Source organism: Flavobacterium lacisediminis (assembly GCF_025909975.1).
Lineage (GTDB): Bacteria > Bacteroidota > Bacteroidia > Flavobacteriales > Flavobacteriaceae > Flavobacterium > Flavobacterium lacisediminis.
In genome coordinates this window covers 230686-271130 of record NZ_JAPCIO010000004.1, presented here as the reverse complement: position 1 = coordinate 271130, position 40445 = coordinate 230686, and the positions used below count along the sequence as shown (strand labels likewise).

The following is a 40445-nucleotide window of genomic DNA, read 5'->3' as shown; positions in this document are numbered from 1 at the left end:
TCGCTAGGTTATTTTCAATTTACTCGAAAAATCTTACTCTCTCTTATTTTCAAAATCACATCGCTGTGATTTTGTGCTGTCAATTCAATATGTCTATGAACGTGTCATTCTCTTTTTGTGTCGCCTCTCATTCGATTAGCGGGTGCAAAAGTACAACTCTTTTTTAATCTGGCAAGCTTTTTTGAAAAAATTTTTTGATTATTTTTTCATGACCACTTACTCAATATTTTTAAGAACTTGTACTCCCCAATTCTTTCGTTTCGGGTCGGCAAAGATACTACCTTTACTTTTTATTATCCAAATCTTTTTTCAACTTTTTTTAAAGTTTTTTTGATTTGTTTAATCTTTCAGTTTGTATATGAACTTCTGCTCTAATGCGGGTGCAAAAGTAGAAATCTTTTCCGTAACCACAAGCCTTTTACAATCTTTTTTTTCTCTTTTTTTTGATACTTTTCTTAACTCTCTGATAACAAGAACTTAATACAAGAAAGTTTTTTTCTTAAAAAATGACATAAAAAAAATAACCCCCCTAATTATCATCGAATAGTTATAAGACTTTATGCACTCAATAAGAGAAAGACTATTGTTTCAGGTAACCAAAAAAGTCAAATTAATCGAAACGTATTGCTTTTACTGGAGAAATCTTTGTGATAATATAAGACGGAATTAATAAAACAAACAAACAAACGATAACAGTTCCTACATTTAATAATGCGATGTGAAGTAAATTGATACTTACCGGTGCTTCGTTTACATAGTAGTTTTCGGGATTGAGTTGGATTACGCCGAAGAATTTTTGAATTAGTAATAAAGAAATAGCAATTAAATTCCCCCAAAACAAACCTCGAGCGATTAAATAGAAAGCGTTGTAAAGGAATATTTTTCGGACATTCCAATTGTTAGCCCCCATGGCTTTTAGAATTCCGATCATTTGGGTTCGCTCTAAAATTAGAACTAATAATGCGACTACCATATTAATGGTTGCTACAACAATCATTACGATTAGAATGACCAAGATATTAAAATCGAACAATTTTAACCATTCGAAAATACTGTAATACTTTTCTTCGATGGTGATACTATTATAAGTAGGCGGAATTTCTTTGTAGACTTCATCGCCTTTTTCTTTGATTTTTGAGAAATCGTCTACGAAAACTTCAAATGCTCCGACTTCTGTTGGTTGCCATTTATTGATGAGTTGCACGTGGCGAATATCACCTATTATATAAGTAGCATCGAATTCTTGAAAACCTGAGTTGAAAATTCCAGTGATTAGAAAGTTTCTTTTGTTCGGTAGTTTTCCGTTGTCTTTCATGAAAAAGGTTAGAAACTTATCGCCTACCTTTAATTGCAGTCGCTTAGCTAAGTATTCCGAAATTAAAACTTCAGTATTTAATTCAGATCTTAGATTTGGAATTTTACCATCAACCAAATATTCTTCTAAATTGGTGAAATTATAATCTTTTCCGACACCTTTATATATGATTCCTTCGAAAGCTTTTTCTGTACGTATGATTCCGGCTTTGCTTGCTACAGCTTGTACGTGACTAATACCTTCTACATTTTTGAATTTGGGATAAAAACTTTGATTGACTGAAATCGGTTCGGTAGTGACTTGCGATTGATTATCATCAAAATTAGAAATAATAATGTGTCCGTTGAAAGCAGAAACTTTCTCTCGAATTTTATCTTGAAGTCCAACACCTGTAGCCACCGCCATAATCATCATAATAATTCCGATGGCAATTGCCGTAATCGCAATTTTTATAATTGGCGAAGAAATACTACTTTTATAACTTTTAGCAGCAATTAGTCTTTTGGCTATGAAATATTCTAAATTCAAGGTTTTTATGACATCTAAATTATTTTTCAAAAGTACATTATTATTTTTTTCTTTACTAATCGTTTCGTGTGGAAGTAGTAAAAAGGCTATTCCGCAGGTAAAACCTAGTACTGATAATGTGACTTTGACTTCCACTTCAACAGATGTCACTTTTAAAACGGGTGCCGAAAACTTTGAAAGTTATTTGCCATTATTAAAAGACAAACGTGTTGGAATAGTTACGAATCAAACGGGAATTCTTTCGAAAGAGAAGCATTTGGTTGATTTTTTAATCGAACAAAACATCAATCTTCAGAAAATTTATGCACCTGAGCACGGTTTTAGAGGAACGGCAGATGCTGGCGAATTAATTGTAGACGGAAAAGATACCAAAACGAATTTGCCGATTATTTCCCTTTACGGAAACAATAAAAAGCCAAAACCTGAGCAATTAGAAGGAATTGATATCTTGGTTTTTGATTTACAAGATGTGGGCGCGCGATTTTACACTTATATATCTTCGTTGCATTATGTGATGGAAGCTTGTGCGGAAAACAATATTCCGCTCTTGGTTTTAGACCGACCAAATCCGAATGGAACTATTATTGATGGTCCGATATTAGAAAAGGAACACAAGAGTTTTGTTGGGATGCATGAAATTCCGGTTTTGCATGGGATGACGATTGGCGAATATGCGAAAATGATTAACGGAGAAAAATGGTTGAAAGATAGTTTGCAATGCAATTTGAAAGTAGCGCCTTGTTTGAACTATTCGCACGATATGAAATATAGTTTACCAGTAAAGCCTTCGCCAAATTTACCCAACGATCAATCCATTAATTTGTATGCGAGTTTGTGCTTTTTTGAAGGTACAAATGTTAGTTTAGGTCGCGGAACAGAGAAACAATTCCAAATTTATGGTTCGCCCTTTTTACCTGAAAGCGAATTTGATTTTAGCTTTAGTCCGAAACCAAATTTTGGCGCAAAAGACCCAGTTCATAATGGAAAAGTATGTTTTGGAGAAGATTTAACCGAGATTAGAAAAGTGCACCGACTAGAATTAAAATGGTTATTGAAAGCTTACGAAAAAACCATAGACAAAACCGTTTTCTTCAATGATTTCTTCACCAAATTAGCCGGAACAAAAAAATTACGAGAACAAATTGAAGCCGGAATGACCGAAAAAGAAATTAGAAAAACCTGGCAAGAAGGTTTGGAACAGTTTAAGGAAGTGAGAAAAAAGTATTTGATTTATGATTGATGATGGAAGCTGGATGTTAAAACACGAATTTCACGAATTGTCACTAATAAAATTTTAGATCCCTAACGGAATGACAAAATTGTAAAAAATCTGAACACTTTCAACTGAACACTGACCACTTCTCAAAGAGGCAACTTCTCCTTCATTTTCTCCACAATATTATAAGCCGCCGGGCAAATTGCAACGTTCTTCAACGTTAAATTAGAGATTTGTTGGAATTTCTTTCTATCGGTGTGTGGAAATTCTCGGCAGGCTTTTGGGAGGACATCGTAGATGAAACATTTATTGTCGCTGTCTAAAAACGTACACGGAACACTTTTCAACACATAATCGTTGTCTTCATCAATGCGAAGATACTGGTCGATAAATTGCTGTGGTTTTTGACGAAAACTCTTTGAAATTCGCTCAATATCAGCCGACGTAAATAACGGTCCAGTTGTCTTGCAACAATTGGCACACTCCAAACAATCCGTTTTTTTGAATTCGGCATCGTGTAAATCTTGCATTACATAATCCAAATTCTTAGGTGTTTTCTTTTTTAGCTTGTCAAAATACTTTTTGGTTTCGTTATGCGTATCTTTGGCAAGTTTTCCGAGTTCGTTTAAATTTGGCTTTAGCATTTTATGAATTTTCTACTGCAAAGTTACGATTTTGAATTTCGAATTTAGAATAACGAATGTTGAATTTTGAAATACAAACCATGAAAGACCTTTTCGGAAAAGCCATTTTAGACTACCAAACCCATAATTCTCCTGAAGATTTAATTACGGAAACTTCTATTTCGGAAGCTGATGAAATGAGTGTTGCGTATTTGTTTCGTGATTTTAAAGAAATGCCAAAACTGGAACGAAAAGCATTACAATTAGCCAAAGGAAAAGTATTAGATGTGGGTTGCGGTGCTGGAAGTCACGCTTTGTATTTACAAGAAAAAGGTTTTGATGTTACCGCAATTGATATTTCGGAAAATGCTATTAAAGCTTGTGAATTGAGAGGCTTGAAAAATTGCAAAGTTTCGGATGTATTGAATTTAGATACTTCGGAAAAATTCGACACTATTCTACTTCTAATGAACGGAACTGGAATTTTTGGAAAAATGAATCAGATTTCGAAGTTCTTGCAAAAATTAAAATCGCTTTTAAATGAAGGTGGACAAATTCTAATTGATAGTTCAGACTTAATTTATATGTACGACCAAGACGAAGATGGTGCTTACGAAGTTCCCGCGAATGGATATTACGGTGAATTAACTTTTACGATTCAATATAAAGGAGAAACCGAAGATACTTTTGATTGGCTGTATTTGGATTACAATACGCTTCAAAATGCCGCAATTGCAAATGGTTTGGAATGCGAATTAATTCTGGAAGGGAAGCATTTTGATTATTTAGCGAAGCTATCTTTATAAAAACAAAAAATCCCAAAACTAACGATTTGGGATTTTTTATTTATTTAAATGTCAAAGGCATTTTTAAGTTTATGCTAACTGGCTTCCCTCCTCTTGAAGCAGGTTCCCATTTAGGGGCTTTTCGTAAAACTCGAATTAATTCCATAGCAGAATCAGCTCCTAAATCTCTTAAAATTTTTATATTTTTTACATCACCATTTTCATTCACAGTGAATTCAAAAATAATTTGACCCTTTTTCTCCACTGTAGTAGTATCAAAATTAGCTACTATGTATTCGTAAAACTTCTCAACTCCTCCATTTTGAAATTTTGCATCGATAAAATCACCTCCTAAATATACCTCGTCTTCTCCTCCAATCTGAGAAAAACAAACATTAGAAAACAAAACAAATACAGTTAATACTAAAAACTTCTTCATATAATTAAGGAATATTCAAATATTTATGGGTTTGTAACGAAACTCTCCATTTTGGATTGTTCATCACATAATCAACAATTAATGGTGTCATTTCTTCTTTTTTGCTCCATTCCGGTTGTAGGAACAAAATAGCGTTTGGATTTACTTTAGCCGCTTGCTCTTCTGCAAAAATGAAATCGTGTTTGTTGTAGATGATTACTTTTAATTCGTGAGCCATATCGTAAGCGCTTTGAACTGGCAATTTGTTTTTCTTTGGAGATAAACAAAACCAATCCCAAGTTCCTGAAACTTCGTAGGCTCCAGAAGTTTCAATATGTACTTTTAAATTTTGAGCTTTTAATTTTGAAGTCAATAAAGACATGTCCCAAGTCAAAGGTTCTCCTCCAGTTACCACAACTGTGTCGGCGTATTTTTTTGCATTATCAACAATCAAATCGGTATTGGTTGGCGGATGCAATTCTGCATTCCAACTTTCTTTTACATCGCACCAATGACAACCAACATCGCAACCGCCAATTCTAATAAAATAAGCTGCTGTTCCTGTATGATATCCTTCACCTTGAATCGTGTAAAACTCCTCCATTAAAGGCAACATTTCGCCTTTTTCAACCGCTAACTGTGTTTCTTTTTGTAACATCTTAAAACTAAAATAGTCGGCAAAGATACAACTTGGAAGTTAGAATTTAAGAATATGAAGTTAGAAATTAATTTTACATAACCACTTGTTCTTGAAATTTCGTCCGATTTTACTACATTTGAAATTCAAAATACATCAAAATGAGCAAGACAGAAGATTTTATCAAACATATAACGGAAGGATATACTTGTAAAGGAGAATTCATCACATTAGGTGGTGGAATTTTAGATGGCGAAGCGGTTCCAAATACACATGTCAATATCCCATTAAAAACTTTAAACCGTCACGGATTAATTGCGGGAGCAACGGGAACTGGAAAAACCAAAACCATTCAAGTGTTATCGGAACAATTATCGCAAAATGGCATTCCGGTTTTGATGATGGATATCAAAGGTGATTTTTCTGGAATTGCAATGCCTGGCGAAGAGAAATCGTTTATCACTGAACGTCATGCTAAAATTTCAATTCCATACGAAACGAAAGGTTTTCCTGTAGAATTAATGACCATTTCAGAACAAAATGGAGTTCGACTACGAGCTACGGTTTCTGAATTTGGACCTGTTTTATTTTCTCGAATTTTAGATTTGAACGACACGCAAGCTGGCGTAGTTTCAATCATTTTTAAATATTGCGATGATAATAGTTTGCCATTATTGGATTTAAAAGATTTCAAAAAAGTATTGAATTACGCAACCGAAGAAGGAAAAGCAGAATTTGAAGCCGAATACGGAAGAATTTCGACTAGTTCAACTGGTTCAATTTTGAGAAAAATCATCGAATTAGAACAACAAGGTGCGGAATTATTCTTTGGTGAAAAATCATTCGATATTCAAGATTTGATGCGAATTGACGAAAACGGAAATGGTTACGTTAACATCATGCGTTTGACCGATATTCAAGACAAACCGAAATTATTTTCGACTTTCATGTTGAGTTTGTTAGCCGAAATTTATAATACCATGCCCGAACAAGGCGATGCGGGACGACCAGAATTAGTAATTTTTATAGACGAAGCCCATTTGATTTTTGACGAAGCAAGTAAGGCTTTATTAAATCAAATTGAAACGATTGTGAAATTAATTCGTTCGAAAGGAATTGGAGTGTATTTTATTACCCAAAATCCGATGGATGTTCCAACAGGCGTTTTGGCACAATTAGGCTTGAAAATTCAGCATGCTTTGAGAGCTTTTACGGCAAATGATAGAAAAGCAATTAAAATGACTGCTGAAAATTATCCCGACACTACTTTTTATGAAACCGATGAAGTGTTAACTTCGCTAGGAATTGGAGAAGCTTTTGTAACAGCATTAAGCGAAAAAGGAACACCAACACCATTAGTGGCTACGATGATGCGAGCGCCAATGAGTCGAATGGATGTTTTAACTGAAAGTGAAATTGAAGCAAGTATTGCAAAATCGAAATTAGCTAAGAAATATAATGAGGTTTTAGATCGAGATAGTGCTTACGAATTATTAAACAAAAAAATTGCCGAAGCACAAGAAGTAGCAGCCGAACAAGAAGCAGAAAAACCAACCAGAAAAGCAAAAGAAGAACCAAGTACGACAGAAGTTATTGGGAAATCAATTACCAAAGTGGTAACAAGTGCGAGTTTTATTCGAGGTGCTTTTGGTTTGCTGATGAAGATGTTTAAACGTTAATGAAAGGGATTGTTACCATAGGATTACTTATACTTTCTAATGTTTTTATGACATTAGCTTGGTATGGTCATCTAAAATTTAAAGAATTAAAGTGGTTTGAAAACGCAGGATTAATCACCATTGTTTTAATCAGTTGGGGATTAGCCTTGTTTGAATATTTCTTTCAAGTTCCTGCGAATAAAATTGGTTACGAAGGCAATGGCGGTCCGTTTTCATTAATGCAATTGAAAGTGATTCAAGAAGTAATCACGTTAGTAATCTTTGTGATTTTCTCGATGCTTTTCTTTAAGAACGAAACATTCAAATGGAATCACGCAGTAGGTTTTTGTTTTTTAGTATTGGCAGTTTATTTTATTTTTAAGAAGTAACAAAATGAAAAAATATTTTATTCAAAAAGCACCATTCGTAGTTCCAACAACTGATGGAAAATTAATTGAAGAACATCACTGGCAACCACAAATAATAAAGCGATTTCGATTGCTCATAAGATAGCACCACCAGGTTGGAGCGAACCTTTTCAAACTCCAGAATTTGATGAATATACATATATCATTAAAGGGAAAAAGCAATTCATTATTGAAGACGAAACGATAGTCTTAGAAGCAGGTCAATCGATTAAAATTGAGAAAAATACTCGTGTTCAATATTCAAATCCATTTGATGAACCTTGCGAATATTTGGCGATTTGTACGCCAGCTTTTAGTATGGATGCTGTAAATAGAGAAGAATAAAAAAAGAGGCAATTGCCTCTTTTTTTATTCTAATAATTCCAAAATCTTATTTTCAACTTCTTCCGAATTCCAATTTTCTTGAATATTATCCATTTTCAAAACTTCTTGCATGATTTCATTTTGAAAATCTCCAATCGCCATGGCTTCTGAATAAGGTTGTAAACTAAAAGTTACTCTACTATATAATGGCATCCATTTTTCTGGATGTTTGTCGGAAAACCATTTTTCGATTTTCTTTTGCAATAAAAAATTAGCATCCGCAGTTTTGGCACTCATTTCTTCGAAATTTCGTCTCGAAAGTTCAGCAATGGCATCTGCATTTGGTTTTCTTGAAATTTCGTATTCTTTGAAAATTCTATCCCAATCATCGCCATATTGTTGCATTAATTCATTCAGAATCGTGATATCTTCAAAACCTGCATTCATTCCGTGACCGTAAAAAGGGACAATTGCATGAGCAGAATCACCAATTAAAGCAATTTTATCGTTAAATGTCCAAGGGAAACATTTCATAATCGCCAAATAACTGTTCGGATTTCTGAAAAAGTCACGCACTAAATCTGGAATTACATCTTTTGTATCTGGAAAATAATTTGCAAAAAACGAAACTAATTTTTCTTCGTTGGTTAACGATTCAAACGAATTTTCGCCTTCAATTGGCATGAACAAAGTACAAGTAAACGAGTTGTCTAAATTAGCCAATCCCATTAACATGAAATTTCCTCTCGGCCAAATATGTAAAGAATGAATATCAATTTTTGGAGAACCATCTGCATTAGCTGGAATGTGCAATTCTTTATAACCAATTTTCATGAACTCTTGCGAATAATCAAACATCGATTGACGTTGCATTCTGTGTCTAATTCTCGAGAAAGCGCCATCGGCTCCAAAAACTTTATCGTATTTTAACTCGGTCCAATCACCTTGTTCCGTTTCGCCTTCCCATAAAGTTGCGGTGGCTAACGTTACATCCCAAATTTTACGTTCAAAGAAAAATTCTACTCCTTCAGCTTCAGCTAAATCCACCATTTTTCTATTCAAAACGCCTCTTGATAGAGAAAAAATAGCTTCACCTTCTTTTCCGTAATATTGATAATTTAGATTTCCATCTTGTAAATGGATGGCTCTTTTATCAACTGGAATTCCGATTTTTCGAATTTCTTCATCTAAACCCACATCTTCTAATGCTTTCCAACCGCGATTTGACATCACCAAATTAATGGAACGACCCGAAAACTCAACCGTTCTAATATCGGGACTTCTGTCGTAAACATGTACTATATGTCCGGCTCTTTTTAAATAGATTGCCAATAAAGTTCCTACTAATCCAGAACCTACAACAGCAATTTTTTGTGGCGTTTGCATGAAGTTTTTGTAAAAATTTGGACTACAAAAATACGGAATAATAAATTTTAATACCCGACTTTTATGAGATTTTTCATTTTGAAATTTATTTTTGTTTAATTATTTTTATTATTAGTTAAACAAAATGTATCTTTGAATAAAAAAATTGCTATGCGAAAGATTACGAAAGACGAATTATTTTATATGTCTAAAGTGCCAAGATTGAACTTAGTAAATTGTGTTACTGGCTACAAATCGGCCAACTTAATAGGAACTAGTTCTGAAAATGGCACTTTAAATGTTGCTATATTTAGTAGTGTTACCCATTTAGGAAGCGAACCGCCTTTATTAGGATTCATTTTAAGACCTACGACGGTTCCAAGAGACACTTATAAAAACATAAAAGAATCCGGATTCTTCACAGTAAACCACATTACAGAAGAAATGATTGCTGATGCACATCATACGTCTTCAAGTTATGAAGAACACATTTCAGAATTTGATAAAACAAATTTAGAACCTGAATTCATTGATAATCACAAAGTACCATTCGTAAAAGGAAGTCCGGTACAATTACTTTGTAAATATGTGAACGAATACAAAATTGAAGAAAACGATTGTATTCATATCATCGCTTCGGTTGAGACTATTTATGCTGATGAAAAACTATTTCATGATGATAATTGGATGCAATTGGACAGAGGAAATGTAATCGCCATAAACGGTTTAGATGGTTATGCTGTTCCAAAATTAGCAGACAGATTTCATTATGCGCGACCAGATAAACCATCAACTTCCATGTTATAATGGCGCATAAAAAAGTAAATCTTCCCGAAAAAATCTGTAAAACCTGTCAACGTCCTTTTTCTTGGCGAAAAAAATGGGAGAAAAACTGGGAAGAAGTAATGTATTGTAGTGATAAATGCAGAATGAATAAAAACAAATAGCATGAACGGATTAGTATGGTTTAGAAACGATTTGCGCACGATTGACAATCATTCGTTGTACAATGCTTGTAGAGAAAATGAAAAAGTAATTGGTATTTATTGCTTGGATCCGAGACATTTCGAAACAAATCAATATGGTTTCAAGAAAACAGAAAAATTTAGAACTCAATTTCTTCTGGAAACCTTAACGGAATTACAACAAAATTTAGCTGAGAAAAATATCACATTATTAGTTTATTACGGTTATCTCGAACAATTAATACCAGAAGTAGCGGCAAAATATCAAATTGATACGATTTACATCCAAAACGAATGGACACAAGAGGAAGTAGATGTTGAAACTGAAGTTCGAAATCTCATTCCAGCAGTGAATTGGAAAATGTATTACGATCAGTTTTTATTTCATCCGGATGATGTTCCGTACGACGATTGGGAGAAAATTCCAGAAGTTTTTACAGAGTTTAGAAAGCAATTGGAAAAGAAAATTCGAGTGAGACCAACCGTTTCCATTTCAGCAAAACCAACTTCTAATCTAATTGAAGAAAAGACAAGTATTCCAACACTAGAAGATTTAGGATTTGAAGATTTTAAGCAACCGAACAAAACTGCTTTCCCTTTTAAAGGTGGCGAAAATCAGGCTAAAAAAAGAATCAAAGACTATTTTTGGGATACCAAAAAACTAGCCGTTTACAAGAAAACTCGTAATGGTTTAATAGGAAAGAATTATAGTTCAAAACTTTCGGCTTGGTTGGCAAATGGTAGTATTTCGGCACGAATGATTTATTGGGAAGTGCAACAGTTTGAGAAAAAAGTAGTCAAAAACGAAGATACGTATTGGTTAATCTTCGAGTTGATTTGGCGCGATTATTTCAAATATATTTCGCTAAAACACGGAAACAAAATTTTCCAATTGAACGGTATTTTGCAAAAAGAATACCATTGGAACCAAAATACAAAAGCCTTCAATCAATGGACAAATGGGACAACACCTGAACATTTTGTAAATGCCAACATGATTGAACTACAAAAAACAGGCTGGATGAGCAATCGCGGTCGACAAAATGTGGCGAGTTATTGGGCAAAAGAATGGGAACAAGATTGGCGTATTGGCGCTGCTTATTTTGAAAGCATGCTAATCGATTACGATGTGCACAGCAATTACGGAAATTGGATGTACAACGCTGGTGTTGGAAACGATCCAAGAGATAGAAAATTCAACATCAAACGTCAAGCGGAAATGTATGATGGTGACGGAAAATTTCAAAAAATGTGGTTAATTCCAGAATTATTTTAAATGAGAACACTTCGATTACTTTTGGGCGACCAACTCAATTCACAACATTCTTGGTTTGATGAAATCAATCCGAATGTGATGTATGTGATGGCAGAAATGCGTCAGGAAACGGATTATGTGAAACATCACATTCAAAAAGTCGTGGCGTTTTTTCTTTCCATGCGAAATTTTTCAGAGGAATTGATGAATAAAGGCCATCAAGTTGTGTATTACAAAATTTCGGATGCGAATAATCCACAGAATTTGGAAACATTGATTTTTGATTTGGTTGAAAAGAATAAAATCGAGCAATTTGAATACCAATTTACCGATGAATATCGTTTAGACGAACAATTGAAATCCATCGGCGAAAAACTTTCCGTTCCAACAAAAGTAGTAGATTCCGAACATTTTTATACGTCTAGAAATGAATTAGCGGATTTTTTCAAAGGAAAAAAGCAACTTTTGATGGAAAGTTTCTATCGCATGATGCGAAAAAAGCATTATGTTTTAATGGTCGGCGATCAACCTTTAGACGGAAAATGGAACTTTGACCATAACAATCGTAATCAATATAAAAATGAAGTTCCGATTCCATTTCCTTTGGAATTTCATAAAAATGTGAGTGAAATTATTACCGAAATTGAAGCGCAAAACATCACTACTTTTGGAAGTATTGATGCAGAAAATTTCAATTGGCCGACTTCAAGAAATGAAAGTTTACAATTGATTGACTATTTCTGTGAGCATTTGTTGGCGCATTTTGGAACGTATCAAGATTCGCTATTTAGCGGACATAAATTTCTATTTCACTCGCGTTTATCTTTTGCAATGAATTCCAAAATGATTAGTCCGAAAGAAGTTGTGGATGCTGTGATTTCATATTATTATCAAAATCAAGAAACCATTGAATTGTCGCAAGTAGAAGGTTTTGTACGACAAATTATTGGTTGGCGTGAATATGTTAGAGGAATTTATTGGAAAGAAATGCCTAATTATGCCCAAATGAACGCATTAGAAAACTACAATTCACTACCCGAATTCTTTTGGACCGGAAAAACCAAGATGAAATGCATGCAACATTCGATTTCTCAGAGTTTATCGGAAGCCTATGCGCATCATATTCAGCGTTTGATGGTGATTGGAAATTTTTCCTTGTTAGCACAATTGCATCCTGATGAAGTTGACGCTTGGTATTTAGGCGTTTACATAGATGCGATTGAATGGGTAGAAATGCCAAACACTCGCGGCATGAGTCAATATGCAGATGGTGGCATTGTGGCGACCAAACCTTATGTTTCTTCGGGAAGTTACATTAATAAAATGAGCAATTATTGTGGCAGCTGTCATTACAAAGTAAAAGAGAAATTGAGCGAAAAAGCGTGTCCGTTTAACAGTTTGTATTGGCATTTTTTAGATGAGAAAAAGCAACATTTTGCCAATAATCAAAGAATGAGCATGATGTTAGCCTTACTAAGAAAAATGAAACCAGAAGAATTAGCTGCTACGAAAGAAAAAGCGATTTCGATTTTGGAGGGTATGGGGAGTTTGTAAAATTTATTTTTATTTTGAAATTGATTCAAAATCCGTAATATCGCTGGTAACAATAGTTGTTTTTATTTACATTCAATATATTCAATTTTTTTAAAGTATTGTTTACCTGTTTCTCCTTGGAAATTTTTTAAACCTTGAGTGGTCATTTTATTTAATTTTCTGTAGGATGGAATTTTTAAAGTGTCGTTTTCTGTTCTTTTTACATACTTAACCATCTCTTTATATTTAGACTTAGGAAATGGCATATTTTCAAGTTTGTTTCTTTTTACTACAAATTTTAATTCCCCTCTAAATTTATTGTTTTGATTTTTTATAGAATCAAAAAATATAATTAAAGTGTCTTTTTCAGTTTTCCATGTACCAAACGAATTGTTATTCTGCATATCACCTTGAAAATTTAGAATCGCATTTCCGTTACATTCTAAAGTCAAAGTTTTGCTAAACATTCCGTAACTATTAAAATTTGTTCTGTATTTTCCAGTAACTACTTTTTTCGAACACGAAATTAAAGTCAAAAATAAAAAAAATGTAATTATTAAAATTTGATTACTTTTCAATTTCGATTTTTTTTAATTATTGTTAACTAAAAAATATAAGAAACTGAAACAAGTCCAGTTTCTCATAGTGATAACGTAAATTTTATTTGTTAAATTTAATCTTATTCCCCACATTCATCTTTTGAGATTTTGCAAAAACACCACACATGTGGAACAACATTCTTGCTCCTACATTTCCGTCCCAATCGTCATCACCTGGTGCAACCTCAACTAAATCAAATCCGATGATTTCTTTATTAGTTGCTGCTAAACGGTTGAACAAATAAGCGGCTTGCTCAAATGAAAATCCACCCGGAACCGGAGTTCCTGTATTTGGACAATACCAAGGATACATGCCATCAATATCAAACGAAATACAAACTTTTTCTGGTAACGAAGCGATAATTTGGTCGCATTGTTGTTGCCATGTTTTGCCTTCGAAAGCTTCTTGTTTTAAATCGCTATCAGTGTGAACTAAAACTCTATCGCTTAAAGCTACTTCCACTTCTTGCTCACAGAAATCGCGAATTCCTACTTGCACAATTTTAGAAATTTGCGGAATTTGTAAAGCATTATACATGATTGAAGCATGCGAATACGTGAATCCTTCGTATGCAATACGTAAATCCATGTGCGCATCTAAATGTAAAATTCCGTAGTTCTCATATTTAGTTGCTAATGCTTGGTAATAGCCCAGTGGCGTAGAATGATCTCCACCTAAAAGCACTACTTTTTTACCTTTATTCATCCAATTAAGGGTTTGCTCACGAACGGCTTCCACCATATCAGAACATGCATAATTGATTTCTTCCAAATCTTTAGTTAATGATGGATGATGATCTAGAATCATTCCGCTTTCCAATGCTTTGATGATTGGAGCAGCTTGTTTCTTATATTTTTTTGATTTCTTTTTTAAATCTTGAGCTGGTCTATCTAAATAAATACCTAATTTCCATAATTCAGGAAATTCTTGGTGATTTAAATCTACTTGAAAAGAAGCATCTAAAACCGCATCTGGACCTTTTGAAGCTCCAGAACCATAACTCACCGTAACTTCCCAAGGCACTGGAATTACAATGATTTCACTTTGCTCTGCCGAAAATGGCAATCCAAAAATAGTAGCATCGGCTAACCCTGGTTGAGAAGGATCAAAATTTTCTAAAATTTGTTCTTTAGTCATGATTTCTTGTAATACTGTTATTCTATACAAAGATAGTTTATTTAACAAAAAAAGCCGAACAAGATGTCCGGCTTTTACTATTTATTTAAAATTTCTTATTGTTTTACAAACTTGTGAGATGCTTTAGCATTCATAAAATAAACTACATAAACACCATCTGCTAAATTAGAAATATCAACTATTGATTCATTTGTAACAAGATTTCTTCCCATTACTTTTTGTCCTAACATGTTGTAAATTTCAATTTCTTCATTTTCAAAGTTTTCCCCTTTAATTGTAATAGAAGTTGATGCTGGATTAGGATAGATACTAAATGTATTTTTAACTACATCATTTACTCCTAAACTTGCTTGCACTACCAAATTAAAATTACAATTTACTGAAGTTCCGCTTGTAGCAGTCATTGTAATAACATGAGTTCCAACCGTAACAACAGTTCCAGCTGCAGGACTTTGGGTTACAACTGCATCACAATTTGTATTTATTGCATTTGCTAAACTAGCAAAACTTGGTACAGTATAATTTCCTAATCCATCAGCCGTTACAGTTTGTGTACCAGGACAGTTGATTCGTAAAGCTATTGCAGGCATTACATAACCTTTAGCAGTATATTCTTCCGTCATAACTTTAATATCTGCACAACTATAATTCATATCTATAGCGGCTTGTCTAACAGCAATAGCTGCATTTTGTTGATTTGTTGTACTATTTGTTAATGCTAAACCTTCAAGAAAAGCAGTATCTGTTTTTACTCTACCTAATCTGTCCCAAATTTTCATATTCACGGTTGCCCAAATTTGACCATCTGTATGAACTTGACCAACCAAACCTCCCGGATACAAAGCAGCATAATTAGTAGTTCTTCCAACCCAACAAGCATTATGACCATCCCAATTAAACATCCAATGATAAGCTGCATCTGCTGATGTCCATTGACTTGGCAACGCTCTACTATGGGACTGTGCCCAATAATCACCAGTACCTTCGCTTAAACCATTTACTTGTGACAATGAACCTCCGGTTAACCAATCATGTAATCCGTGACCTAATTCATGCCAAATTACATCACCATCTTCTCCATCGTCAACACATCCTTCACCAAAAGCCAAATCATTCCCAGCACTAGAATATCTTGAATTATCAGCACCGTTTTGACCAGATGGATCAAACCAAAGTATGCCAGCATTTCTAAAAGGACGACAATTGACCTGTAATGTTTCATTTATATAACGTAAACTATTATCTAAACTATAAAAAACATTAGCTGCTTCAAAACCATCTGCATTTCTTGTAAATAAAAAGTTGGGATTAGTTTGTGTAAATAATCCTCTGTTTGGATTTTCAATATTCTTAATTTCCACATAAGAACTTTTCAATTTATAAGTTCCTGATACGTTGTCTACTTCTGGCAAATTAACTAATACTCTCTGTGCATTTAATTCTGCAGTATCAGCATCATTACCATCAACATAATTACCAGCATAAGCAACTTTAGCAGAAGATAATGGATCCGACAAAAACACCATAGCAGTTCCTGGTTCAAAAGCTAATGTAGAATTTGATTCTACAGGCATGAAAAATTTTGTTTTTCCAGATGTTTTAGCTGTATGTAGATGATTTTTATCGCATTCGGTACCACATTTAATTGCAATATCTTTAACGCTTAAAACTGCTCCATTAATGGCATCAATTATAACTTCCCATGAACCAGGATTTTCCTCGAAATTAGTAACTACCCTGTAAATCAGATTTGTGTTATCTAATTTATTATAAACAAATAAATTTGATTCTTGGACCGAAACCATTCCAGAAACACCAATTTCCTTATCCGAAATTTCTATTGCTCTTTCTTTTGAAATTTGAGGTGTTGTACTTATATGAACAAGTTCTTTTACAATATTGTGATCCGAATAAGAAATCTCTCCTGAAGGATTGAAATGAACAACAATTTCAGTATCAAAAACAGGAATATTATTCACCATTTGTTGAAAACGCAATGTTTCTCCTGATTTACTTTTACGAACAAAACGCAAATTAATATCGGAATCAGAATTAATTTTCAATTCTTTTAAATTGGATTTAATCCATTGTCTTGCAGCAGTTTCCTTTTCTGAAACCTGCGCAACTAAAAACTGCGTTGCTCCAATTATTGAAAACACAAGGGTAAGTAAAGTTTTCTTCATTTTTTATGAGTTTGATTTTAAGGTTATTACAAATAAACCAAAAAAATTCAACAAAACACAAAAAAATGTTAAAAAAATATTATTTATTCGAAATAAGTTTTTTCAAAATTTGCCCAAATTCGTACATATCTTCATAAGAACAATAAAACGGAGCTGGAGCTAAACGAATAACATTTGGTTCTCTCCAATCGGTAATAACCCCATTTTTCATTAACCTTTCAAATAATTCTCTTCCTTGTCCGTGAAGGTAAACTGATAATTGGCAACCGCGCTCTTCTTGATTTGCAGGTGTTAAGATTTCAAAATCCGCACCTTCTAATTCTTTATCGATTTCATGTAAAATGAATTCTAAATAAGCCGTGATTAAATTTCGTTTTGTAATTAATTTATCCATACCCACCTCAGCAAACATTTCCACAGAAGCTAAATAAGGTGCCAAAGACAAAATAGGTAAATTACTAATTTGCCATCCATCTGCTCCATGAACTGGGTCAAAATCAGGTTCCATTTTAAAACGACGCTCTTTGTTGTGTCCGTACCAACCCGCAAAACGTTTTAATTCTTTATCATTATGATGTTTTTCATGAACAAAAAATCCCGAAGCATTTCCTGGTCCAGAATTCATATATTTATAACTACACCAAGCGGCGAAGTCTACATTCCAATCGTGTAATTCTAATTTAATATTTCCGGCAGCATGTGCTAAATCCCATCCTACATAAGCTCCTTGGTTTTGCCCAGCAGCTGTGATAGTTTTCATATCAAACACTTGGCCTGTGTAATAATTCACACCTCCAATTAACACTAAAGCCAATTCGCTTCCTACTTCCTCAATTTTAGCTAAAACATCTTCTAAACGGATATTCGCTTCACCTTCTCTACGCTTGATTTCAACAATTGCATCTTTTGGATCGAAACCATGAAATTTCACTTGACTTTGAAACATGTATTGATCGCTAGGAAAGGCTTTTTCTTCACAAATGATTTTATATTTATGAGGTGTTGGATTGTAAAACGACACCATTAACAAATGTAAATTTACTGTCAAAGTATTCATAACTCCAACTTCGGTAGGCTTTGCCCCTACGATATCACTCAAGGGAACTGCAAAACGTTCTTGATAATCCCACCAAGGTTTATCAGAATAAAAATGACCTTCTACTGCTAAATTTGCCCAATCATTCATCACCTCATCAACGTAAGTTTTGGTTCTTTTAGGCTGAAGTCCTAGAGAATTTCCAGTAAAATAAATTACTTGTTTTCCGTTTACATGCGGAAAATGAAATTCATCTCTATATTTTCTCAATTCATCTTGAGCATCTAAACTTTGTGCGAATTCGCGTGTATTTTGAAAAGTCATTTGTTTGGTTGTTTGGAAAACAAAAGTAGTTAAAAGTTACAAAGTGTCAAAGTGATAAAAAATGCGAAAATTGGATTTCAGATTATTACTCACAGGCTATATATTTCTTGTGATAAGAAAAAAAATCCCAACCTTTCGATTGGGATTATATATTTAGATAATTAACATCGCATCTCCGTAAGAATAAAAACGATATTTCTCTTTGATAGCTTCTTCGTATGCTTTTTTCATCAAATCATGACCACAGAAAGCTGAAATCATCATTAATAAAGTTGATTTTGGCGTATGAAAATTGGTAATCATACAATCTGCAATACTAAAATCGTAAGGAGGATAAATAAATTTATTTGTCCAGCCTGTGTAAGGATTTAAAGTTCTTTGAGAAGAAACAGAACTTTCCATTGCTCTCATTGAAGTTGTTCCCACACAACATACTTTTTTCTTTTTAGTTTTTGCATTATTAACGATATCACAAGCTTCTTGCGTAATAATCATTTCCTCAGAATCCATTTTGTGTTTTGATAAATCTTCTACCTCAACTGGATTAAAAGTACCTAAACCTACGTGTAATGTTACTTCTGCAAAGTCAACACCTTTAATTTCTAAACGCTTTAATAAATGTTTAGAAAAGTGTAAACCAGCAGTTGGAGCAGCAACAGCACCCTCTTCTTTAGCATAAATTGTTTGGTAACGCTCAGCATCTTCTGGAGTTACTTCACGATTGATATATTTAGGAATTGGAGTTTCACCAAGTTCTACTAATTTTTCTCTGAATTCTTCATAAGAACCATCATATAGGAAACGTAAAGTTCTTCCGCGAGAAGTAGTATTATCAATTACTTCAGCAACTAACGAATCGTCATCACCAAAGTATAATTTATTTCCAATACGAATTTTACGCGCTGGATCTACTAAAACATCCCACAAACGTTGCTCTGCATTTAATTCTCTTAATAAGAAAACTTCTATACGCGCTCCTGTTTTTTCTTTATTTCCGTACAAACGAGCTGGAAAAACTTTAGTATTATTCAACACCATTACATCGCCATCATCAAAATAATCAATAACGTCTTTAAATAATTTGTGCTCAATAGTATTCGTTTTTCTATTCACAACCATTAGACGAGATTCGTCACGGTTTTCAGTAGGAAACTCAGCTAATAATTCTTCCGGTAAATTAAAATTGAAATGAGATAATTTCATTAAAATATATTTAAGTGTTTAAAAGTTTAGGTGTTTAAGAGTTGTTTTCATAAAACACTAAAATTCAGTTTGCAAATATACGATTATGAAATAGGCGTTGTCAAGTAAATTGAGGTTTATTTTACAAAACCCTTTGTTTACTAGGCAACACCTAAATCTAAAACAAAAAAACTAACTACTTAATTACAATTTTCTTAGTTGCGATTTTATTATCTATATCTTGAATTCTTACCATATACATTCCGGTAGCTAAATCAGAAACATTGATTTGTTTTTGATTAGATGAAAGCACTTTTTGCCCTTGAATGTTATAAATTTCTATAGATTGAATATCGTTTTCGATTTCTATATTTAATATATCACGAACTGGATTTGGATATAATTTTACTTCTAAATTATTTTGAGAGAAATCAGATGATGCTAAAACGTTGTTGTTGTACAATTCACCTACTTGTGATACATTTAATTCGTAGTTATAAATTTGCAAATCATCAAATTCAACGATGGCTTGATTTCCTCCTAGTCTGAATGTTGAACTACCAGTATTAAGATTTAAGTTTGTTGAACCAACTAATACCCCATTATTATATAATTTTACAACTCCATTTTTATACGTTACAACAGTATGAATCCAAGCATTTGCTGCCGTTGCACTTGATGTAAAAGTATAATCAGTAACAGAGCCTTGAAATACATAATTTCCGTTTGCTAATAAATATACTCCAAAAGTTTGCAAACTTCCTCCCGTGCCATAGGCAAATAATCCAATTGCAGTTGTATGTGTTGGTTTTTTATGCCAAAAAGAAATTGTTCTTTCTGTATTACCAATTGGTAAGTTTGGAATTGTTGCTGTTGAAGGAACTGTTGTACTTCCTATTCTAATAGCAGATGTCATTTGGCTTGCTCTATCGGTAACAAAAGTTGTATTAGGTGCTGAAAACGGATTGTTTCCTCCTGAATTATTTAATGAATTATTAAAAGGATAATTTGCTATTTGTGAAGGCAATGCTAATGTAGTAAAACTTGCTACATTACTAGTAGAAATTCCTGCTGCATTTGTAGCTTCCACTTGATAATAATAAGTTGTGGCTGGATTTAAACCTGTTAAACTCGCATTACCTGATATTGTCGCATTTCCCGAAACAGAAAATCCAGCAACTTGATTGGTTAAACTCCCGCTAGATAAACCATAACGAACTAATGAAGTTGTAGTCAATTCTTTATCCCAAACAGAATAATTAATAGTAGCAGAATTTGTTGTAATTGATGACGTTGAAACACTATAAATCCCTGGCGCTTGCGTATCTGTAGTGAAACTCAATATAGGACTTGAGGAAGTACCTGCAGAATTTGTAGCTTCAATTTGAAAATAATACGTAGTACTTGGTAAAAGCCCTGATAAATTAGCAAAAGCAGCAATTGCAGAAGTTCCTGAAGAAGAAGAGCCTGTAGCTTGATTAGACAAATTCCCACTTGCTAAACCATAACGAACTAATGAAGTTGTAGCCAATCCATTAGCATTTAAAGAGTAGGCTACACTAGTTGAGTTATAAGTACTAGGACTATTTGTAAAAGTAACTGTTGGAACAGCACTTAATGTAGTAAAAGAACCGGTTGTTGAATAAGAAGTCCCTGAGGCATTATCCGCTCTAAATCTGAAGTAATAAGTTGTATTTGGCGTTAATCCAGATAAATTAAATGGAACCGTCCAAGTTCCAGTTGAATTTAATGAACCTCCATAAGTAGGTGATAATGCAACATTACTTGCACTACCTGTTGCTAATTGGTAATAAACGGTAACATTAGAACTTGAAGTAATGATATTACTAATAGTAGCCGAAGTTGCTGCAATATTATAACTATTCAAAACGGAATTGAAAGTTGCAACTTGTGCGCTTAAAAATGAGAAACTAAAAAGAAAAAACACTAGTAATCTTGATTTCATAAGAGAAAAATTTTAAAATTTGGTTCAAAAGTATTATTAATCCTACCTTAAATTTTAAACGAGTTTACCAAATCCTTTTTTCGGTTAACGAAACCTCAAAAACAAAAAAAGCATCAAAATTGATGCTCTTTTAATTTAAAATACAAATTGAATAACTACAAAAAAGATAAATACATATAACACAAAGAGTAACAACTCTAGTTTATAAAATTCTATTTTAGATTTTAAATAATTCATATTATTGTTTTACGAATTTTATAGTAGCCATAGCATTATCTGTATCTTGAATTCTGATTATGTATATTCCAACTGATAAATCAGCAACATTAATTTGTTTTTGATTAGAAGACATTATTTTTTGCCCTTGGATGTTGTAAATTTCTACTGATTGTACTTCTAAAGCCGTTTCTATGTTTAATATATCACGAACTGGGTTTGGATATACAATAAAACTTGTTGAATTAAAATCATCTCCACTCAATGTAACAGCAACAGTAATAGCAAATGCAATACTTCTGCAACCTCCAACTACATTAACAGCATAATAAGTAGAATTATTAGTTAATAAAGTTCCTGATGATAATGGATTCGTATCAGAAATAGCATCCGATTCAGAAGCAAACCAAATTACAGTTGTTGGATTTACACTAATATTTGCAAGTGTTGCTCCTTGTACAAAAGTTTGTGTTACATTACCTGATGGAGTTTGCACTGAATTTACCGTAATAGTCAACGTTTGTGTTGTTGCGCACTGTCCAGCACTTGGTGTAAACGTATAAGTAGTTGTTGCTGTATTATTCAACGCTGGCGACCATGTTCCTGCAATACCATTAGTAGAAGTCGTTGGCAAAGCCGATAATGTAGCACCTGAACAAATTGGACTCACAGCCGCAAATGTTGGTGTAACACTTAAACCATTAACAAGAGTTGGCGTCAAACGATTGGTTGTTGTTCCATCTCCTAAACGTCCATCAATATTATAACCCCAAGTGTTTAATGATTTATCAGTCTGTAACCCCATAGAATGCTCATAACCAGCAGCAATTGTTTCCCATGTGGATACAACTCCTCTTTGTACTGGCGATGTACTTAATGTTGTGTTTCCATTTCCTAGTTGACCTCTAAAATTATTTCCCCAAGTCCAAAGTGTACCATTTGTTTTTAATGCAATATTATGAAAGTCACCAGCATCTATTCTCGACCATGAAGTATCTAAACCTATTTGAATAGGAAGAATAATAGGACTTGCTAATGAGCCGCTTCCTAATTGCCCTACATCATTTTTTCCCCAAGACCATAAAGTTCCATTCGTTTTGATAGCAACAGAATGATCAACTCCGGTACTAACTTTACTCCAATTAGTATCAGTCCCCAGTTGCACAGGAGCTGAATAATTAGTAAATGAACTTAAACCTAATTTTCCATCTGCACCACTTCCCCATACCCACAATGTTCCATTTGAGCGAACTCCAATTGTATGAGTATTTGAACTAGAAACTGTAACCCAATTAGTCGCGGTACCTACTTGTTCTGGAATATTTGAATTGCCTACGCCACCTTTTCCTAATTTACCGAAATTATCAAAACCCCAAGACCAAAGAGTCCCGTTTGTTTTAATTGCAAATGTGGCACCATCTGATGTTTCAATAAAGCTCCAATTAGTGTCTGTTCCTATTTGTGTTGGTACAGACAAGATAATTTGTCCAGGTGTTGATTGAGTTCCAAGAGTTCCTGTTCCCCAAACCCATAAAGTACCATTGGATTTTAAAGCTACGCTGTGTCGAAAGGAAGCACTTACCATTACCCAATTATTATCTGTTCCAATTTGTGTTGGAGTGCTTTTGTTTACTATCGTACCATCACCTAGCTGGCTTTCAGTATTTCTGCCCCAAGCCCATAAAGTTCCATCTTGCTTTATTGCTAAAGTGTGTTGATATCCTGCTGATATTTTGTTCCAACATTGAGAAAAAACCGATATTTGGAAAAATACAAAGCACAAAAAAAGTAATCGTGTTTTCATTGTTTAAAAATTTAAAATTTGATTCAAAAGTATTCTTTATCACATCTTAAATTTTCGTTGAGTTTACCAAATCCCTTTTTCAGTTAACGAAAAATCAAGCCTAAAAAACAATTAAAATCGATTTCGTTAATTAAAAAGAGGGTTTCATTAACTGAGTTTAATCCATATTCCTTTATTTCCTATATTTGTTATAAATCAATACTAATTGAAGTTTCTAAAAATCATATTGTTGCTACTTTTTACCCAAATCACCTTTGGGCAAAACCCTTATTATTACAGTATTGACAGAACTAATGGATTACCTTCTAATAGTGTTTATGATATTTTCCAAGACAGTAAAGGCTTTATGTGGTTTGCAACAGGTAAAGGATTGTGCCGTTATGACGGAAGTGTTTTTAAAACCTATACTTCTGATACTCAAACATCAAAATCGGGTTCGTGTATAAACGAAGATAGTTTTGGAAGAATTTGGTACAGTAACTTTGATGGCTACTTGTATTACGTTGAAAATGGCGAGTTAAAAAACTTACCTCAAAAAGAATCTGTGGGTTACATAAAATTTGGTATAATTAAAGACAAACTTTTTTTAATTCAAACTAAAAGTGTAGCCGTTTATGATTTAAAAACATTGCAATTGGTTTATACCTATCCTCTTAAAGACGAATATATTCGAGCTACCTATACTTCCAATTCAAAATTTTACTTTGTTGGAGAGCATATTTACGAAATTGACTATCCAAATAAAATAAAAACCTATCCTCTAACAGAAGATTTTAGAAAAACACTAGAAGTACCAATTATTCAAGAATTAAATAATGAATTTTTTGTCGTTTCGAAATTTTCAAATTATTATTACACCTACAAGGAAAATCAACTTTCAAAAAAGAAGTTCAATAGTTCTTTCGATTTTATACAAAATTTAGCCATAATTGATAATGCGCCTTGGTTGTGTACTCCAAACGGAATTATAAAATATGAAAATGAAAAAGCAACGACTTACTTTTCCGACTTTAATGTTTCCTATATTTTTAAAGATAAACAACAAAATTATTGGATTTCAACAGTTAATAGTGGCTTGTTATTTATTCAAGATTTTAAAAATAATTTTATTCCTTTATCTCCTAAACCAACCGTTTTTTCATCATATGACAATCAGCTTTTGATAGGCACCGAAAACGATCTTATTTTTGGATTACAATTAAACGATTTATCAGTAAATACTGTTTACAAAAACAACAGCAACCATCCTATCAACCAAATTATTGGAAACGAAAAAGAAAAAAACATCTATTTTACTTCATCAAAATTTAAAATTTTAAACAATCAAAATATTGTTTCAAACGAAAAATCTTTTGCTGTAAAAGATATCAAAAAAATTGACGACACCTATTACTCTTTTGCAGCTAGTGGAATTTGTGGCTTGTTTAAAGTTAGTAATAAAAAAAGCAAATGGGATAATTTACATAATAAAAATTTAAACGCATCTTTAAATTTTAATGAAAGTGCTTTAATTAAATCTAACGGGAAATCTACAGCATTTAATCCTGAAAATAATTGCATTTATTATGCAACTAATATGGGCTTAAAATTTGTGAATTTAAACGGAGTTAACGAAATAAAATTTCAAAACAAAACACTTTATGTTACCAACTTACAATCCTATAAAAATACCGTTTATGCTTTATCTACTAGTGAAGAATTGTATAAAATCGATTCGAAAAATACGGTAACAAAAGTTTCTATATTTGAAAAACACCTGAAAGAACGCTTCACCAAATTTAAAATTCAGGAAAATTCTATTTTCATTTTTACCACAAACGGAATAATTGAATACAACTTAATTAAAAACAATTATCGCAAAATTTTACCATTAACAAGCGATTTAGAAGTTACCGATGTTGCAATAGTTAAAGACCAAATTTATTTTGCTACCTCTAAAGGAATTATCGTTAAGAATAAATTTAAAAATAAAGAATTCGCAAAACCCGAATTAATCATTAATGAAATTAAAGTCAATGGAATTCTTTACAAAGAAAACAATCTAAGCGAGTTAGAATACAATCAAAATGATATAACAGTAAACTTTTCGGTGCTTTCTTTTATTCCAAACGAAAAAAAGAGTGTCTTATACAAAATAAATGACGGCAATTGGAACCGTTTAGATGCCGATAATAAAAACCTTATTTTATCATCGCTTTCACCAGGTGATTATAATTTGTTTTTAAAAATCGATGCCAATTATGAAACTAAAATAAAGCAAATCGATTTTAAAATCAACAAGCCATTTTGGCTGAATACGTTTTTCTTGATTTACATGAGTTTGATTATCATAGCGCTATTGTATACGTTTTATAAATATCAGATTCAGAAAATAGAAAAGAAAAATCAGCTTTTATTAGATAAAGTTAATTTAGAAAAGAATTTAAACCAATCGAAATTAAAAGCGATCAAGTCGCAAATGAATCCGCATTTCTTTTACAATGCGCTTAACACCATTCAGTCTTATATTTTATCTAATGACAAAAAACAGGCCGTTTCTTATTTATCAAAATTTTCAACATTGACCCGAACAATTTTGGAAATGAGTGAGAAAGAAAATATTACACTTTCTGAAGAAATTAAAACTTTAGGCTTGTATTTAGACATTGAAAAAGCACGTTTTGATGAAGATTTTAGCTACGAAATTAACATTGCCTATGGCATTGACATTGATAATATCAAAATTCCATCGATGTTATTACAACCTTATGTAGAAAATGCCGTTAAACATGGCTTGCTACATAAAAAAGGTGAAAAGAAGCTGACTATCGATTTTGAACGCATATTTGATTCTTTAAAAATCACAATTGATGACAACGGGATTGGACGTCAAAAAAGCGCCGAATTAAATGCCATAAAAAACAAAGATCATTTGTCGTTTGCAACCGAAGCCATACAAAATCGAATTGCCTTACTGAATCAATACAAACAAAAAAATATTGCCATTAATTTTGACGATAAATTCAATAAAAATGAGCAATCTTTAGGTACAAAAGTAATTATAGAAATTCCTATTACGTATTAAAATGAAAGCCATTATTATAGACGACGAAAAAAGAGCCAGAGTTTCCTTATCGTTACTTTTAAAAGAATATTGCCCTCAAGTTACTATAGTTGCTGAATGCGAAAACTTGCCAGAAGGCGTAAAAGCAATCAGAAAACACCAACCTGATATTGTGTTATTAGACATTGAAATGCCTGGACATAGTGGTTTAGAATTATTAGATTTCTTCGATGAAAATGAAGTTAATTTCTCTATTATTTTTACTACAGCTTATAACGAATATGCTTTAAAGGCATTCAAATTTTCTGCTGTTGATTATTTATTAAAACCTATAATTCCAGAAGAATTAGCCGAAGCCGTTGAACGAGTTGCCAAACAAAAACAACGTTTTGAAAATTTTAGAGCTTTTAAAGAAAATTTGCAACAAGAAACCTTAACAAAAATAGCCGTTCCGTCTGGTAATACATTGTTATTTTTAGATACCGATAAAATCATGTATATCAAAGGTGAAGGCGCTTATTCAGAAGTTTTTTGTAGTGATGGCAGCAAACAATTAGTAAGTCGAAACTTAAAGAATTTCGAAGATATTTTATGCTCCGATTCACGATTTTTGCGTATTCATAAATCGTATATCGTAAATTTTAACTTCGTAGTAGCTTTCAATAAATCAGATGGTGGAAGTATTGAATTAGAGAATAAAGCTCAAATTCCAGTTTCTCCAGATAAAGCTCAACAAATCTTAGATCAAATTCAGATTATAAAACGTTAATCTATTGTAAGGTAAACCCAACCCGTTTTTTCAACTCCATCAGCCAACTTTACATAATAATAATAAGTTGCTGCTGGTAACATATGTCCGTTAAAATCTTGACCATACCATTCTCTTTCATAATCCTCTTTAGAATACACTTCTCTTCCGTAACGATTGAATATTTTTAAATTATCAACATCAAATCCTGACAAATCAAAGAAGTCATTTAACCCATCACCATTTGACGAAACTCCTGAAGGAATAGAACACGCTAAACTCTCAACTACAATACTTTTTGAAATTTGACAGGTATTATTTTGAATGGTTACATCATAATTACCAGTAGTTTGTCCCTGTAATTGTATCGGGTTGATTGCACTTGTAAATCCGTTTGGACCAGTCCAAATAAACTGAATTTCATCAAGATTAAAACTACCATTTATTGGAATAGCAGTTAGTGTTTTGACATTATTTTGACAAGTTTCTTCAATATAAAAGTCAAGAACTGTATTAACCTTAACTGTAAAATCAAAAACATCTGAATTACAACCATTATTACTTACCAATAAACTATAGGTTCCTTCTGAATTATCTTGGATTGTATTAATTTGAATAACTTCATCTGTTGATGTAAATCCGTTTGGACCCGTCCAAAGAAAATCGAAATTAGAATCACCTACTCCAGAATCGATAAGCAAGTTTTCTCCAGAACACAATTCGTAAAAATTAGTCGCAATATTTAGGACCGGTTTTTCATTTAGATTAATTGTTATAATGGCATTATCGATTACAGAACAAAAACCTGAAACTTCATACTTAAATTGATAAGACCCAAAAGGAACGGATGTGGCATTCCAAATCCCATTATTTACAATGCTATTTGATGATGTAATTTCTGTCCAAGTTCCATTTGTATTAAAAGTCCCTGACAAATAGTTATTTAAATTTAAAACACTTCTTGAATTACAAAAATTAACCGTGGTATCTAAACCCGCTTGTGGATTCTCTAATTGATTAGAAATGGTATAAGATATAATACTATTTAAACAAGAATTGGGTCTTCCTATATGTGTAATTCTGACATAATAAATTCCTCCATCTGAAACAAAATTAAAAGGATTAAAAGTTAAAACATTGGAATTACTTAGAATTACTGACGGACTTCCATCTTTCCACCATTCATATTGTAAAAAAGCAAAATTAGGTAATGACAAAGTTGACAATTGATTTTCACATAAATTAGGGATGACTTGCATTGGAACATTATCTAAAATCTGGATTTGTTGTGTTAAAACATTTCCACAAGCATCTTCAACTTCAAAATCATATAAGGCAGGTGTTAAATTTAAAAAAACATTGTCTGTCCCATTGTTTACAATATATGAGATATTTTCTTTTCTTACAATTCTATAAATCAATTGGCCTATTCCTATGGCTTCTAAAGAAACGATCGTTTGCCCATCGGTGCAATTTATAATGTCATAATCTACAATTTTAGGATTTCTAAGCACTTCAAACTCTTTAATTATTCTAATACAATTTGTTCCTGCAGGAAGCTTACTATATACTTTAATAATTCTAAATTTTCCTGTAAAGGGAAGGTTATTGTTATATGAATTATGATTAATTGAATAAAAATTACTTCCTGTTATTACATTGTTGATGATTTGTTCCCCATTGATTGGGTTAACCCAATTTCCTGTTGCATCATCTAGCTTTTGCAGACCATATCGAATAGAAACTCCATTTCCTTGATGCTCAAAAATAAAATTAAATGAACTACATAATTGATCCACTATTAATGAGGTTTCGTTTTCATAATATCCAACTACATTTATTATATTCGTTTGAACATTACCGCAAGTATTTGTCATTTGGATAGTATAATCGCCTTGAGGAACATTTATTAAATTAAACGAACTATTAGAAAAATCCGTTATTTCATAAGGCAATGGAAATGGAAAATTACTTGGAGCCGTAATTACTTTTATACTACCAATTCTATAAATATTTCCCCCACTTCCAGCAAAATTACCATTTACAGAACCCATTCCAATATCGCATCCTGGATACTGGTATGAATAAAATCCACCAGGAACCGCTGGAGGGACCGTTATAGTTAAATTATGTAGATTACCACATGAATCTAATATTTGAAACACATAAACTCCAGGTACATACCCTAAATTGGTCCAGCTACTACTAGTTAAATTTTGAGCGTTTGTTATTGTTATAATAAAACTCGACAAATCAGAAGGGACTACACCTGTATATGTTGCAGGTGCTGAAATCAAGTGAACAGAAATAAATGAAATATCTGAAATAGGATTTGAAAAAAAACTTATTGTACCACATCCATCACTTGATACAAAACGTTCAATCGGAATTTCAGGATTTTGAACGGTAATACTTCTCGTTACAATCTTATTACAAGAATCTATAATTTGAATAGTATAAATTCCATCATATGCATTTTGAAAAAGAGGATCGTTAATTGTGTATGGTCCTGGGTGATAATTGTATGAAAAAGAAGGGTTAAAATTTGAAGGAGTACTTATAAAATTAATGGTATAATTCGCTACTGCATTTTCAACCAATAATTGTAGTTTAGCTACACATCCGGAGAAAATATCAAAATTTAATTTCAAATCCTTATTCAATAAATTTTGATTTTTCCTTGTTTCTATTCCACAACGGTCAACCACTCTAATATCGTAATAATAATCTCCATCAAACCTTTGAATTACTTGTTCTACTGCAAAAGGAAATGGAGTTGCAATTGTTTGTGAGTATATAATTGGTGTTCCATTATTTGGAGGATAAACAATAATTTCAAGTTGCAATGGAAAAGCAAGATTTGAATTCGAAAAGTTTCCTTCAACACCAATTGTAACAGTATTACAAGTTAAATTTGAATCTATTTCACTATATAAAAGTACAGGAGTATATTGTTGTGTAAGAGCAAAACTATTTACAACTCCGTTACCACAATTGTCAAAAACTCGAATTGCATAATTCCCAACTGGCAACCCAGAAAACACATTTGATGTCTGGGGAGAGAATATCACAGGTCCTGAAATTATTTCATAGCTTACTGGAATTCCAGATGTAACTGTTGCTGTTAAAACCCCATCATTTCCACATTTAACATTTTGCTCTGTGATAATAAATGTTAAAGGATTTAAATTATTATTGATTGTAGCTTGTTGTTGCGTGGAATTAGAATCTCCATTTAAATATTGTGTTGCAATCACCACATAATTACCAGCGTTCAATCCTGCCAATGAATTACTTTGTGTAACACTAATAGGATTAATCAAATTTGAAGCTAAATAAACAGAATATGTAATTGTAGCACCAGGACTTGTATTTTGAACTGAGAAATTTAGCACACCATTACCTTGGCATGTTTCATGAGAAACTACTACACTTAGAGTAAAATCACTTAGCTGAGAAAACCCAAACTGACAAATAAGTAAAAAAAAAACTACAAATTTCCTCATTAAAGATAGAGTTATTACTTTATTAGATGCAATTTAGAAAAAAAGGTTGCTTAAAAGTACTATTTTTCTTAAACAATATTAAAACCAACACTTCCCAAATCTTCCCAAAAATCAGGATACGATTTTGAAACTACTTCTGCTTGATTAATAGTCAAAGAAATTTTCAATGCTAACGGAGCAAAAGCCATAGCCATTCTGTGATCTTGATAAGTATCGATAGCAATGTTTTCATTAATATGATTTGAGGCCTCTAATGTCAGGCTTTCATTAGTAACTGAAATTGTTGCGCCTAACTTTGTTAGTTCTGTTTTTAAAGCTTCTAATCTATCTGTTTCTTTGATTTTTAAAGTGTGTAATCCTGTTAGATGACAACCTATTCCTAATCCAAAGCAAGTCACAGCAATTGTTTGAGCAATATCAGGACAATTATTTAATTGATAGTTAACAATTAATAATTGATGATTTTTTGTTTTGGTAATAGTAATAGAATTGTCTTCATTAAAAACTGTTTCAACTCCAAAATCTTTGTAAATGTTTGCCAAAGCGCTATCTCCTTGTAAACTATTTTTTTTATAACTAAAAAGTGTAACTTGAAAACCTATTTCAGACAAGGCAACAATGGAATACCAATAGGAAGCCGAACTCCAATCGGACTCAATTGTGAATTGTGAATTGTGAATTGTGAATTGTGGTTTTACAGAAATTTTATTTCCAACAAAAGAAGTCTTTACTCCTATTTCATTCAACAAAGTCAAAGTCATTTTTATGTATGGAACGGATGTGATTTCACCTTCAAGAGTTAATTCTAAACCATTTTCTAATTTAGGTGCAATCAACAATAAAGCTGAAATATATTGGCTACTCACATTTGCAGGAAGCGAAACTTTGTTTTGAATCAATTTCTTTCCAATAATTTTTATTGGTGGAAAACCTTCATTTTCTTCATAACTTATATCAGCTCCCAATTGATTTAAAGCTTCTACCAAAATTTTAATTGGACGCTCTTTCATTCTGGAAGAACCAGTTAAAACCACTTCTTTTCCTTCTTGGATGGAAAAATAAGCAGTTAAAAATCGCATGGCTGTTCCTGCGTGATGAACATCTACAAGTTGGAAGTTGGAAGTTGGAAGTTGGAAGTTTTGCAATGCTTTCAACATAACTTCAGAATCATCGGAATTAGATGTGTTATCCAAAACTAAATTTGGATATAACGCTTGCAATAGCAACAATCTATTGGTTTCTGACTTGGAACCAGTGATTTTGATGGGTGCTGGATGCTTGATGCTAGATGATTTAAGTAATAAATTCATTATTTGGTAACTATTTTTAATCCAACAATTGATAAAATTAATGTAGTCATGAAAAACACACGCCAAAACGTAGCGGGTTCTTTAAAAACGATGATTCCTATTAAAACACTACCCACAGCTCCAATACCTGTCCAAACGGCATAAGCGGTTCCGATAGGTAATTCTTTGGTTGCTTTTACTAACAAAATCATACTGATTGAAAGACAAACCAAAAAACCTCCGTACCAAAAAAGGGAAATGTTTCCTGTCGATTCTTTTGCTTTTCCAAGGCAAGTAGCAAAACCTACTTCGAATAAACCAGCGATTATGAGTAAAATCCAGTTCAATTTATTTCAATTTATCGTTGTTGTGATGACGGTCGTGATCTCGCTTAGTTTTTAAATCCATTTTTTTATCAAAAGCAGCTTGTAAATCTACACCAGTTTGATTAGCCAAACATAAAACCACAAAAACTACATCAGCCAATTCTTCGCCAAGGTCTTTGTTTTTATCACTTTCTTTTTCTGATTGTTCGCCATAACGACGTGCAATAATTCGAGCTACTTCACCTACTTCTTCTGTTAGCTGAGCCATATTTGTTAATTCATTGAAATAACGAACTCCATGTTCTTTAATCCAATTATCAACGTCGAGCTGTGCATTTTTTAAATCCATATTATTTCTTTTTAAATCTTGGCAAGATAAACCTATAAAAAACTGCCATTAACAATCCGAAACCTAAACCAAAAATAAGCGATTTATTCCAGTCATGGTAAATGAAAAAGAAGGACAATGAAGTCGCAATCAATCCATTGAAAAGAAATTCTAACAAAAATTTTTTATAATCCATACTTGATTTATTATTCTTTATTTTTCGTATCAATTATAATAGTTACTGGCCCATCATTAACCAAACCAACTTTCATATCGGCTCCAAATTGTCCGGTTTGTATTTTTTTACCTAATTCTATTTCCATTTGTTGTACGAAAGATTCGTAAAGCGGAATTGCAATTTCTGGTTTTGATGCTTTGATGTAACTTGGTCGATTTCCTTTTTTGGTAAGAGCATGTAATGTGAACTGACTGACAACAATCATTTCACCATCAATATCTTTTAACGACAAATTCATTACTTCGCTTTCGTCTTCAAAAATTCTTAAATTGGCTATTTTAGAAGTTAACCAAACGATATCTTCTTGATTATCGGAGTCTTCAATCCCAACTAAAACTAATAAGCCTTGTTGAATTTGAGCAACAATTTCGCTGTTAATAGTAACTGAAGATTCGGAAACTCGTTGAATTACTGCTTTCACTTCTTACTTGATTCTTTTTATTTTTTACTTTCTCGTTTCGTCGCTTGCTCTTCTTTCAGCATCATAAATATCCGCACGATATTGCTCTTCGTCACCCTCTAAAATTTGGGTATAACTTTTATAACGCGACCATGAAATTTCATCGTTTTCTAACGCTTTTTTAATAGCGCAATGTGGTTCGTCTTTATGTAAACAGTTATTGAATTTACATTGATCTTTCAAAGCAAAAAATTCCGGAAAATAATCTCCTATTTCTTGTTTTTCCATGTCAACAATTCCAAAACCACGAATCCCTGGCGTATCGATAATTTGCGCTCCAAAAGATAAATCAAACATTTCAGCAAACGTTGTGGTATGTTTTCCTTGTGCGTGTGATTCCGAAATTTGTTTGGTTTTTAAATTCAAACCTGGTTCTAAAGTATTTACCAAAGTAGATTTTCCGACGCCAGAATGTCCTGAAAACATAGAAACCCTGTCTTTCATTAACGCTTTTAGTTCGTCAATTCCTTTTCCATCTTTTGCAGAAACCCGTAAACATTTGTAACCGATTGAAGAATAAACATGTTGTAAATATAATTGTTCGTCTAATGTTGGGTCATCAAACGTATCAATTTTATTAAAAACGATGACAGCTTCGATTCCGTAGGCTTCTGCTGTAACTAAAAATCGGTCAATAAAACTGGTTGTAGTTGGTGGATTATTGATGGTTACCAATAAAAAAACGACATCAATATTAGAAGCAATAATATGCATTTGATGCGATAAGTTTACTGATTTTCTAACAATGTAATTTTTTCTGTCGTGGATTGCCGTAATTACTCCTGTCGTTTCATCTGTAGTATTTTCAATATCATAATCTACGATATCGCCAACGGCAATAGGATTGGTACTTTTGATGCCTTTCATTCTAAATTTACCTTTTATACGGCATTCCAAAAAGTCACCATTTTCAGTTTTAATGGTGTACCAACTTCCGGTAGATTTATAAACGATTCCTGTCATTCAAAGTTAGAAATTAGAAGTTTAATTCAACTTCGTTATATATTGCAAAGATAGTTTTTCTATTCAAAATTTAGGCAATAAAAAAGGCTACTTTATAGCAGCCTTTTAGATTTTTAATCTTCTAAAATCATTCTTCCTAACTTATCTTTACTTTTTCTTGAAGAATAAACGATAAACTCTTTATCTGATTTTCTATAGTAAACACCAGGGCGTAATACTAATTCATTTTTAATAACTTCTTCAGGATCTTTTCGTGTCATATTTCCATTTGAGTCGAAGATAAATAAAGCCGGAACTGCATTGTTATAATTACCTAACGATCTAATATCGTCTATATTGGTAATCCCTTTATTTTTAACATTGTCATTAAATAGTAAATTAAGTACTCCGTTTTTGTAAATTGGAATTGCACCTAAATACTCAGGACCTTTACCTAATTGAGTTAAAGGAATTTGAATTGATCCGCCAACAGCAAAACTACCATTACCTCCTGCCATTCCAAATCCAATTGACAATGTAGTTACAGTTGCAGACTGTTCTTTTGGTAAAACATTACCCCATTCAAATGTACCATCAGCTTTTAAACTTGTAATGATAATTTCGTTTTTAGTATAAGTTACAGGTGTTGCTGCTAGTGGACCTATACCTGAACTTTGACCTACATAAACAAATTGTAATTCAGACAAAACAATTAAACCACCATCATTTTTTTCAATGATAGTTGTAATATTATAATAAGGTTTAACGTCTTTTCCTTTTTTCGCTCTTCTTTCACCCAAAAGCTTAACTTTTGTTGCATAATCAAACTCGTTAAACTTAACCGCATTAGAAGAATTAGTACTTAAATCTATTGTAGCATTGTAAACTCCTTTAAGTTCTTTATTTGCTTTTCCGTTTTCTCTTACACTAGAATAAAAACCAACAATTTTTAAAGTGTTTTTATTTGTAGAAATCATTTTACAATTGATTATCTCTTTTCCTTTGATATCAATATTCACGATTTCTTTTTTGTATCCATTATTTCTTTTAAAAGCGTGGATTTCAAATTTTTCAATTTGTTCTTTCTTTTTTGAATCTCTATAACTTTCATTAACAACTAAAAAAACATCATCTTGAAAATTAACTTCAAAATCAGAAATTGTAAATTCATAATCTTTCTTACTGTCATCAAACTTAACTTTTTCAGCATTTGAGAACAAAGTTCCCATTTTGTCATCAAACAATTTTACTTCATATTTAACAGCATCTTCTTTTGAAAATAATGAAGTATGCATAACTAACAAAGCACCTTCATCTGGAGATAATTTAAAATAAAAATCACCTCTGCTTGATTTTTTTGCAACTTCAGCATCAAATAAGACTACAGGAGATTTACTTAAAACACCTTTATCTGAAACTTGTGTAGCTACTAAATTAAAAATTTTATCTTTTTTGTTATATACACTACCAATTACATACAAGTTATCATTCAAAAGAAAAATTTCTTCAAAATCAACTTCTTTATCGCTAATCTGAGGTATTACAATTGGGTTAGACGAAACAAGTTTCATTGAACCCGATTCAAATATTTTTATAAAATAATCATCTTTCCCTTTTATAGCTAAAGCAAAGATTTTGTTATTAGACTCTCCAACGATTTTAACGATTTTTTGTTTGTCATCAGCTAACTCTTCTCCATAAGTTAAAGACACTTTATCAATTTTGTTTTGAGCAACTAAAAATTGAATCCCAAGAACAAAGGCAAATAAAAACAGATTAATTTTTTTCATTATTTAGTATTAAAGATTTGTGGCGCGATATTACAAAAAATGTAAGAATATTTTCAGTAAAAATTTACTTATTAATCACTTTTTCTTGATGACTAATACTTTCCTGGTGTATCGCCTTAAACAAATGCATTACAAATTCGTTACTCAATCCTTTTTCTTCACCTTCTAAAATCATTTTGCCTAAAATTTCATTCCAACGTTGGTTTTGTAAAATAGCTACATTTTTTTCCTTTTTAAGCAAACCTATTTTATCGGCTACTTTCATTCGGTTACCCAAAATCTCTAATAGTTTTCCATCAAATTCATCAATTTGCATACGCAATTTTGCCATTTTTTGGTTGTATTCGCTTTCATCATCTGACACTTTTCTAACGCGTAAATTAATGAACATTTGCTTTAATGTTTCTGGTGTTACTTGTTGGGCTGCATCACTCCAAGCATTGTCTGGATCAATATGAGTTTCAATAATTAATCCGTCGTAATTCAAATCTAAGGCTTGTTGCGACACTTCTTGAATCATATCGCGCTTTCCTGTAATGTGCGAAGGATCACAAATTAACGGTAAATCAGGAAAACGATTTTGTAAATCAATCGCTATTTGCCATTCGGGATTATTGCGGTATTTTGTTTTTTCGTAAGTAGAAAATCCTCTATGAATTACACCTAATTTCTTGATATTCGCATTATATAATCGCTCTAAACCACCAATCCATAAAGATAAATCAGGATTTACTGGATTTTTTAATAACACGATTTTATCAGTTCCTTGCAAAGCATCTGCAATTTCTTGAACGGCAAATGGATTTACAGTGGTTCTGGCGCCAATCCATAATACATCAATATCGTGCTCCAATGCTAATTTGACGTGAGCAGCCGTTGCGACTTCTGTTGCCATTAATAAACCAGTTTCAGCTTTGGCCTTTTGCATCCATTTCAATCCGATTTCTCCCACACCTTCAAATCCACCCGGACGTGTGCGAGGTTTCCAAATTCCCGCTCGGAAAATCGAAACATCAGAATTCTTTAATTCGTGTGCTATTTTTAAAACTTGTTCTTCGGTTTCTGTACTACAAGGTCCTGCAATTACAAGTGGATGATTTAATTGAAAATCATCTAACCAAGTGCGTAATTCTTTTTTATTTTCCATAATCCTTAATTCACTGTAAAATTACTATTTATTCTTAATTTATTATTGTTTACTCTTTTCATATTCGCCCAAAACCTTGAAATGCGTTGTCATGATTTCCATTACTTTTTTTGCCTTTTCAAAATGTTTGTATTTTTCAAAAACCACGTCCACAAAAAAGGCATAAGTAAAAGGCGTTTCAATTATAGGAAGTGATTGAATTTTCGTTAGATTCAATTTGCAATTATTCATCACATTTAAAACCGTTGCCAATGAACCCGGCGTATCATCCAACTCAAATTTTACTGAAGCTTTATTGATGAGATCTTTCGGAATTTCTTTGTTGGATGCTTTTAAAACTACAAAACGTGTTTTATTACTTTTTACGGTGTGAATTCCATTTGCAATGATTTCCAAATTATAAATTTCAGCCGCAACTGGTCCGCCAAGAGCACCGATTCCTTTTAATTGATTTTCCTGAATTCGTTTTGCCGCAATTGCAGTGTCTGAACTTTCAACCAACTTTATATGCGGATATTGACTAAAAAAATTAGCACATTGCAACAAAGCAATTGGATGCGAATGCACTTCTTGAATTTCTTCAATAGTTTGCCCAGGAAACACCATCAAATTCATGTGTATGTCTAAAAAATGCTCTCCTATAATGTGTAAATCGTATGAATCGATTAAGGCATAATTAGGCAAAATGGCTCCCGCAATTGAGTTTTCAATCGCCATAATAGCTTTGTCTGACTGGTTATTTTTTAAACTATTAGCTACATCTCTAAATGTAACACATTCATCCAAACCAATTGCTTCACCAAAATAACGATGTGCTACTTGGTGATGAAACGACCCTTGAATTCCCTGAATTGCGACTTTAATTTCCATAATATATGAGCAAAAAAAAAATCCCGATTTGCATCGGGATTGTATGTTTATAAAATAAATTTCTTTGATTTATATAATAGCACAACAACCCCTTAACTGTCTCCAGAAGAAATAAAAAGAATTGTTAAAGAAAAATGTACTATTGTTAAGCATTGTGCTCTTTGTTATTTGATTCTGCTAAAGTAATAAAAAAAATGAAAACGAAATACTTTTTTAAATAAATTTGAGTTCTTTTAAAAAAAGTTACTTTTGCTAAAATTTACATCATATGTCGATAGAAGTTCAAAATATTTCAAAAAATTACGGAGACCAAAAAGCGTTAGACAATATTAGTTTTTCCGTAAAAAAAGGAGAAATCGTAGGTTTTTTAGGTCCAAATGGTGCCGGAAAATCAACCTTGATGAAAATTTTAACTACTTATTTAACAGCCGATAGCGGAGCAGCTATTGTAAACGAACATGATGTAACTTCAGCTCAAAAAGAAGTGCAGAAGTCGGTTGGGTATTTACCAGAACATAATCCGTTGTATTTGGATTTATATGTGAGAGAATATTTAGCTTTTAATGCCGATTTACATAAAGTTGCCAAATCGAGAATTGATGAAGTAATTGCTTTGACAGGATTAACACCTGAAAGTCATAAGAAAATTGGCGAACTTTCTAAAGGCTATCGTCAACGTGTAGGATTAGCAACGGCTTTATTACATAATCCTGATGTTATGATTTTAGATGAACCCACAACAGGTTTAGATCCAAATCAGTTGGTTGAAATTCGTGATTTGATTAAAAACATTGGAAAAGACAAAACGGTTTTTCTATCAACACATATTATGCAAGAAGTAGAAGCTATTTGCGATAGAATTATCATTATCGATAAAGGAAAAATAGTTACGGATAAAAAACTAAACAATTTAGTTGCCGAAGAAGCAGAACAAATTATCGAAGTAGAATTTGATAAAAAAGTTTCTGAATCTGATTTTGTGGCTTTACCAAATTTAAAATCGGCAAAAAATACACATGATTTAGTTTGGGAACTTACTTTTACTACATCAACAGATATGCGACCAGCGTTATTTGATTTTGCTCAAGCCAATAATTTGAGAACGCTACAAATTGTATTGAAAAGCAAAAACTTGGAGCAAATTTTCAGAGAGAAAACAGCTAAGAAGAAATAAAAAAATCTCCTTACAAATAAACCTGTAAGGAGATTTCAAAAAGCTTTGGCTAAAATAAACTAATTCAATGTTGCCAAATACTTTTTTCTTAACTTGAAATAATCGTCATAAACTACAGAAAGCGCGTACGATGACAATTTTTCATCCAAAATAGAACTGTAAATAAAATCCTCTTCTGTAAAGCCATACTTTGAAATGGCATCTTTTATGTAATTTACAGCAGTTTCCTTTTTATTTTGATAGAAATAACAATTGGCTACTTCTATATAAACGTCTTTTAAATTTTCACCTTTTGACAATTTAATGTAATTTTCATACTCTCTAATTGCCTCAGAATAATTCTTTTTCTCTGTTAATACTCTAGCTTTATTTAAGATAGAGTCCAACTCACCCGAAAAGCCCAATTGAGCCACGAATAAAACTACGAAAGTAAGTACTATTTTCTTCATAATAACTGAGATTTATTTCTATGAAATTACAACAAAAAAACAACACTCACAAATTTAATTCGCAATAAATATTTAAAATATTAATATTTGATTTAATATTTTAACATTATTTATAAAAATATATTAAAAATAAGAACGATAAATAAACAAAAAAACAAAGAATCAACTCATTTTAACTGAAAAAACTCAGATTTCATAAAAATTACATTTTTATTAATTTCTATTTCAATCAAAACATTTATAAGATTTAACTGATTTTAAAAAATTTCTTTTGCAATAGCCTTAACATTCTCCGCTTTTCCCATAGAATAATAATGCAAAACTGGAATTCCTGCAGCGATTAATTCTTTACTTTGTTGGGTACACCATTCTATACCAATCTGTTTTACAGCATCGTTATCTTTTGCCTTCACCACTTCCATAATTAAATCATCAGGCAATTCTAAACTAAAACGATGTGGAATTAAATTCAATTGTTTTTTTGTGGCGATAGGTTTTAATCCCGGAATAATTGGGACCGTTATTCCAGCTGCTCTGCATTTAGCGACAAAATCAAAGAACTTTTTATTATCAAAAAACATTTGGGTAATGATATAATCGGCGCCGTTTTTAATTTTTTGTTTTACGAAATGGATATCGCTATCTAAACTTGGTGCTT

34 protein-coding genes and 1 pseudogene (1 of these 35 running past the window's edge) are annotated in these 40445 nt (G+C 32.3%); 12 read left to right on the top strand and 23 right to left on the bottom strand.

Annotated elements, in window-relative coordinates; all coding sequences use genetic code 11:
• Positions 1 to 610: 610 nt before the first annotated feature.
• Entirely contained in the window at positions 611 to 1843 is a 1233-nt protein-coding gene (locus OJ995_RS08155) for an ABC transporter permease (RefSeq protein WP_264368969.1), read from the bottom strand.
• 7 nt (positions 1844 to 1850) lie between these two features.
• Here OJ995_RS08155 and OJ995_RS08150 point away from each other — a divergent pair, with 7 nt between their 5' ends.
• Positions 1851 to 3083 (top strand): exo-beta-N-acetylmuramidase NamZ family protein, encoded by a 1233-nt coding sequence (locus OJ995_RS08150; protein ID WP_264368964.1) that lies wholly within the window; start codon positions 1851 to 1853, stop codon positions 3081 to 3083.
• Positions 3084 to 3205: 122 nt separating this feature from the next.
• On the opposite strand, the gene OJ995_RS08145 is transcribed toward OJ995_RS08150, so the two are convergent.
• Positions 3206 to 3703 carry a YkgJ family cysteine cluster protein gene (locus tag OJ995_RS08145; RefSeq protein WP_264368963.1) on the bottom strand — a complete coding sequence of 166 codons (498 nt, stop codon included), beginning with the start codon at positions 3701 to 3703 and terminating at the stop codon, positions 3206 to 3208.
• 80 nt (positions 3704 to 3783) lie between these two features.
• Between OJ995_RS08145 and OJ995_RS08140 the strand changes: the two genes are divergently transcribed.
• A complete protein-coding gene (locus OJ995_RS08140; protein ID WP_264368962.1) occupies positions 3784 to 4488 on the top strand; it encodes a class I SAM-dependent methyltransferase in 705 nt (234 codons plus the stop codon).
• A gap of 40 nt (positions 4489 to 4528) precedes the next feature.
• On the opposite strand, the gene OJ995_RS08135 is transcribed toward OJ995_RS08140, so the two are convergent.
• Together OJ995_RS08135 and OJ995_RS08130 are read right to left on the bottom strand one after the other, a co-directional pair.
• A complete protein-coding gene (locus OJ995_RS08135) occupies positions 4529 to 4906 on the bottom strand; it encodes an energy transducer TonB (RefSeq protein WP_264368961.1) in 378 nt (125 codons plus the stop codon).
• 4 nt (positions 4907 to 4910) lie between these two features.
• Entirely contained in the window at positions 4911 to 5543 is a 633-nt protein-coding gene (locus tag OJ995_RS08130; protein ID WP_264368960.1) for a 7-carboxy-7-deazaguanine synthase QueE, read from the bottom strand.
• Positions 5544 to 5683: 140 nt separating this feature from the next.
• Here OJ995_RS08130 and OJ995_RS08125 point away from each other — a divergent pair, with 140 nt between their 5' ends.
• From OJ995_RS08125 to OJ995_RS08115, 3 genes and pseudogenes are all read left to right on the top strand, one after another.
• Positions 5684 to 7201: a helicase HerA-like domain-containing protein gene (locus tag OJ995_RS08125; RefSeq protein ID WP_264368959.1), complete on the top strand. Its 1518-nt coding sequence runs from the start codon at positions 5684 to 5686 to the stop codon at positions 7199 to 7201.
• The gene (locus OJ995_RS08120; protein WP_264368958.1) at positions 7201 to 7569 is read left to right on the top strand and encodes a DMT family protein; all 369 of its coding nucleotides are present in this window, start codon (positions 7201 to 7203) and stop codon (positions 7567 to 7569) included. Before OJ995_RS08125 ends, OJ995_RS08120 begins: the two co-directional genes overlap by 1 nt.
• 4 nt (positions 7570 to 7573) lie before the next feature.
• Positions 7574 to 7932 (top strand): annotated as a pseudogene (locus OJ995_RS08115) (cupin domain-containing protein).
• Positions 7933 to 7956: 24 nt separating this feature from the next.
• Here OJ995_RS08115 and OJ995_RS08110 read toward each other — a convergent pair.
• Positions 7957 to 9297, bottom strand: coding sequence for an FAD-dependent oxidoreductase (locus OJ995_RS08110; RefSeq protein ID WP_264368957.1), 1341 nt, complete (start codon positions 9295 to 9297; stop codon positions 7957 to 7959).
• 150 nt (positions 9298 to 9447) lie between these two features.
• Between OJ995_RS08110 and OJ995_RS08105 the strand changes: the two genes are divergently transcribed.
• The 4 genes from OJ995_RS08105 to OJ995_RS08090 are packed head-to-tail and all read left to right on the top strand — an operon-like array spanning position 9448 to position 13050.
• On the top strand, positions 9448 to 10083 hold the full coding sequence (locus OJ995_RS08105) for a flavin reductase family protein (RefSeq protein ID WP_264368956.1): 636 nt from the start codon (positions 9448 to 9450) through the stop codon (positions 10081 to 10083).
• The gene (locus OJ995_RS08100; protein ID WP_133610440.1) at positions 10083 to 10223 is read left to right on the top strand and encodes a DUF2256 domain-containing protein; all 141 of its coding nucleotides are present in this window, start codon (positions 10083 to 10085) and stop codon (positions 10221 to 10223) included. Before OJ995_RS08105 ends, OJ995_RS08100 begins: the two co-directional genes overlap by 1 nt.
• 1 nt (position 10224) lies before the next feature.
• Positions 10225 to 11517 (top strand): DASH family cryptochrome, encoded by a 1293-nt coding sequence (locus tag OJ995_RS08095; protein ID WP_264368955.1) that lies wholly within the window; start codon positions 10225 to 10227, stop codon positions 11515 to 11517.
• Complete coding sequence (locus tag OJ995_RS08090; protein WP_264368954.1) at positions 11518 to 13050, top strand: cryptochrome/photolyase family protein; 1533 nt, start codon at positions 11518 to 11520, stop codon at positions 13048 to 13050. It begins immediately after the preceding gene.
• Positions 13051 to 13112: 62 nt separating this feature from the next.
• Here the strand turns inward: OJ995_RS08090 and OJ995_RS08085 are convergent, their stop codons facing one another.
• The 7 genes from OJ995_RS08085 to OJ995_RS08055 all read right to left on the bottom strand — a co-directional run bounded on the left by OJ995_RS08085 (position 13113) and on the right by OJ995_RS08055 (position 23477).
• Positions 13113 to 13607, bottom strand: a complete 495-nt coding sequence (locus OJ995_RS08085) for a hypothetical protein (RefSeq protein WP_264368953.1) — start codon at positions 13605 to 13607, stop codon at positions 13113 to 13115.
• A gap of 82 nt (positions 13608 to 13689) precedes the next feature.
• Positions 13690 to 14766, bottom strand: a complete 1077-nt coding sequence (locus OJ995_RS08080) for an agmatinase family protein (RefSeq protein ID WP_264368968.1) — start codon at positions 14764 to 14766, stop codon at positions 13690 to 13692.
• A 95-nt stretch (positions 14767 to 14861) separates the two neighbouring features.
• Complete coding sequence (locus OJ995_RS08075; RefSeq protein ID WP_264368952.1) at positions 14862 to 16949, bottom strand: T9SS type A sorting domain-containing protein; 2088 nt, start codon at positions 16947 to 16949, stop codon at positions 14862 to 14864.
• A 79-nt stretch (positions 16950 to 17028) separates the two neighbouring features.
• Positions 17029 to 18309: a kynureninase gene (gene kynU, locus OJ995_RS08070; RefSeq protein WP_264368951.1), complete on the bottom strand. Its 1281-nt coding sequence runs from the start codon at positions 18307 to 18309 to the stop codon at positions 17029 to 17031.
• Between the two features lie 153 nt (positions 18310 to 18462).
• Positions 18463 to 19512 (bottom strand): tRNA preQ1(34) S-adenosylmethionine ribosyltransferase-isomerase QueA, encoded by a 1050-nt coding sequence (queA, locus tag OJ995_RS08065; RefSeq protein WP_264368949.1) that lies wholly within the window; start codon positions 19510 to 19512, stop codon positions 18463 to 18465.
• 175 nt (positions 19513 to 19687) lie between these two features.
• The gene (locus OJ995_RS08060) at positions 19688 to 21457 is read right to left on the bottom strand and encodes a fibronectin type III domain-containing protein (RefSeq protein ID WP_264368948.1); all 1770 of its coding nucleotides are present in this window, start codon (positions 21455 to 21457) and stop codon (positions 19688 to 19690) included.
• Between the two features lie 238 nt (positions 21458 to 21695).
• A complete protein-coding gene (locus tag OJ995_RS08055) occupies positions 21696 to 23477 on the bottom strand; it encodes an RCC1 domain-containing protein (RefSeq protein ID WP_264368947.1) in 1782 nt (593 codons plus the stop codon).
• Positions 23478 to 23682: 205 nt separating this feature from the next.
• Between OJ995_RS08055 and OJ995_RS08050 the strand changes: the two genes are divergently transcribed.
• The gene (locus tag OJ995_RS08050; protein WP_264368946.1) at positions 23683 to 26541 is read left to right on the top strand and encodes a sensor histidine kinase; all 2859 of its coding nucleotides are present in this window, start codon (positions 23683 to 23685) and stop codon (positions 26539 to 26541) included.
• A gap of 1 nt (position 26542) precedes the next feature.
• Positions 26543 to 27289: a LytR/AlgR family response regulator transcription factor gene (locus OJ995_RS08045; RefSeq protein WP_264368945.1), complete on the top strand. Its 747-nt coding sequence runs from the start codon at positions 26543 to 26545 to the stop codon at positions 27287 to 27289.
• Here the strand turns inward: OJ995_RS08045 and OJ995_RS08040 are convergent.
• From OJ995_RS08040 to OJ995_RS08000, 9 genes are all read right to left on the bottom strand, one after another.
• The gene (locus OJ995_RS08040) at positions 27286 to 30774 is read right to left on the bottom strand and encodes a T9SS type B sorting domain-containing protein (RefSeq protein WP_264368944.1); all 3489 of its coding nucleotides are present in this window, start codon (positions 30772 to 30774) and stop codon (positions 27286 to 27288) included. The two genes, OJ995_RS08045 and OJ995_RS08040, sit on opposite strands and share 4 nt — an antisense overlap.
• A 68-nt stretch (positions 30775 to 30842) precedes the next feature.
• Positions 30843 to 32084 (bottom strand): 3-phosphoshikimate 1-carboxyvinyltransferase, encoded by a 1242-nt coding sequence (gene aroA / locus OJ995_RS08035; protein WP_264368943.1) that lies wholly within the window; start codon positions 32082 to 32084, stop codon positions 30843 to 30845.
• Positions 32084 to 32410, bottom strand: coding sequence for a DMT family transporter (locus tag OJ995_RS08030; RefSeq protein ID WP_264368942.1), 327 nt, complete (start codon positions 32408 to 32410; stop codon positions 32084 to 32086). The genes aroA and OJ995_RS08030 overlap by 1 nt, the downstream gene beginning before the upstream one ends.
• Position 32411: 1 nt before the next feature.
• Positions 32412 to 32738: a nucleotide pyrophosphohydrolase gene (locus OJ995_RS08025; protein ID WP_264368941.1), complete on the bottom strand. Its 327-nt coding sequence runs from the start codon at positions 32736 to 32738 to the stop codon at positions 32412 to 32414.
• 185 nt (positions 32739 to 32923) lie between these two features.
• Positions 32924 to 33376 carry a D-aminoacyl-tRNA deacylase gene (dtd, locus tag OJ995_RS08020; RefSeq protein ID WP_264368940.1) on the bottom strand — a complete coding sequence of 151 codons (453 nt, stop codon included), beginning with the start codon at positions 33374 to 33376 and terminating at the stop codon, positions 32924 to 32926.
• A gap of 24 nt (positions 33377 to 33400) precedes the next feature.
• Positions 33401 to 34378 carry a ribosome small subunit-dependent GTPase A gene (gene rsgA / locus OJ995_RS08015; RefSeq protein ID WP_133610411.1) on the bottom strand — a complete coding sequence of 326 codons (978 nt, stop codon included), beginning with the start codon at positions 34376 to 34378 and terminating at the stop codon, positions 33401 to 33403.
• A gap of 113 nt (positions 34379 to 34491) precedes the next feature.
• Positions 34492 to 36147: a hypothetical protein gene (locus OJ995_RS08010; RefSeq protein WP_264368939.1), complete on the bottom strand. Its 1656-nt coding sequence runs from the start codon at positions 36145 to 36147 to the stop codon at positions 34492 to 34494.
• Between the two features lie 64 nt (positions 36148 to 36211).
• Complete coding sequence (locus OJ995_RS08005) at positions 36212 to 37294, bottom strand: bifunctional 3-deoxy-7-phosphoheptulonate synthase/chorismate mutase type II (RefSeq protein WP_264368938.1); 1083 nt, start codon at positions 37292 to 37294, stop codon at positions 36212 to 36214.
• Between the two features lie 42 nt (positions 37295 to 37336).
• Positions 37337 to 38164 carry a prephenate dehydratase gene (locus OJ995_RS08000; RefSeq protein ID WP_264368937.1) on the bottom strand — a complete coding sequence of 276 codons (828 nt, stop codon included), beginning with the start codon at positions 38162 to 38164 and terminating at the stop codon, positions 37337 to 37339.
• 268 nt (positions 38165 to 38432) lie between these two features.
• Here OJ995_RS08000 and gldA point away from each other — a divergent pair, with 268 nt between their 5' ends.
• On the top strand, positions 38433 to 39338 hold the full coding sequence (gldA, locus tag OJ995_RS07995) for a gliding motility-associated ABC transporter ATP-binding subunit GldA (protein ID WP_264368936.1): 906 nt from the start codon (positions 38433 to 38435) through the stop codon (positions 39336 to 39338).
• 59 nt (positions 39339 to 39397) lie between these two features.
• Here the strand turns inward: gldA and OJ995_RS07990 are convergent, their stop codons facing one another.
• Positions 39398 to 39787 (bottom strand): tetratricopeptide repeat protein, encoded by a 390-nt coding sequence (locus tag OJ995_RS07990; RefSeq protein WP_264368935.1) that lies wholly within the window; start codon positions 39785 to 39787, stop codon positions 39398 to 39400.
• Between the two features lie 257 nt (positions 39788 to 40044).
• On the bottom strand, positions 40045 to 40445 hold the end of the coding sequence (gene metF, locus OJ995_RS07985) for a methylenetetrahydrofolate reductase [NAD(P)H] (RefSeq protein ID WP_264368934.1). The gene runs 556 nt beyond the window's last position; 401 of the gene's 957 nt are visible here — the last part of the coding sequence; its start codon lies beyond the right edge, outside the window; it ends in the stop codon at positions 40045 to 40047.

Excerpts from the sequence above, each read along its gene's own strand:
- OJ995_RS08150 (WP_264368964.1), top strand. The coding sequence starts at position 1,851 with ATGACATCTAAATTATTTTTCAAAAGTACATTATTATTTTTTTCTTTA.
- OJ995_RS08145 (WP_264368963.1), bottom strand. The coding sequence starts at position 3,703 with ATGCTAAAGCCAAATTTAAACGAACTCGGAAAACTTGCCAAAGATACG.
- OJ995_RS08140 (WP_264368962.1), top strand. The coding sequence starts at position 3,784 with ATGAAAGACCTTTTCGGAAAAGCCATTTTAGACTACCAAACCCATAAT.
- OJ995_RS08135 (WP_264368961.1), bottom strand. The coding sequence starts at position 4,906 with ATGAAGAAGTTTTTAGTATTAACTGTATTTGTTTTGTTTTCTAATGTT.
- OJ995_RS08130 (WP_264368960.1), bottom strand. The coding sequence starts at position 5,543 with ATGTTACAAAAAGAAACACAGTTAGCGGTTGAAAAAGGCGAAATGTTG.
- OJ995_RS08125 (WP_264368959.1), top strand. The coding sequence starts at position 5,684 with ATGAGCAAGACAGAAGATTTTATCAAACATATAACGGAAGGATATACT.
- OJ995_RS08120 (WP_264368958.1), top strand. The coding sequence starts at position 7,201 with ATGAAAGGGATTGTTACCATAGGATTACTTATACTTTCTAATGTTTTT.
- OJ995_RS08110 (WP_264368957.1), bottom strand. The coding sequence starts at position 9,297 with ATGCAAACGCCACAAAAAATTGCTGTTGTAGGTTCTGGATTAGTAGGA.
- OJ995_RS08105 (WP_264368956.1), top strand. The coding sequence starts at position 9,448 with ATGCGAAAGATTACGAAAGACGAATTATTTTATATGTCTAAAGTGCCA.
- OJ995_RS08100 (WP_133610440.1), top strand. The coding sequence starts at position 10,083 with ATGGCGCATAAAAAAGTAAATCTTCCCGAAAAAATCTGTAAAACCTGT.
- OJ995_RS08095 (WP_264368955.1), top strand. The coding sequence starts at position 10,225 with ATGAACGGATTAGTATGGTTTAGAAACGATTTGCGCACGATTGACAAT.
- OJ995_RS08090 (WP_264368954.1), top strand. The coding sequence starts at position 11,518 with ATGAGAACACTTCGATTACTTTTGGGCGACCAACTCAATTCACAACAT.
- OJ995_RS08080 (WP_264368968.1), bottom strand. The coding sequence starts at position 14,766 with ATGACTAAAGAACAAATTTTAGAAAATTTTGATCCTTCTCAACCAGGG.
- OJ995_RS08075 (WP_264368952.1), bottom strand. The coding sequence starts at position 16,949 with ATGAAGAAAACTTTACTTACCCTTGTGTTTTCAATAATTGGAGCAACG.
- kynU (WP_264368951.1), bottom strand. The coding sequence starts at position 18,309 with ATGACTTTTCAAAATACACGCGAATTCGCACAAAGTTTAGATGCTCAA.
- queA (WP_264368949.1), bottom strand. The coding sequence starts at position 19,512 with ATGAAATTATCTCATTTCAATTTTAATTTACCGGAAGAATTATTAGCT.
- OJ995_RS08060 (WP_264368948.1), bottom strand. The coding sequence starts at position 21,457 with ATGAAATCAAGATTACTAGTGTTTTTTCTTTTTAGTTTCTCATTTTTA.
- OJ995_RS08055 (WP_264368947.1), bottom strand. The coding sequence starts at position 23,477 with ATGAAAACACGATTACTTTTTTTGTGCTTTGTATTTTTCCAAATATCG.
- OJ995_RS08045 (WP_264368945.1), top strand. The coding sequence starts at position 26,543 with ATGAAAGCCATTATTATAGACGACGAAAAAAGAGCCAGAGTTTCCTTA.
- OJ995_RS08040 (WP_264368944.1), bottom strand. The coding sequence starts at position 30,774 with ATGAGGAAATTTGTAGTTTTTTTTTTACTTATTTGTCAGTTTGGGTTT.
- aroA (WP_264368943.1), bottom strand. The coding sequence starts at position 32,084 with ATGAATTTATTACTTAAATCATCTAGCATCAAGCATCCAGCACCCATC.
- OJ995_RS08025 (WP_264368941.1), bottom strand. The coding sequence starts at position 32,738 with ATGGATTTAAAAAATGCACAGCTCGACGTTGATAATTGGATTAAAGAA.
- rsgA (WP_133610411.1), bottom strand. The coding sequence starts at position 34,378 with ATGACAGGAATCGTTTATAAATCTACCGGAAGTTGGTACACCATTAAA.
- OJ995_RS08010 (WP_264368939.1), bottom strand. The coding sequence starts at position 36,147 with ATGAAAAAAATTAATCTGTTTTTATTTGCCTTTGTTCTTGGGATTCAA.
- OJ995_RS08005 (WP_264368938.1), bottom strand. The coding sequence starts at position 37,294 with ATGGAAAATAAAAAAGAATTACGCACTTGGTTAGATGATTTTCAATTA.
- OJ995_RS08000 (WP_264368937.1), bottom strand. The coding sequence starts at position 38,164 with ATGGAAATTAAAGTCGCAATTCAGGGAATTCAAGGGTCGTTTCATCAC.
- gldA (WP_264368936.1), top strand. The coding sequence starts at position 38,433 with ATGTCGATAGAAGTTCAAAATATTTCAAAAAATTACGGAGACCAAAAA.
- OJ995_RS07990 (WP_264368935.1), bottom strand. The coding sequence starts at position 39,787 with ATGAAGAAAATAGTACTTACTTTCGTAGTTTTATTCGTGGCTCAATTG.